Source organism: Mesorhizobium sp. M0437, assembly GCF_040321335.1.
Lineage (GTDB): Bacteria > Pseudomonadota > Alphaproteobacteria > Rhizobiales > Rhizobiaceae > Mesorhizobium.
Window position 1 is genome coordinate 1 of the sequence record NZ_JAMYRK010000002.1, and the last position, 55,205, is coordinate 55,205.

Below are 55,205 nucleotides of genomic sequence, written 5' to 3' on the forward strand. Positions count from 1 at the left end.
TGGACGGCACCGAATTCCGCTGGACGCGGGAGGCCTCGCCAGCCGCTATCTGACCGGAAAGGCCGTAAGGAGAGAGACAAGTTCCGCCACCGGCGAAAGCACGTCCTTCGCGGGACGATGGATGAGGCGAGTTCGTTGAAGCACTCGGACCGGTCGCTCACTGCAGCCGATCAGGCCGCGAATCAGATTGTGCCGCTTCATTCTCCTGATCCCATGCTGGGAGGGCTAAAGCCGATCCCGTAGAGAAGCGAGGCCCCGCGAAAGACGTCAAACGCCGGAGAAGCCGCAAGCTCGAAAGCGCTTGACCTCAACATGCCGAATAGAGAAGTGCTTCAGGACTGCTGCAACCCGGACTTTTTCAACACTATCGGTTAGGCCCTGCCGTTTGAATCGGTCGGCGGCAACGAGCACAGAGCGCCACTTTCCGACCTCACCACCTCTAAAGCGCGAACGTCTGGTGTGATGCCCGATGCGCGCGTTCGTAGGGCATCTCGCCGTTACATCGCGGTGACAAAAGCACCGCCACGGTGGCGTCAACCGGTTACCAAGGGCAGCAAATATCTCCGGCCTTCTGGGAGTGGCGTGTCAGCGTTCCCAGAGGCAGCGTGGGCGTGTCGCCGGTTGGCTGTTAGCGCGGCGACTGGATCGCTCCACGCCTCGCAAGCGGGATAGCGAAATCTCGTGAAGGCAAGGTCGAGCTGCGTTTTCCGTTCTCTATCGGCGACGGGCGGCGACTGGGAGGGACGGATACCGTGCACATGGGGCGTCAGGAAGTTGGCAGGACATGGACGCGGGGCGGCCCGCGTGCAGGCGCTTGGCCGAGCGGTGCAATGAACACGCAGCGCCACCTCGCAGCGATCATGGTGTGCGACGTCGTCGGCTATTCGCGCCTGACGGAGCGCGACGAGCGCGGCACGCTCGAGCGGCTGAAGATCTACCGCAAGGACCTCCTCGAACCGCTGGTCTCTGAGCACCGGGGTCGGATCGTCAAGCTCACCGGCGACGGCATGCTGTGTGAGTTCGCGAGCGTCGTCAACGCGGTGGCCTCGGCGATGGCGATCCAGCAGGCCCTGGCAGAACACGAAGCGGAGATGCCCGAGGAAGAGCGGATTCGCTTCCGCATCGGCGTCAATCTCGGCGACGTGGTCTGCGAGGAGGACGGCGACCTCTACGGCGACGGGGTCAACATCGCAGCCCGCCTCGACAGCATCGCCGACCCCGGCACCGTGGTCGTCTCAGGCACCGCCTACGACCACCTTCAGGGCAAGCTCGACTGCGGCTTCACGCCACTCGGCAATCTGCGCCTCAAGAACATCGAGCGGCCTGTGCGCGCCTACCGCGTCGAGACCGACGCCGGCGCCTCGGTGGCTGCATCGCCTCCGCTGCCCGCGAAACCCTCGATCGCGGTTCTGCCTTTTACCAACATGAGCGGCGATCCCGACCAGGAATACTTCGCCGACGGGCTGGTGGAGGACATCATCACGGGATTGAGCCGGGTGAACTCCTTCTTCGTGATCGCCCGCAACTCGTCCTTCACCTACAAGGGCCGGGCGGTGGACCTGCGCCAGGTCGGGCGCGAGCTGGGCGTCCGCTACGTGCTCGAAGGCAGCATCCGCAGAGCAGGATCGCGGGTGCGCATCAGTGGGCAGTTGGTGGACGCGATCAGCGGACACCATGTCTGGGCCGACCGCTTCGAGGGCGACGTGAGCGACATCTTCGACCTGCAGGACAAGGTGACCGAGAGCGTCGTCGGCGCTGTCGAACCGAGCATCCGGCTGCAGGAGATCAAGCAGGCGCGCATGAAGCCGACCGACTACATCGGTGCCTACGACCTCTACCTTCGTGCGCTGCCGCGCTTCTACAGCATGACGCGCGAAGGCTTCGCCGACGTGCGCCGGCTCACCAACGAGGCGCTGAGCATCGACCCAGACTTCACCCTGGCGAAGGCACTCGGTGCCTATATCCGCAGCCTGTCGGTGAGTCAGTGCTGGCACGAGCCCGACGATATCCGCGTCGCCGTGCGCATGGCCCGCGAGGTGCTGGCGGACGCGCGAGACGACCCGACAAGCTTGCGTTTCGCCGCGCAGGTGATCGCCTACAGCGCCAAGGATTACGAGACGGCGCTGGACACGATCGAACGGTCCCTGCTCCTCAACCCCAATTCGGCGCAGGGCCATACGGGCAGCGGCTGGGTGAACACCCATTCCGGCCACCCCCTCGTCGCGATCGAGCACTTCCACAGGGCGATGCGGCTGAGTCCGGTCGACCCCGAGAAGGGCATCGCGCTCTCCGGCATCGGGATGAGCTACCTGATGCTCGAATGCTACGAGGAAGCGCTGGCTTGGGGAGAACGAGCGCTGCGCGAGATGCCGAATTACGGCTCCTCGCACCGGGTGGTGATCATGGCGCTGGTCAAACTGAACCGGCCGGACGAAGCGCAGGCGGCGGCGCGGCGGCTGATGGAGGCGTTCCCGACCTACACGCTCGGCCTGCAGAGGCAGATCAACCCGTGGCGGGAAAAGGTGTTCGCCGAGCACTACGTCGAAGCGTTGGGTATTGCCGGCGTGCCGGAGTGATCGTCGCGGCTGCAAAGATGCCCTCTCCTGCGCGTCACGTCCGGCCAGGCGGACGCGCCCCTTCATCCCGCGCCGCTTCTGGAAGGATAGTTCTCTGGCCGGCTTGTCCGAGGACCGAGCCCGTAGAGCAGCTGTGAACAGCCGGCGAGCTCTCTGTTGGGTTCGCGTCGAACTTCCGGTTTCCACCCTGACGAGACCTACCGACGGTCCAGACAAATGTCGGCTTCGGGTCACAACTTCTTGACCGGCGACCGTCGGCAAAGGTCCGAGAAAGATGGAAGACTGTCCTTTCAGTTGAGGCATCGAGAGGCTTACAGGAACAACGCGTTCATCGTTCCTTTGAGGCCCAAGTGCAGTTCGTCTACGGTGCCCTCGGAGAGAGTGACGATTTTGACACCGGCAAAGTGAAGTCGCTTGAAGAGGCCGGCTACGTCTTCCTGGTCGCGTGATAGGCGATCGAGTGCCTCGGTTGGAACAATCTCAAATTGCCCGCGTTGAGCGTTGGCGAGAAGCCGCTGGATGTCTGGTCGACGGATGATGCTTGCGCCGGATACGGCGGCGTCGGCATAGGTCCGAACGACAGTCCACTTCTCCCTGGCCGCGTGCTCTCGGCAAAGCCGCAGCTGATCCTCGATAGAGGCTTCGCGCTGGTTGTCGATGAGTGACGGGCATACAGCGCGACACGGGTCATGAACCGCTCCTCTTCCTCTCGTTGCTATTGTCCGCCGCCGTTCCCATCCTCCCCTTCTGACGGTGTTTTCTCAAGAGGTGGACATTGTTGTCGTTGGCCGCCTGTGCCATGAAGTCGCCGTTCGCTTTGGCGGCGCTCTGGGAGAATTGGCGCGACCTGCTGACCTGTGAGCCGAATCCGCTCATGGCGACTTTCCACAACCGTGTGCCGATCATACTGGCGCCCGAAGACTACATGACCTGGCTGACCGTTATCGTCTTCGACTATGTTGATGAGATGGTCCCAGTGCTGGCACGCATGGCAGCAAAACGGCGAACGGGATATCGGACGCTCGGCTATAGGGTTGAGTGATCCGCCGCCGGCCGCTCATCGGCTGAAGTCCAGTTCCGTTCCGGTTCGCAGACGTTCCATATAGGCGCGATAGGCGAAACTGCGGTCGCGCTTCTTTCCCGTCGTTTCCACGAGGATACCGATTTCGGCCAGCACCTCGATGGCGCGGGCTGCGGTCGGTTTGCTCGTGTCGAGCAGCTTCATCGCCGATGCGACGGTCACGATCGGATGCCGCGGAAGCCGCTCGAACAATCGAAGAGCTGAAACGGATACGGATTCGACACCCAGCAGCCGCGTGCGATCCACGCTGCCGAGGTTGAACAATTCACGCGCCGAGCCGACAGCTTCATCGGCGATCGTGGCGATGCCATCGAGAAAAAAATCGATCCAGCCCTCCCAGTCGCCCTCTAGCCGCACGAGATTGAGGCGCCGGTAGTATTCCTCGCGATGACGCTTGAAGAAGAGGCTGAGATAGAGAAGCGGAGCCCTCAAGTTCCCCAGTGTTCCAGCAGGAGGGCGATCATCAGGCGCCCGATCCGCCCATTGCCATCGAGATAGGGGTGAATGGTTTCGAACTGGGCATGCAAGAGACCCGTCCGCACTAGCTTCGGCAGCTGGTCGTCGGCGTGGATGTATTTCTCTAAAGAGCTGAGAAGCTGAGGGAGTTTCTCGGAAGGCGGCGGACCGGCAACCTGTGTCTGGCGCTGGCAGGAGCGCTTCGCTGAGGAAGGCTTTGAAGGGCTGCCGCGCGACAAGACGCGGCTCTCGCGCATTCCGCCGCCGAATCCGCCCATGGCGACGTTCCACAACCGTGTGCCGGTCATACTGGCGCCCGAAGGACCCCGAAACGGAACATCTCATGAAGGCGTTCCCAGAAGACCTGATGACGATGTGGAAGATTGGCCGCGACGTCGGCAAAAAAATCAGGCTCTTTCCCGTATTGCACCGCATGATCTCGTAGGGGTTTGCCGCGAGCTCGCGATACCCGAGAGGTATCCATGGCGTAGCGATCTGCCTCCACGCCACGCCCGCGAACCCGGCCTGCATGTCGAGCATGGGGATGCGAAACCCGGCCGAAAGGCCAGAGCAACAACCGCGAACTGCAGATTTGATCTGGCGCAAACAGTGTCGTGATTCCGACCGGTAGGGTCACCCATGATTCTAAATCTGCTCATCGGCACGATCGTCATAAGCCTGACGGTGCTGGTTCACACCTTTGGCCTTATCGCCGTCACACATGCGATGGGATATCTTGTCTCCCGCTTTCGCATGCACGGGCGCCGCAGCCGCATCGTGGCGATGATCAGCGTGGTGATGGGCCTCTTTGCCGTCATGACCGCGGAGGTGTGGCTCTGGGCCGGGCTATACCGGTTGCTCGATATCTTCGCCGATTTCGAAACGGCGTTGTACTTTTCCACCATCACCTTCTCGACGGTCGGCTATGGCGACATCGTGCCAGCTCACGCGTGGCGTGTCCTGGCGGCGCTGGAGGGCGTGAACGGGTTCTTGCTCATCGGCTGGTCGACCGCCTACCTGATCGCAGCCGGCACCCGTATCGGACCGTTCAAGGCCGGTGAGCATTTCTGACCAACCGATGCGCAGACTTGCTCCCGATCAATGATTGCGTGGCATTCTGTTGGTAGGCTTTCTCGATGGGTGCTTAGGCAAGAGCGACTTGCCTTCTGCTTCTTTCGGCGAATTGACTACGTGCTAATCGGAGGAAAGAAATCAGTTTCGGGAGGATGAGTATGGGCGAAAAACTATACGGTCATCATGCTGACCGCATTCAAGCGGCGATTGCTTCGGACGCTGCGGCGACGTCGGCGTTGGTTGCGTCCTGGCGCCGGTCTTCCAATTTGCATCGGCTCGATCCAGCTGACCGCAGCCCTCCACATTATCTGACCGAGGCCGAACTGGGGCAGGCCCGGCAACGCATCGAACCTCTCGTCAACGCCGCGCAATCAAGTCTCGATCGTCTCTATCTTGCGGTAGGCGGCGTCGGATGCTGCGTCCTACTCGCCGATCGTGACGGCGTGCCGATCGAACGGCGCGGCGCGCCCGTAGACGACAAGACGTTTCATTCCTGGGGTTTGTGGACTGGCTCGGTCTGGAATGAGGAAAGCCAGGGCACCAACGGAATTGGCACCTGTCTTGTCGAAGGGCGCGCGCTGACAATTCACCGTGACCAACATTTCCATACGCGCAACACGGTACTCAGTTGCACCACCGCCCCGATCCACGATCACGAGGGGAATCTTGTGGCTGCTCTTGACGTGTCTTCCTGCCGGGCTGACCTGATCGAGGCCTTCGCCAATCTCATTTCGATCGCCGTGATCGACGCGGCGCGCCGGATCGAGGCGGAGAACTTCAGGATGGCATTCCCGAAGGCGCGAATTCTGCTGGCGCCGGTGAGCGACAAAGGCTCCGGCGCGCTCATCGCCGTCGATGCCGACGAGCTCGTGGTCGGCGCGACCCGTTCGGCCCGCCTGGCACTTGGCATTACGCAGCAGTGCCTCGACAAACCAATGCCCGCCGCCGATCTGCTCGGCTGGGCCGAGAGTGACTCCAAAATTCTCGCTGAGGCAGAGCGCGCAGCTCTGCAGCGAGCGCTGGCACGGGCAGACGGAAATGTCTCCGCTGCGGCTCAGGCACTTGGGATTAGCCGCGCGACGCTTCACCGCAAACTCAACCGCCTTGATGTTCACCGGACGCACTGACCTTTCGATCTGACTGTCGCAATTCTGCGACACATCGCCTCCGACCACTGTGACCGGTACGGTGACAACCACAGGCGGAAATCGCAAGTCTCTTCCGAAGCGTCGCATCCCGCGACGTCAGCTTTGGGAGGAATACGCATGAACAAGGTTGAATTCTCACGCTCGGTCAAGGCGCCCTTCGACAAGCGCTACAGCAATTTCATCGGCGGGAAATGGGCCGAGCCCCGCGCCGGCCGCTACTTCGAGAACTTCTCGCCGGTGAACGGTCAGCTACTTTGCGAGGTGGCGCGCTCGGATGCCCAGGACATCGAGGTGGCCTTGGACGCGGCACATGCCGCCAAGGACGCCTGGGGGCGCACCAGCGTTGCTGAGCGGTCACTCATCCTCAACCGCATCGCCGATCGCATGGAGGAGAACCTCGATCTCCTCGCATGCGCTGAAACATGGGACAACGGCAAGCCGATCCGTGAAACAACCGCCGCCGACCTGCCCTTGGCCATCGACCATTTCCGCTATTTCGCGGGCGCCGTGCGCGGCCAGGAAGGGAGCCTTTCCCAGATCGACGACGACACCGTCGCCTATCATTTCCATGAGCCGCTCGGGGTGGTTGGCCAGATCATCCCCTGGAATTTTCCGCTGCTGATGGCATGCTGGAAGCTTGCTCCCGCGCTCGCCGCGGGAAACTGCGTCGTGCTGAAGCCTGCCGAGCAGACCCCGGCTGCCATCCTGCTGTGGGCCGACCTTATTGGCGATCTGCTGCCGCCGGGCGTGCTCAACATCGTCAACGGCTTTGGTCTCGAGGCGGGCAAGCCACTCGCGTCGTCGCCGCGCATTGCCAAGATCGCCTTTACCGGCGAGACCACGACGGGCCGGCTGATCATGCAATATGCCAGCCAGAACCTTATCCCCGTAACACTGGAATTGGGCGGCAAATCGCCAAACATCTTCTTCAAGGATGTTGTCGCCGAGGACGACGATTTCTTCGACAAGGCGATCGAAGGCTTCGTCATGTTTGCGCTAAACCAGGGCGAGGTCTGTACCTGCCCGAGCCGCGCGCTCATCCATGAATCGATCTACGATACGTTCATGGAACGCGCGCTGAAGCGCGTCGAGGCGATCGTGCAGGGCGATCCGCTCGATCCGGCGACGATGATTGGCGCCCAGGCCTCGTCCGAGCAGTTGGAGAAGATCCTGTCCTATATCGACATCGGCCGCCAGGAAGGCGCGGAGGTGCTGACCGGTGGCGCCCGCAATGTTCTGCCTGGTGATCTGGCGGGCGGCTATTACGTCAAGCCGACCGTGTTCAAGGGACACAACAAAATGCGCATCTTCCAGGAGGAGATCTTCGGGCCGGTGGTTTCTGTCACGACCTTCAAGGACGATGACGAAGCGCTCAGCATTGCCAACGACACGCTTTACGGCCTCGGGGCCGGGGTCTGGACCCGCGATGGCAACCGTGCCTATCGTTTCGGCCGTGCGATCCAGGCCGGCCGCGTCTGGACCAACTGCTACCACGCCTATCCCGCGCATGCGGCCTTCGGCGGCTACAAGCAGTCTGGCATCGGCCGCGAGACACACAAGATGATGCTCGACCACTATCAGCAGACCAAGAACATGCTGGTCAGCTATAGCCCGAAGAGGCTCGGCTTCTTCTGATCACCTCTTTGCCCCACAGGCGCGGCCCCGCGCGGGGCCGCGCCCATAATGGCTGGAAACCGGATTAGACTATGCATGCAAAAGTCACGGCGACGCCGGAAGCGCTTGAACTGATCGCGGAGATTGTTGCCGAGCACGGACCAGTGCTGTTTCATCAATCGGGCGGCTGCTGCGACGGGTCTTCGCCGATGTGCTATCCGCGTGCTGACTTCATCGTCGGCGATCAGGATGTGTTGCTCGGCCACATCGGCGACGCACCCTTCTATATCGGGGCTTCGCAATTCGAGGTGTGGAAGCATACCGATCTCATCATCGACGTAGTGCCTGGCCGCGGCGGCATGTTCTCCCTCGATAACGGACGGGAGAAGCGATTCCTGACACGGTCGAAGATCTGCGCTGTTCAGATCGGGAGGTAGCCTTCCCAACCGACTGCAGCCGATGCTCAGACCGCTACCGAATGCCTGGCCTTGCCGGTTTCGAAATATTTGTCGAACTTTGCCGCGATGCTCCTGACAAATGGCCGGCTTTCCGCAGGCACGACGAAGCGGTCACCATCAAGTTCAAGCAACCGCGCAGGACCATCAAGAGCCGTGGAACTCGCCTCGAGGAGAAGTCTTTGGCCGGCTTCGCCAAAGCGCTCCACCAGCTCAATCGCCGAGAAGGCGAAGTCACACATCAATCGCTCGATGATCCAGCCGCGAACACGGTCGTCGTCGGAAAGCGCGATACCCCGAACAGCGGCCAGCCCGCCATCAGCAACCATACGTCCATACTCGGCGGTCGAAGGCATATTCTGTGCATAGCCCTGGCGAAACTGGCTGATGGATGACGGGCCAAGGCCGATCAAGGTCTCGCAGCGATCCTCGGTATAGCCCTGAAAGTTCCGGTGCAGTGTTCCGGCGCGGGCGGCAAGCGCGAGGGCATCGCCCGGTTTGGCGAAATGGTCGAGGCCGATTGCTTCGTATCCCTGGTCCACGATCGCCCGCGCCGCCAATTGCGATTGAGCAAATCGCTCCTCTGGCCCTGGCAGCCACGCCTCGTCGATCATCGTCTGATGTCTCTTGAACCACGGCACATGGGCGTAGCCAAAAAGCGCGATCCGATCCGGTTCCAGGGTCAGTGCCTGTGCAACCGTGGAGGCGACGCTCTCCCTGGTCTGATGCGGCAGGCCGTAGAGCAGATCGAGATTGACGGATTCGACGCCGCGCGAACGAACGCCATCAACAACCGTCTTGGTCTGCAAAAAGCTCTGCTCGCGGTTGATCGCTTTCTGCACCTTCGGGTCGAAATCCTGGACGCCGAGGCTCGCACGGGTCATGCCGATTTCGGCGAGTGCATCGAGGCGGGCATCGTCCATATCGTTGGGTTCGATTTCGACGCTGATCTTTGCACCGGGCAGAAACGTGAAGCTGTTGCGCAGGACGGTTCCCAGCGCCACCAGATCCTCCGGTTTGAGCATCGTTGGCGAACCGCCGCCGAAATGGACGGCACGCACGCGGCCCTTGCCTGCGACAAGACTGGAGACGGTGGCGATCTCGGCATCCAGTGAGCGCAGATATGTGGTCACTGGTTCGTAGTGGCGTGTCTGCTTGGTATGGCAAGCGCAGAACCAGCAAAGCTTGTCGCAATACGGGATGTGCAGATAGAGCGAGATCTCATCGCCATCGTTGAGCGCCTGCAGCCAGCCACGACAAATTGCAGCATCAACGCCTGCATGAAAATGCGGCGCTGTTGGGTAGCTTGTATAGCGCGGCACGTTCTCACCAAGTCTGGCAACTAATTCTGACCGCATGTCTCTATCCGCTCCACTTTGCATGGCGCGACATTGCTCACATTGGACGCCGGCGGCCTTGATTTCGGTCAATGCCATCTTGCCGCGGACAAACTGCCGCAAGGCTTTTTCGGGCGGATGCTATATCCTGCTGGCACCTTCGGATTTCTCGGACCATCGTGGTGTCAGTGCGTCAGGATGTACACAGCGCCGGCGTTCCCGTGCTTTGCCAATCATGCGAAGCGCGCCACCATGGTGTATGCGGTGCGCTCGATCCCGATCAACTGGTGGGCCTGGCCAAAACCTCGTCGAAGCATACCGTTGAACCGGGCGCAGAACTGATTGGCGACACCGAGACCGTCGACAGTTATTCGAACGTGCTTTCCGGCGTGGTGAAGCTGACAAAGAGCCTGTCGGACGGACGCCAGCAGATTGTCGGCCTCCAGTTCGCCCCCGATTTTCTGGGGCGGCCCTTCAAGGTGGAAAGCGCAATCAACGCCGAAGCCGCAACGTCCGTTTCCCTGTGTTCGTTTCCAAGGGCGTCCGTCGAAAGGATGATGAGAGAGTCGCCAGAACTCGAGCACCGCCTGCTCAAGCAGACGCTGAACGAACTCGACGAGGCACGCGACTGGATGGTCACGCTGGGCCGCAAGACCGCTGCGGAAAAAGTGGCGAGCTTTCTGCTGATGATTGCCAGAAACATCGATCCCACGCTCGATCCGGCCGCTCAGTCGACAAGTTTCGATCTGCCGTTGACGCGCGCCGATATCGCCGATTTCCTTGGCCTGACGATCGAGACAGTGAGCCGGCAGCTAACCCGACTGCGATCAGATGGAGTGATCCGGATCGAGAACAATCGGGAAGTCACCGTCGACAAGCTGACCCGGCTACAACGACGCTCTGGCGACTAGGATCAATCGACGATCCCGATCATCGGCAGGACGTGCTCGCGTTCAAACGCGATGTGCCGGCGCAAGCTCTCGAACAGGCCGCGCAACATGAAACCGATGGCTTCGGGGTTCTCGACCGTCTCGCCGTGACCGATGGCCAGCAGAGTTTCGGTCACCTCGCCGGCAAAGCATTCATCCTCGACATGTTCGGCCCGCAAGCGCCTGGTTGAGGCAAGGTTCGCATTGCTGCCTCCCGTGGCCTCCTCATAGGCGGGGAAGATGACCGTCTCTTCGTATCGATGAATGTCGCGCAGCAGCGGAATGATCGCGTTGGCCGTGCCGAGGCACTTCAGACGGTCGACCCTGGGCAAGGCATCTGCAATTGTCTCCAAAGCATCGCAGAGCTGCAGCTTTTCCCTGTGCGCGCGCCTCATGACGGCAGCCGGGACCGCTTCTCTGCTGGATCGACCAGCTGGTATGGGATTTTCATCGCCTTCGTCGAACAGCGGCGATCCCTGCCATTTCTTCCGGTTCAACGTCGGCCTCCGGTCGTTTGCAAGGGCCACGCTGCCCAATCCGAAAGGGCTGAGCTTTGACATGGATCAAGGCGGCGACACCGCGACTGCGGAATTGGTGTCAAGCGGATTGGTATCCGCGCATCCCAATCCGAGGTCGGGGACAGGTCATGAAGTTCGGCACGCAAATCTTCGCCTTGGGCCTGTTCACATTTGCGGCCCTTGTGGCAGCCGGGTTCGGTGTGGACGAGCCATTCCGGCAGCATATGTGGGTACTGTTTTTTGTGCTGCTCGGCTTTGTCGCCATCCTCATCCGCAACACGAATTTCGAAGTGGCTGCTCCGATCGACCCGTCCGCCTACATGGATGGGCCAATCCGCTATGGCGCCATCGCCACCATGTTCTGGGGTGTCGTCGGTATGCTGGTCGGCGTCGTCATTGCGCTGCAACTTGCCTACCCCGATCTCAACATTCAGCCCTGGTTTAACTTCGGCCGTTTACGGCCATTGCATACGTCGGGCGTTGTCTTCGCCTTCGGCGGCAATGCGCTGCTCTGCACGTCCCTGTATGTCGTCCAGCGCACCTGCCGCGCTCGGCTGTTCGGCGGCGATCTCGGTTGGTTCGTGTTTTGGGGCTACCAGCTCTTCATCGTCATGGCCGCGACCGGCTACCTGCTCGGTATCACCGAGAGCCGCGAATACGCAGAGCCCGAATGGTATGTGGACATCTGGCTGACCATCGTCTGGGTCGCTTATCTCATCCTGTTCCTCGGCACGATCCTGAAGCGCAAGGAACCGCACATCTACGTCGCCAACTGGTTTTACCTGTCCTTCATCGTCACCATCGCGATGCTGCATGTGGTCAACAACCTGTCGATGCCGGCCTCATTCCTGGGTTCCAAGAGCTACTCCGCCTTTTCCGGCGTCCAGGACGCCCTGACCCAATGGTGGTACGGCCACAACGCCGTCGGCTTTTTCCTCACCGCCGGCTTCCTCGGCATGATGTATTACTTCGTGCCCAAGCAGGCGAACCGGCCGGTCTATTCTTACCGCCTGTCGATCATCCACTTCTGGGCGATCATCTTCCTCTACATCTGGGCCGGTCCGCATCACCTGCACTACACCGCCCTGCCCGACTGGGCGCAGACGCTCGGCATGGTGTTTTCGATCCTGCTGTGGATGCCGTCATGGGGCGGCATGATCAACGGCCTGATGACGCTGTCGGGCGCCTGGGACAAGCTACGCACCGATCCCATTATCCGCATGATGGTGATGGCCATCGCCTTCTACGGCATGTCGACCTTCGAGGGCCCGATGATGTCGATCAAGACGGTCAATTCGCTGTCGCACTATACCGACTGGACCATAGGTCACGTGCACTCCGGTGCGCTCGGCTGGGTCGGGATGATCTCGTTCGGCGCGATCTATTACATGGTGCCGAAGCTTTGGAATCGCCAACGGCTCTATTCGCTGCGGCTGGTCACCTGGCACTTCTGGCTGGCGACGCTCGGCATCGTCGTCTACGCGGCCGTCATGTGGGTGTCTGGCATCATGCAGGGCCTGATGTGGCGCGAATACGACGAGCAGGGCTTCCTGGTCTACTCCTTTGCCGAAACCGTGGCCGCCATGCACCCCTACTATGTCATGCGCGCCATCGGCGGGGCCATGTACCTCTCCGGCGCCCTGATCATGGCCTGGAACATCGCCATGACCATCCTCGGCTACCAGCGCGAGGAGGAGCCGATGCCCGGCGCTGTTCCCGCCCTTCAGCCTGCCGAATAAGGAGCCAGACAATGGGCTTGATGGACAAACACGCGATCATCGAGAAGAACGCTACGCTTCTTCTCGTTGGCTCTCTTCTTGTGGTGACGGTCGGCGGCATCGTCGAGATCGCACCGCTCTTCTATCTCGACAACACGATCGAGAAGGTGGAAGGCATGCGCCCTTACTCGCCACTCGAACTGGTGGGGCGCAACATCTATGTGCGTGAGGGCTGCTACCTCTGCCATAGCCAGATGATCAGGCCATTCCGCGACGAGGTCGAGCGCTATGGTCACTACAGTCTGGCGGCCGAGTCGATGTACGATCATCCTTTCCAATGGGGATCGAAGCGCACCGGACCGGACCTCGCCAGGGTTGGCGACCGCTACTCTAATCTATGGCATGTCGAGCACCTTACGGATCCGCGTTCGGTGGTGCCTGAATCAATCATGCCGAGCTATGCGTTCCTGAAAGACACGCCGATCGATGTGAAGGACTTCTCTACGCATCTGGTCGCCAACAGGCGGGTCGGCGTCCCCTACTCCGACGACATGATCGCGCACGCCAACGCCGATCTGATGACGCAAGCCGATCCCAACGCCGACACATCCGGCCTCGATGCCCGCTACCCCAAAGCCAAGATCGGCGACTTCGACGGCAACCCGCAACAGGTCACCGAAATGGATGCCCTCGTCGCCTATCTCCAGATGCTCGGCACGCTGGTCGATTTCAAGAACTACGACGAAGCCGCCGGCTACCGCTGAGGAGTTTTTTCCATGGATTACAATTTGATGCAGGAGTTCGCCGACAGCTGGGGTCTGGTCGCCATGGCTCTGTTCTTTGTCGGCGCGATCGCCTTTGCCCTGCGCCCCGGCAGCCGCAAGCTTGCCGACGAAGCTGCCCGGATTCCTCTTGAGGACGAGTGATCATGAGCGACGAGCATATCGATGAGATCTCTGGCGTTTCGACCACTGGTCATGAATGGGATGGTATTCGCGAGCTGAACAACCCGCTCCCGCGCTGGTGGGTCATTACCTTCTACATCACCATTGTCTGGGCGATCGGATACACCATCGCCTATCCGGCATGGCCTCTGCTGCATTCGGCAAGCAAGGGCGTGCTTGGCTATTCGAGCCGCAACGAGGTCGGTCACGAGTTGATGGCGGCCGAGGTGGCCAAGGGCAAATACGTCACGGCAATAGAATCGAAAAACGTCTCTGAGATTGCCGCCGACGATACACTGCGCGAATTCGCGGTCGCTGCCGGCGGCGCCGCGTTCAAGCTCAATTGCGTGCAGTGCCATGGTTCCGGCGCCCAGGGCTCCAAGGGCTTCCCCAACCTCAATGACGACGACTGGCTGTGGGGCGGCAAGGCGGACCAGATCCAGCAGACGATTACGCATGGCATCCGCTTCGCCTCCGATCCGGATACGCGCCTGTCGGAAATGCCAGCCTTCGGCGACATCATCACCGCAGACCAGATCAAACAGGTCAGCGCCTATGTTGCTAGCCTGTCCCAAACCGTCGGCGATCAATCGTTGGTGGTGCCCGGCGCTAAGGTTTTTGCCGAAAACTGCGTGGCCTGTCACGGCGACAATGCAATCGGCAACAAGGAGCTCGGCGCTCCTGATCTGACCGATGCCATCTGGCTCTACGGATCGGGCGAAGCGGCCATCGCCGCCCAGGTCGCCGCGCCGAAACAGGGCGTGATGCCGGCCTGGGGCGCGCGGCTGGGCGAAACCAGGATCAAGGAGCTGGCGGTCTACGTGCATTCGCTAGGCGGTGGAGAATAGGAACGGGGGGCTATTCTCCGGCCCTCACCGTCCAAGCGACGAGGCCCGGCTCTGCCGGGCCTCGATTTGTTTGCGTGTACCCGGCGATTGACCTGCATCAACGCGGCGCAATCCAGTCGACGGCAAAATCCGCTCGACGCTGTATTTCGCGCACCTGTCTGCACCCAGCCAGGTCACGTGCCCGGCGAAATCACAAGCTCCGTGACGGGAGAGACCAGTGCTGGACAATACGCAGGTAGAACGGCTCGAAGCCGAGGCGATCAACTCCGCCAAAGTGCGACAGCCGATGTATGCCGCGCGCAAGAAGATCTTCCCGAAACGGGCCTCCGGGAATTTTCGTCAGTTCAAATGGCTGGTGATGGCGGTCACCCTTGGCATCTATTATCTGACGCCGTGGCTGCGGTGGGACCGTGGCCCGTTTGCCCCTGATCAGGCCGTGCTGCTCGATGTCGCAAATCGGCGTTTCTACTTCTTCTTCATCGAGATATGGCCGCAGGAATTCTACTACGTCGCCGGCCTTCTGGTTATGGCCGGCGTCGGTCTCTTCCTGATCACGTCGACCGTCGGTCGTGCCTGGTGCGGCTATACGTGCCCGCAGACGGTATGGGTCGACCTGTTCCTGGTCGTCGAGCGGGCCATCGAGGGCGACCGCAACGCGCGCATGAAGCTTGACGCCGGGCCGTGGACTGCCCGCAAGCTCGTGCTGCGGGTGTCGAAACACGCCATCTGGCTAGTCATAGGTGCGGCGACCGGCGGCGCCTGGATCTTCTATTTCGCCGATGCGCCGATCCTGCTCGGCGAACTCTTCACCGGCACGGCAGCGCCTGTCGCCTATATCACCGTCGCCGTGCTGACAGCGACGACCTATACGTTCGGCGGGCTGATGCGCGAGCAGGTCTGCACGTATATGTGCCCATGGCCGCGCATCCAGGCAGCCATGCTCGACGAAAACTCGCTCACCGTCACGTACAACGACTGGCGCGGCGAACCGCGCTCACGTCACGCCAAGAAGGCGCAAGCCGCGGGGAAGGCTATCGGCGATTGCGTCGACTGCAATGCCTGCGTCGCCGTCTGTCCGATGGGGATCGACATTCGCGACGGCCAACAGCTTGAATGCATCACCTGCGCGCTCTGCATCGACGCCTGCGACGGCGTCATGGACAAGCTTGGCAAGGAGCGCGGGTTGATCTCCTACGCGACACTCTCCGACTACAACGCCAACATGATGCTAGCGACCGCGGGCGGTTCCATTGCAGTCAATCCGTCGCTGGTCAGAACCGCTGACGGCCTGTTTTTAGACAGTGTGGCTCATTTCCACATCCGCAAGATCTTTCGTCCCCGCACCTACGTGTACATAGCTATGTGGGGGCTGATCGGCCTGGGCCTGCTCTATTCGCTGATGACGCGCGACCGGCTCGAGATCAATGTCTTGCATGACCGCAATCCGCAATTCGTGACGCTGTCCGACGGCTCTATCCGCAATGGCTACACCGTCAAGCTGCTGAACATGATCCCCGAACCAAGAACGATCATCGTCACCATAGGGGGCTTGCCAGGCGCAGAGATGAGCATCGTCGGTGTCGATCTTCCCGCCGATCGTTCTTTCGCGATCCAGGTCGAACCCGACCGGCTTAAGATGTTGAAGGTTTTCGTGCGCCTGCCTGCTGATGAGATCCTTGGCGAAGCGCAGATCTTCACACTCCGGGTCGAGGACAAAGCGAGTTTCGAGTCGAACGAATACATCGCCACCTTCAACGCGCCGGAGATCGCCAGATGAACGCCACCACGCGAAAATCCCGCGAATTCACCGGCAGGCACATGTGGGCCATCATCCTCGCCTTTTTCGGCGTGGTCATTGCGGTCAATCTGACGATGGCGACGCTTGCCAACACAAGCTGGACCGGTCTTGTCGTCGAAAACACCTATGTGGCGAGCCAGCAATTCAACAAGAAGGCTGAGGAAGGGCGCGCGCAGGCAGCGCTTGGCTGGACCGGCAAGCTGACCATCTCATGGGGCGAAGTCCGCTATAGCCTCACCGACGCTGCCGGCAAGTCGGTTCCCTTGCATGGCGTGAAGGTGCTGTTTCGCCATCCCGCTTACGAGAAAGAGGATGAGGCCGTCACGCTCGCCCTCGCCTCGGGTCAGGAGTTTGCAGTGCAGCACATGCCAAGGGATGGTGTCTGGATTGTCGAAATCGATGCCGATGCCGGTCTGGCAAGACCGTATCGCGACGTCCGCAGGATCATGATTTCCCAGAGAGCGCTGCAATGAGCTGTTGTGCACCAGGTGCTGAAGTGGCGCTGGACCTGGTCAGTGCCGCGTCTGTCCTGCCCTCCAGCCAGGAGATCAGGCTGGCGAGCCGATCGCTTGGCGATGATCTTCGCCAGACCGACCTTTCCGTACCGACGGTTCACTGCGGAGCCTGCATCCAGGCGATCGAGACGACGTTGGCAAAACTCGAGCACGTCGAGGCCGCTCGCGTGAACCTGTCGACGAAGCGTGTCTCGGTCCGGTGGCGTGGGGCGGAGGTTCCACCGTTCGTCGCCGTGCTGGAGGGGCTGGGCTACCAGGCCCATCTGTTCGAAGCCGAGATCGACGCAAAGGACAAGACGCTCTCGGAGCTCATCCGCGCCGTCGCTGTTGCCGGCTTTGCGGCGGGCAACATCATGCTGCTGTCGGTTTCGGTCTGGTCCGGTGCCGAGGGCGCGACCCGCGACCTGTTCCACTGGGTCTCGGCACTGATCGCCATCCCCGCACTGGCCTTCGCCGGCGGCATCTTCTTCAAGTCGGCGTGGAATGCCTTGCGCCACGGCCGCATGAACATGGACGTGCCGATCGCGGTCGGCGTGTCGTTGGCCTACGCGATGAGCCTCTATGAGACGACCACCCATGGTGACCACGCCTATTTCGACGCGTCGGTGTCTCTGCTGTTTTTCCTGTTGATCGGCCGCACGCTGGATCACGTGATGCGCGAACGCGCCCGCACCGCGGTGAAAGGCCTGTCACAACTGGCCGCGCGTGGCGCCATGGTGCTGCGCGACGATGGCGCACGCGACTATCTGCCGGTTGGCGAGATCGAACCGGGCATGCTGTTGCTGATCGCGGCCGGCGAAAGGATCCCCGTCGACGGCAAGATCACGCGTGGGACATCGGACGTCGACTGCTCGCTGGTTTCGGGCGAGAGCACGCCCAGAAGCGTGGCGCCAAACGACGCCGTCCAGGCCGGCGTGCTCAACCTTACCGGCCCGCTAACCATCGAGGCGACAACCGCCGCGAAGGATTCGTTCCTGGCGGAAATGGTTCGGCTGATGGAAGCCGCCGAGGGCGGTCGCGCACAGTACCGCCGCATCGCCGACCGCGTTTCAGCGCTCTATGCTCCAGTTGTTCATCTCACCGCCTTCGTGACATTCCTTGGCTGGATGGCGGCAACTGGCGACTGGCACCGGGCCATAACCATCGCCATCGCCGTTTTGATCATCACATGCCCCTGCGCGCTCGGCCTCGCCGTGCCGATCGTCCAGGTGGTCGCCGCGCGGCGCCTGTTCGAAAACGGCATCATGGTCAAGGATGGTTCGGCCATGGAGCGCCTGGCAACAATTGATACAGCGGTGTTCGACAAGACCGGAACGCTCACGCTCGGTCAGCCTCGGCTCGTCAATGCGGCCTCGATCGATCCGGCCATGCTGACGATTGCGGCCGACATGGCCGGGCATTCGCGTCATCCCTTTTCAAAGGCCATAGCCGGTCTTGCCGCTGGCGGCGGGCAGCACAAATTCGATGCCGTCACCGAGCATCCGGGGTTCGGTATCGAAGCAACTGACGTCGGAAGTATCTGGCGGCTGGGCAGACGCGGATGGGCTGGATGGAAGGCCCGCACCGGCGGCGAAGGCAAACATGGCTATGGCGGGACGGTCCTGACGAAAGACGGGATCGTTGTCGCGACCTTCAATTTCGACGATGCGTTGCGTGCCGACGCCAGGGCGGCGATCGAGCAGCTGAACGATGCAGGGATTTCGGTGGAAATGCTGTCAGGCGACACCGCGAGCGCCTGCGGCGAAGTCTCGAAAATGTTGGGTATCGACCACTTCCTTCCGTGCCTGCTGCCATCCGGCAAGGTCGAACGCATCGAGGGCCTGGCGAAAGACGGGCACAAGGTCCTGATGGTTGGCGACGGCCTGAACGACACGCCTGCGCTGAGCGCGGCGCATGTTTCGATCGCGCCGGCCACGGCCGCTGACATTGGCCGCAATGCGGCGGACTTCGTCTTCCTGCGCGAAAGCTTTGTGGCGATTCCCCTCGCGATTGACGTCTCGCGCAAGGCAGGAAGCCTGATTCGTCAGAACATTGCGATCGCAATCGTCTACAATGCCGTCGCCGTGCCGATCGCGATCCTGGGGCACGTCACGCCACTGATCGCCGCGATCGCCATGTCTGCCTCGTCGCTGCTTGTCATCGGAAATGCGCTGCGCCTGCAAGGTTCGATGTCGCACATCCGGGCCAAGGATGTTCAGCGTGACAGGGTGTCCGACATCAGCAAACTGGCGCAATCCTCATGACCACCCTTGCCTACCTCATCCCCGTCGCCCTCTTTCTCGGTGCGCTTGGACTGGGGGGCTTCCTATGGGCGTTGAGAAGTGGTCAGTACGAGGATCTCGACGGAGCTGCCGAGCGGATCCTTATCGATCGGGAAGATAGACTGGACCGCTGATCCAGGGCCGAGGGGCTGACAAGCAGTGCCGGTGCGGCCAACCGCTCCCACGGCCCTTCCCCATCGCGACTATGCCGCGCGCGATTGCTGTTTCCGGGGGTTGTTGCCCCTAGACTGAATTGCACCAATTTGCGCCAGCGCAAGGAACCGCTGCGTCAGGTCAGTTACCTTCTGCTCATCCGCAACGGTTGAGACAGGAGATTGATATGATCACGCGACGCGAAGCCCTCTTTGGAGCAGCGATTGGCGCTGCTGCCGTGGCGGCACTGCCGGCGTCTTCGGCAACGGTGACAAAGGCGGACATTCGAGGGCTTCTGCGCGAAAAGATCAGGCTCGTGGCACCGCCTTTTGTCCATCCGCACGACCAGGTCGCCAAGGGCGAACCGAAGATCGTCGAATACTCCATGACGATCGAGGAGAAGCCGATGGTCATCGACGCGGACGGGACGCAGCTCAATGCAATGACCTACAACGGCTCGATTCCTGGTCCGCTGATGGTCGTGCACCAGGACGACTATGTCGAACTGACGCTCATCAATCCCGACACCAACTCGCTTGCCCACAACATCGACTTTCATGCAGCCACAGGTGCACTGGGTGGCGGCGGCCTCACGTTGATCAATCCAGGCGAACAGGTAACGCTGCGCTTCAAGGCAACGCGGACGGGAACGTTCGTCTATCACTGCGCACCTGGCGGCGCGATGATCCCATGGCATGTCGTCTCCGGCATGAGCGGCGCAATCATGATCCTGCCGCGCGACGGACTCAGGAACGACAAGGGCAAGCCGGTCAAATACGACAAGATCTTCTACATCGGCGAGAGCGACTTCTACATTCCGCGCGACGAGAAGGGCAACTACAAGACCTACGAGTCGCCAGGCGACGGTTACGACGATATCGTCAAGGTCATGCGCGGGCTGATCCCGACGCATGTGCTGTTCAACGGCAAGGTCGGTTCGTTGACCGGCGACAACGCTATGAAGGCGAAGGTCGGCGAAACCGTGCTGATCGTCCATTCGCAGGCCAACCGCGATACGCGGCCGCATCTGATCGGTGGCCACGGCGACTATGTCTGGGAACAGGGCAAATTCGCCAACCCGCCGGCCAAGGATCTGGAAACCTGGTTCATCCGTGGCGGCTCTGCCGGCTCGGCGCTCTATAGGTTCCTGCAGCCCGGCGTCTACGCTTATGTCAATCACAACCTGATCGAGGCCGTGGAACTCGGGGCGACCGCTCACTTTATGGTCGAGGGCGAGTGGAATGACGACCTGATGACGCAGGTCGAGGCGCCCAAATCCATCGCCACCAACTGATGGAACTCCATTTGCCCGGACAGTGTCGCTGTCCGGGCAAGGACAACAGCCATGTCCCCTTACATCCTGAAATTTGTCGCGGTCGCCATGGCGGCCACTTCTGTGCCGGCGGCTCTGTCGATAAAGGCAGCCAGTTGGGACCGGCCGCCTCACGCCGTAGCTGTCACGACGACTTTGCTGTCCGGCTCCATCACCTATCCCATACCCGGCGAGTTCCTGAAGGACGGCCACCCGCAGGCCAATCCCCGCCTCAAACGCCAGCTCGACCAACCGCTCGAAATCATGACCTATCAGGTCAGCGCGGAAGACTATGCAGATTGCGTCGCTGAAGGCAGCTGCCAGCCGGCACAGGAGACGCGCACGATCCCCGCCACCGCTCCCGTGACCGGCGTCAGCTATCTCGATGCCAACGCATACGCCCGATGGTATTCGCAAGCGACCGGCGACCAATGGCGGCTGCCATCCGACGAGGAATGGGCATTTGCCGCGGCGGAGCGGTTCGCCGGCGAATTCGAGGGTGTCGAAAGCGACGCCAACAACCCGTCCAAACGCTGGCTGACCAGCTACAAGGCCGAGGTGGACCTCAATCGCAAGCCGGACCCGCTGCCCAAGAGCCGTGGCTCTTTTGGTGTGAATTCCTTGGGACTCGCCGACTTTTCCGGCAATGTCTGGGAGTGGACGTCGACGTGCTACGTCCGCACCACGCTGCATGCAGATGGCGGCAATGTCGAGAGTTCGGTCGACAATTGCGGCGTGCACGTCCTTGAAGGCCTTCACCGGGCCTACATGTCCAACTTCGTCAGCGACGGAAAAAGCGGCGGCTGTGCCGTCGGCAGGCCGCCCGACAATCTGGGGTTTAGGCTCGTCCGAGCCTCGCCAGGTTGGGCGAACAAAGTTCTCGCCCAGCTGGGTGCGATCTGACGGAAAGTCCCGTCAGAGTCTGGCAACGATCTGTCTGCCGGGGACGCCAGAATTCACAGGCCAGACCTATCGGCCGGGCGACAGCATCCGCTTGAGCGTGCCGTCACGAGGCCAGTACTGGTGAAACAGTGTCGCCAAGGCATGGACGGAAATCAGGACCATAAACACTGGCTTGTTGAGCGAATGGATGTCGCCCCATGGGTCGCCAACGTAGAAGGCAAGAAGCCCCACAAAGGGCGTTGCGAGCAAGAGCAGATAGAAAAGGCCGTGCGAGATCTGCGCGGCGATCTGCATCCAGCCAGTGCCGCCTTCCGCAGGCTTGGGAGTACCCGATACCAGGCGCATGACCAGCCGAGCGATCACGAGGACCAGGATCGAAATCCCGACCCAGTAATGGGCGGAGCCCAATGCCTGGTCGGCTGGGGAGACCGCGGTTCCCTCTTCAGCCGCGTCAACCACGGTTGTCATGCTCTCGCCGAAGAACAGCTGGAATAACACCAACGATGCTATGACCCAATGAAGCGCGATTTGATAAGTTGAATAGCCAAGTCTGGTTTCTGACATTTTGATTCCCCTGATTAAAACAGCCGCGCAGTCGCGATGCTGATTAACATGGGAACCTTGGCTCAAGTGGGCTCGAATCCTCCCGCAATTGTGGCCAAAAGCTTACAGAACAGATATGTAATACGCTGCGCGGCCATACGCGATTGCCCGCGTCCCTGCCATCCAATGCATGGGAGTGACCGTCAGGCGGCGTGGGCCCTTGGCGTCGTCAACGCCACACCGTAGGTCAAAAGAAAGCCGCCGAATGCCAGCGCCCAGGCAGCACCCGCCAGATGAATGATGGCGTCGTTCGGGACGAAAACGCCAAGGATGCGTGACAAGGCTGCGACCAGAATAGCTGTAAAGATAAAAGTTGCTGGTCGTCCAGCCCGCAATTGCCGGCCGGTATGTCCGAGCGTCGCTCGGGCCATTACGGCGAGCGTCATTGACCCGATCGCGCCGGCGCCCAACGTATGGAGCCCAGCTTCAGCCGGCACGATGCCAGGAAAAAAGATCGACGCTGACAACAGGGCAAGACCGAGCGGCACGAAGGCATAAGCCAGGTGAAGGATGAGCACCAGCGGATCGCGCGAGGTGCGCTCGCCAGCCCACCGCGACAGGCGCCAGGTCTGGCTGATTGCGGCTGTCGCAAGCAACAGTCCGGAGACGCTGTTGCTGGGAGCGAACGTCCATGCCGCCAGCGCGCTGACCGAGATGCCTATCGAGGCCATGTCCAACCGGCCGAAAGGCGCGGGGAGCCTGCCGGGATTTTCGCGCACGAGCCAATTGCGGGTGAAGCTGGGAATAATCCTCCCGCCGATGATCGAGATGAGCATTATAGCCGCAGCCATGCCGAGCCTTCGACTGACATCGGAGGCGCCTTGAATATGCGCCTCGATATGGAAGGCGCCATTTGCGCATGCCAGGACGGCAAGCGGCAGCAGAACCTTGAGATTGCGCCAGTTGCGCCCCGCGATGATTTCACGGGCCGCCACCGCGGCAACCGCAAGCAGAAAAGATCCATCGGTTACGGCTGCTGCCTGCCAGCCTATATCTGCCGAGAAGAAGACCGCGACGCGGCCGAGAGGCCATAAGACAACCAGCCACAGCAGCGGCAGCCCTTGTACGGGCAACCGGCCGGTCCAGTTGGGAATGGCGGTCAGCAGGAACCCGGTCACGATCGCCGGCAGATAACCGAACAGCATCTCGTGAATGTGCCAATCGACAGGAACAAATGCACTATGGGTATCGAGTTCCCCTGCATACATTGGGAGCCAGAGCACAATGGAGAGGCAGGCATAGAGCGGCCCGAGAAGGAAGAACGGCCTGAACCCATAGGAAAGAACGGCAGGCCCGGCATAGGCGCGCAGGCGTGGGATGCCCATGCTTCATATCTCCAAAAAAGAGGTCGGATAAACCGCGACCTCGTTTCCGGGCCAATGGCTGCTATGGGTCGAGCAGGTTTTCATGCGTGGGTTTGGTCAGTTCGCCGGCATCTGCGTGAACAGGTCGGCGAAAACCTTTGCAGCCTTGCCGGCATGCTTGACCGTCTTGGCGGCATCGAGATTGACCGGCTTGCCGACAACGATCAGCGCGACCATGCCCATACCGTAGTGCGGCGCGCACTTGACGCCGTAGACGCCTTCCTGGGTTAGGGTGAGGGTGATTTCCTCGCTGGGTTTTCCCTTGAAGGGTTCAGCGCCGTCCGGAATCATGCCTTTGATCGACTCGGCATCATGGGTCTTGTCGGTCGGCACGAACTTGACTGTGTCGCCGGGTGCAGCCTTGACGAAAGCCGGCTGGAAAACCATGGCACCTTTTTCGCCCTTGTTGAGCATTTGCACCACATGCTCTTCAGCACTTGCTGCCCCGCAGAGCGCGAGGATGGAGATTGCGGCAGCGAGGATGGAAATTCTCATCGATTTGTCCTTTGTTTCGAGGTCGCGGCCTTCGCCGTTCGATGCCACTTAGCCTGATGTGCCCCGGGGAGAATTTGCGCTGGCGCAAACTCGGGATAAGAAAGGATCTCCCGCACGGTTGATGCGGAACACTCGGTCGTGGGGAAATCCGCTTGGCTGCGCTGGACCGATCGCTGATATCGCAGCTGCCCCTCTTCCAGGGCTTGACGCCCGACGAGCAGAGCGAGATTCTGCAAGGCGCCCGGTCGTCCCGCTATGCCAAGGAGACGGCGATCTTCGAGCAGGAAGCCGAGGCCCACTCGTTCTTCGTTCTACTGGCCGGGCACATACGCGTCGTCCGCACGACGCCGGACGGACAGCAGGTGATCGCCAGGTACATCAGTGCAGGCGAGATTTTTGGAGTTGCCGCGGCACTTGGCCGAACGACCTACCCCGCCACCGCCGTAGCAGCGGTGGACTGCGTGGTGCTGGCGTGGCCGAACGCTCTTTGGCCTGACCTTGCGCGACGGTTTCCGGTTTTTGGCGCCGCCACCTACAGGACGGTCGGAAACAGGCTGCAGGAGACGCAGACGCGGGTGGTGGAGATGTCCACGGAACAGGTGGAACAGCGGGTCGCGCACGCGCTGTTGCGGCTGGCAAACCAGACCGGCCGAAAGACCGACAGCGGCATCGAGATCGCCTTCCCGATTTCACGACAGGACATTGCCGAAATGACGGGAACGACGCTGCACACGGTCAGCCGTCTGCTCAGCAAGTGGGAAGAGAACGGAATAATTGTCAGCGGGCGCCAAAGAGTCACGGTCAAGGATGCGCATCGCCTGGTAGTTCTAGCCGAGAACCGGCAAAAGGACTGACCGTCACCCTCCACCCCGAACAGCCAATTCCAAATCGACGAGGAAACGAGTCTCGTTGACCCGATGCTCGCGGCATGCGTCGGTCACGGTATGAAAAGGCCCAATGGGGCAGCCCGTGCATAGCATCTTGCGGCCAAGAACCACAGCCACCGTTGCCGGCCATTGTCTCATGATCTCGTCAATGGTCATGTCGGGTCTGATCGAACCGGATGTCTTCACGGTCGCGCCTCCACGGTTGCGAAGCGTCTTCATAGATCTCACTGGGTCCGCGATCGTTGCGCTTTCGCAACCTGAGGAAAGGTCTGCAAAATCAGAGATCTGCAGGACGGATTCTCTCAACGTTGACGTTGCCGGTCCACGTCCTCGCGAATGGACGGCCGGTTGAAGAGGTGATGACCGAAAACGTGCGCGCGCCACGTCGCGGTCCGGAAATCTGGTCGCGATAGACTTCAAGGCAGTGATCGCCTGCGGGCGCAGCCCCCCATACAGCAGCAAAAGAACCGCCATGCTGGTGCCCAGCGTGAGGATTGCAGCCATGGCCCCAGAACATTGTGGTTGTTCCAATAAGGGTGGAGCCCTACTCGATCGCACCACGGGCGCACTCTGACGCTCAACCGGCTGATAGGTCACGTTGGATCGACAATGAGCAACGTCAAACTGCGGTCAGGGCGCCGACAGAATGCCTGAAATTGACCCGCTGCGTTCCGAGTGTTGGAGCCGTTACCCTTCGCCAGATACGTGTTGCAATTGTGCAATCAGGTCGCGGTTGCGGCAATAGTCCGGAGGCTCGTTGGCATTTTCGTGTTGATCGAGCCACGTCATGCATTCGCCCTGGTGGCCGCAGGCGCGGCAGCGATTCACCGCTCGATTGATCACGGCTCCATGATCCGCCACGACTTTCAATCGTCTGTCGACGCCTAGCTTTTGCATCATGCGACCCATCAAGGCCGTCCTGGCGTCGACCGAAATCAGGTACTCGAGAAAACTCATGGCATTTGCTCCTAGCGTGGCGATCATTGCGCGGCCAGCAGCCCGTGACATTGATCTCGATCAACGGGCGGCTTCAGAGGCTGTCTTCGAGGATCGGTTCGACCTGGATTGTGTCTTCGCCCCTGTTGAATGCGACAGCAAGGCAAAAGCTGTGAGCGATGCGCAACGACCGTGCGATGAAAATTGCTGCAACTTCGGGCGGGCAAACGCGCTCTACGACGGCGCGAAAGAGGGAAAGCCAACGCCGGAAGTGCATCTCGCCAAGGCCGGGAACAGCCAGATGCGGCGGCAATGGCCGACCAGCGTAGCGGGAAGTCCGCAGGAGCGTGGCAGACCAGAAATCGCACATCTTCGCCAAATGCGACGGCCACGCATCCGCGGCTATGGCGTTATTGAATACGGGCCCCAGCAGGACGTCGTGGCGGATTTCCTCATAGAAGCCGTGGACGACCCTCTGGATCATCTCCTCGTCAAGAACCGTTGACAGCGGGACGCCGTCGATGACGGTTGTGGTCTTACTTTGTTGCTTCCCGCTCATGCATACCTGTTGCGACCTAGATCGACGCTTGGCATCGGCAGCCATGTCAATTTCCACAGTGTCATAGGGGTGAACTGCAGACTTGCCTTTTCTACACGAAAGCCATCACGGCGATCCCGCCTATGACAATCAGAGCGAGCCCGGCGATCAGCATGGGCAGCAAGGAATTGCCTTCTTTTGCGCCACTTGCTGCTTCCGTGCTGAACACAAGGCTTGGCCACTCTTCGATCACGTCTTGCCTCTGAGACTCTCGTTTCATGTCGATGTCATTTCCCCTTGCAAGCACGACCTCCCCGCCGCGCCGATCGCTGCACTGCAGCGGGCATCGCCGAAAAGGCCCGACCGTTGCCAAGAAAGTATCGATGCTGAGACATAAGTTCTTTGCGTTAGCGCAAATTGGCGGCTGCGATGCTTACAGCGCGCCCCACTTTTCGCTACCGAGGCGCCAGATGGTCAATTCGACATGAAACGATTGATTCCGCTTTCTTCGATCAGCGTGCGCGTGACGCCGCCGAACGCCCATTCCCGCAATCGGCTATGGCCATAGGCGCCAGACACGATCAGGTCTGCACCGGTGGAGCGCGTGAATGACAGCAAATTGTCGCCGTCAGCCTCGCCGGCGATCAGTTCGGTTCGCGGCATGATACCGTGATGTTCCAGAAAGACCGCGACATCAGCGAGACTGTTACGAACGTCACGATCAGTATCGATCGTGGCAACGATAACCTCATTGGCCTTGGCCAAAAGAGGCAATGCATCGGTCAGAGCTCGCCGAGCCTCACGGGTGTCTTTCCAAGCGACCAAGATAGTTTTTGCAAGGTTGCGGTCGACGTTGTTTGCAACAGCAAGGACAGGTCGCCCCGCGCCGAGCACCAGGCTGCCAATATCCACGGCACGAAACACATTGTCTCCTGCCTCGCGGGTAACGATGAGGTCGGCCGCTCGGGCGGAAACGCTGAGGAAGCGGGTCGGACTGCAGACCGCCTGTCCCCATTCGCTTGTAATCGAAGCCGGAACCAATTTCTCAAATTCGGCTCGCAATGCTGCAAGCCGCTTTTCAATCTCAGTGCGCTGGATCTGCATGATCTCACCTTCGTAAACCATACCATCGCCTGTTGCGACCAGTGGAGGAACATCAGCTGCTGCCAGGCCGACAAGATGGGCTCCAAACCGTTCTGCAAGCTCGGCTGCCGCCTCCACTATGGGTGCAGGGGATGCATCAACGGCCAGGTTCACGATAATTGACTTGTACGACATCAGAGGCGCCTTTCGCTGAAGCGATGGAATGGACGATCAATCGCATTCGCGAGCGTCCGATGCCTTGATGCGCATCAAAGGGCTCCGCATCCGAAAAACTTCGGCCTCGCTCCATTTTGCGTGTGGGGCTCAATGATAGTAGCCTTGTTCGTGGCGTGTCGAACCCGAGAATCTCAGTGAGCCAAGACGAAGCGCTTATTTTGTCGGCCGGGGGGACGATTCTGAAGTCGGTCCTGTCACAAATGTTCGAGCAGGCTCCGGGCTTCATGGCTCTCATGCGTGAACCGGATCATGTCTTTGAACTGACGAATGCCGCCTATCAACGGCTGATCGGCGACAGGCGAGTGATTGGGAAATCGGTGCGTGAAGCCCTTCCCGAACTCGAGGGCCAAGCGTTCTTGGAACAGCTGGACCATGTGCACAGGACCGGCGAGCCGTATAGGGGCCAAGGCATGAAGGTCGGCCTTCGGAACAACCACGACGGGCCAATTGAAGAACGCATCCTCGATTTCGTCTATCAGCCCATCAAGGCCGACGATGGACGCATCACCGCCATTTTTGTCGAAGGCACTGATGTCAGCGAGCTTTCCTTTGCAAATGCAGCCCTTCTGTTGCGCGAGGACCATTTGCGTTCGATCCTGGCGACAGTGCCCGATGCTATGGTTGTCATCGACGAACGAGGCAGCATCCAATCGTTCAGCACCGCTGCTGAAACGCTGTTCGGCTACCAGGCAAGTGAAGTCATCGGGCGAAACGTCAATGTGCTGATGCCCTCACCCTATCGCGACGAGCATGACGCCTATCTGCTTCGCTATCTGACGACCGGGGAGCGCCGGATCATCGGGCTCGGCCGCACCGTCACTGGGATGCGCGAGGACGGCTCGACCTTTCCGATGGAGCTTTCCGTCGGCGAGATGCATGCCGGAACCGGGCGCTTTTTTACCGGCTTTTGCCGAGACCTGACCGAGCGCCACCGGGCGCAAGCGAGAATACAGGAACAGCAACTGGAGCTGCTCCACATGGCGCGGTTTACCGCGCTGGGTGAAATGGCTTCGACCCTTGCCCACGAGATAAACCAGCCACTCACGGCGATCACAAACTACCTCAAAGGCAGCCGCCGGCTTCTTGAGACGAGTACGGAAGAGAGCGCACCGATGCTGAGGGAGGCTGTCGAGAAAGCAGCTGAGCAAGCTTTGCGGGCCGGAGAGGTCATTCGCCATCTTCGCGACTTCGTCGCCAGGGGCGAGAGCGAGCGTCAGGTCGAACGCTTGCCGGCGCTCATCGAGGAAGCCTCCTCTCTGGCTTTGGTCGGCGCACGGGAAATAGACGTGCGCGTCAGCTACAAGGTTGATCCGGCAGCCGAACTGGTTTTGACCGACCGCATCCAGATTCAGCAGGTGCTGCTGAATCTGATGCGCAACGCTGTAGAAGCCATGCAAGGCGCGCCGCGCCGCGAGTTGAAAGTCACAACTGTCGCCCGGGATGATGGGATGGCGGAGGTGAGCGTGATCGATACCGGCCCCGGCCTCGCGCCGGAGGTTTCGGCACAACTTTTCCAGCCATTTGTCACCACCAAGAAGCAGGGCATGGGTGTCGGCCTCTCGATTTGCCGTACCATCGTCGAGTCGCATGGCGGTCATATCTGGACCGAGCCGATGCCGGCTGGAGGAACCGCTTTCCGGTTCACGTTACGCATGGTGGAGAAAGAAGAGGTCACAAATGGCCGGCAGTGATCTGGTGCATGTGGTCGACGACGACGTCGACGTTCGCAAGTCTCTCGGTTTTCTTCTGGGGACGGCAGATTTTGCCGTGCGGCTGCACGAGTCGGCGACAGCTTTTCTGGCTGCCGCGACTGGCGATCTCGACGGGTGCATCGTCACCGACGTGCGCATGCCCGGCATTGACGGCATCGAATTCCTGCGGCAGCTCCGAACGCGCGGACATACGCTTCCGGTCATTGTCATGACGGGCCATGCCGATGTGGCGCTCGCCGTTCAGGCGATGAAGGAGGGGGCGACCGATTTCATCGAAAAACCTTCCGACGACGATATCCTGATAAGTGCGATCCGCTCCGCATTGGATAATCGTAATCACGCAAATACAGCACACCCACAATCCGCGGAAATCCTTGGTCGTCTGTCAACTTTGTCAGAGCGAGAGCGGCAGGTGCTGGATGGGCTTGTATCAGGTCTGCCGAACAAGACCATCGCCTATGATCTCGGGATCAGTCCACGTACGGTCGAAATCCACCGTGCCAATGTCATGAGCAAGATGAGCGCGAGCAGCCTGTCGCACCTCGTACGCATGGCATTGATCGTTGAATCCAAGCCGTAGGCTAGGGATGGTCGCCAAAGGGATTGCCGTCGAGTGCCGGCATATTGTGAGACTCCCAGTCGCGCCAGTGGGTCGGGCGGATGTCGACCCATGTGCCAGTTAAGGCGTTCGTCCAACCTTCCCGCTCCTTCATGCAGGGAAACACGAGCGCATGCTCGCCATCCTCGTCGAAGACGGCGAGTTTGAGGTTGCGCCCAAACGGAGCGGTGAGGATTGGTTTCCACATCTCCTCATGATCCCAGAAGCGCCTGACTGCGCCTTGATCTGAATCATTTTCCGCAATTGCCAAATGCGCGAATGTGCGCTTTGCCGACATGAGCTCGAAAGCACCAGGATGGTCATGATTCAAAGCGGCAAGGCAACCAACCCTTGGGATGGCCGCGAGAAATAGGAGACTGCATCGATGCTGATCCGCACACTTTCTCCCTTGGAATGTACGAGATTGCTGACGGCCAACCGTGTCGGCCGGCTCGCATGCGCAAAGAATGGGCAGCCCTACGTCGTGCCCCTGTACTACGCGCATGCGGACAATCACCTCTATGCATTTTCCATGCCGGGCAAGAAGATCGAATGGATGCAAGCCAATCCGCTTGTATCCGTCCAGGTCGACGAGCGCGGCCAAGGGCGAGGATGGCGAAGTGTTGTTGTCGATGGCCGCTATGAGGAACTGCCGGACCGGGACGGCCACAAGCTCGAGCGTGACCATGCATGGTCAGTGCTGAGCAAGCACTCCGACTGGTGGGAGCCTGGAGCGCTCAAGCCGGTTATGCCCCCTGTGTCGGACAGCACGCCGCATGTGTTTTTTCGCATCCTCGTCGAGCAGGTGTCGGGCCGCGAGGCAAGTGAATAGCAGAACGACCGCCTCGATCACCGAAAGGGACGGCTGGGCCGGCCCAAGCAGTGGTATAGGTACTTCCCCGTAGGGACATAACCGAATTTCGTGACACAAGGATTCGCGCGATTGCTGTGACACGGATCAACCGGGAAAACAGCCATGCACGCTTACACAACCTCCCAAATCGCAGCGCGGTCGCGGTCGCCCCAGCCGAGCCCGCGGGAGGCACTCCAACTCGCGCTGCTGCAGCCGCTCAGCTTCTTTCCCGCCGGTGCGGAAGTCTATGCCCAGGGCGAAAAGGCCGGGGCCTTCTATCAGGTCGAGTTTGGCGCTGTGCGCATCTACCGCCTGCTTGCTGACGGGCGCCGGCAGATAAGTGCCTTTCATCTGGCTGGAGAGACATTCGGCTTCGAAGGCGGCACAACGCATCATTTCTTCGCAGAAGCGATCAATGCCACCGGCATCCGCGTCTTCCGTTTTGCCGCCGGAGCTGACGTGTCGCAGCTGCTGCTGCCATTGGCGCTCAAAGGCCTGACACGGGCGCAGGGGCACCTGCTGGTCCTAGGTCGCCAGAACGCCATTGAACGCGTCGCCGCGTTCCTGGTTGATATGGCCGAACGGCAAGGGGGATTGCCGCAGGTCGAATTGCCGATGTCGCGCATGGATATCGGCGACTACCTCGGCCTTACCATCGAGACGGTCTCGCGGGTTTTCACCAGGCTGAAGGAGAAAGGCGTCATCCGCTTGGCTAGCCTGCGCTGCGTGGAAATCGTCAAGCACGACGCGCTTCAGAATATGAGTGAGTGAATGGCAACATGCTCCGGCCAAGCCGGAATGCAGCCTCCCCCCTCGGCATCAGAGGTAGTCGGCCGAGGCGGTCCAATTTGCTGAAGCCGCAAGCATGACTTCGTGAGCCTCACTCGTCGGTCCAGTCCAACGTATTCACACCGATGGCCTGTGATCGACAGCCGGCTGCTGGCGGATATGGCTGCGATCCTCCTCGTGGGACCGGCGGCTGGCATTGGCAATGGGCGCACTGAGAGACCGAACGGCGGCCCAATGTTATTCTCTTTGTCCCTTCCATCAGCAAAAGCCGCGTTCAGTAGCAGCTTTCCGAATTGATGCAGGCTTGGCGGAATCAGCCGGTGCGCACGATGTGGACGATGCCTTGAGCATCCGCCTTGTCGGTCTTGTTGCGCTGTGCCGACATCGCGGCGCGCACACGCACATTCTCCAGGCGGACAGCTGGCAGGCCGAGTTTCTTGGGCTCCGGGTGCAGCCATGCTGACCGAGTTGGCAAAGCGGGACAGGGCAGCGTAGCGAGGAGAGCTGCCGCGACACCTTGCCTCGCTGTTCATCTGCCCTCGTATGCGAGGTGGCTATTTTGAAGGCCAGAAGTTTTGCAGATGGACGAGACTACGCCGACGGTGGTTGAGCTCGATGATGAAGAGGAAGAGGGCGACAGTCCCTTCAACGCCTATCGGTTCGCCGCATCGGAGTACTCCAAGGGTATCATCCAAGAAGACATCGGGCTGCTCCTAAACAGCGAGACCCATTTCGGGCTCAGGACGAACAAGCGCCGCGATCGGGATCAGCAAACGTTCGACCTGTCCGTTGACGCCGTGCTGTCGGACGTCATGCACCATCATCTCGCCGAGCATCTTGGCGACATCTATGTAACGCGCTCCAACCGTGTTCTCGGCACAAAGAGCCGCTATCGGCCACGCGCGTACAGCAAGATTTTTGAAGCCAAAGATGGCTCAGCAGATCGATGCGCCGGTGGAAGGGGCTGCAAGGGCGACGGTCATCCGGCCCGGTCCCCGGCTTGTGATCGAATGGCTGAGCATGGGGTCGGAATCGAGTACCTCGACGAACACCCGCACGGCGAGACCATTGTCCTGAAGCGCGTCAAGGATCGCGAGGACTGCTGGGACGAGGGCGGATCAGAGGAGTATGACGATACGCCAGACACGGAGCGGCACCGGGCTGAGCCAGTGTTGCCGAAGGCTTGAGTAAGCGCGATAATGATTTTTACGCCGAACAACCGGTGGACGTCGTCAATTATCATTGGCGCCACTGGGTTGGAACGCCGGTTTATTGGGAGGAAATCACAAAATGGCAAAACTGCTGGCCGGCAAGGCCGCTGATGACTTTCGGTTTTTGACCAACATCCAGCTCATGAAAGCACTCGGCCGCACTTTTGTACTTGTCATCATTATGTTCCTTGCAAGCAAGTCCACTATTGCAGCGGAGTCGCCCATCGTGGCGCCTGGCGCAAAGCTAGAAAAGTTGGCCGAAGGTTATGGATTCACCGAAGGCCCGGCGGCGGATGTTGATGGCAACGTGTTCTTCACCGACGACCCGAACGATCGGATCGTTAAGTGGAGCGCGGTAGACGGGAAATTCTCCGACTGGCTCAAGCCAGCGGGACGCGCGAATGGAACTTACTTCGACAAGGTCGGCAATCTCATCGCCGTTGCCCCCGATAAGGGCGAACTGTGGTCCATTGCGCCCGACAAGAAGGTTACGGTGCTGGTGACGAACTTCGACGGCAAGCTCTTCAACGGCCCGAATGACCTGTGGATTCGTCCGGACGGCGGTATCTATTTTACCGACCCTGATTTCTATTCATCTCGAGACTCCAGCACGCGGGTAGACGGCCAACACGTCTACTTCGTGACGCCCGACCGCAAGACCGTCAGGCGTGTCACGACCGACCTGAAGAAACCCAACGGCATCATTGGCACGCCCGACGGCAAGTTGCTTTACGTGGCGGACTACGGCGCGAGTAGGACTTACGCCTACGATATCCAGCCCGATGGCGAGCTCACGAACAAACGCCTCTTCTGCAAGCTAGGTTCTGACGGCATGACGATCGATTCGAAAGGCAACGTCTATCTCACCCAGATTGGCGTGGCTGTATTCGATCAAACGGGAAACAAGATCGAACAAATCGACGTACCAGAGACGACGACAAACGTGACCTTTGGTGGCAAAGATAACGATCTGCTCTTTATCACTGCGACCGGAAGTGTTTACGGCCTCAAGATGCGGGTTAAGGGCGCGCATTAGGAGCTCGTCCAGATAATCTTAGCGGGGATTTGGCTGCGAGGCGCAACATTGTTTTGGGTGCGTGGCCACAATGGCGCAATGGCGACCCATCTTGCCCCGCCGCGACTGTATAGAAATCAGCCAGGCATCGAAATCGCCTGCGCGAATGACCGTTCCTCTGCCAGTCTCAAATTGCGGCGCATAAGATCGGACCAAAGCGGCGTCTCCTGGGCGTCGAGGAAGAAAGCTGAACGAAAAGGCTTGATTTGCGTAGCGCAGACGATCGAAGCCGTCGTACGCCGCAGCCAATACCGGCGTGCTGTCGTAGAGATGCAGAAGCTTCTCAAAAATCTCGTCCATGCCGTTTCTGACCGGACCAGGCTTAAGAGTAAATTACACCGAAGTGTCGGCACTGCCCGTACTCAGCAGCCGCTCAGCGCAGTGACCCTCACGCAGAGAAGCCCGCCACCTTGCGAGTGACGGGCCGGCCGCGAGGCCAGGAGAGTGTGGTCAAAGCCTCACGGCCGATTCGACGCTCCCGTTAACGCCGCACTCTCCTCAGCGGCGCGCTATCAGCATGCAAAGCTGACGCAGATCACTGTCATACGTCCCTTCGCTGCTGAGCACGTCGGCGCAGCGCTTCTTCATGCGAATCAGCTGGCTGCTGGACAGCTGAGCAACAACGCTCGGCGGGGTGCCCGGCACCCCTGGCGTTCCGGGTGTTCCTGGCCTTCCGGGAGTGCCAGGGGTGCCGGGAACGGTCCCGCCACCAACGCCGACACCGACGCCCACGCCGACGCCACCCGTGCCTCCCACATTGACGCCTGCGTCCGCTGTAACGCCGACCGCGCCACCTACATTTGCGCCGGCGCCGGCGGTGACACCACTCCTGCCGCCGATATTAGCGCCGGCACCGGCGCTAATGCCCCTGCTGCCGCCTATGTTAGCACCAGCGCCGGCATTCACTCCGCTTTCCTCGGCGGCACCCTCGACATGGCTAACCCCGTACCGGATGCCAGGTCTGTCGGTCCTGACGTAGACGGAGGGTTGAACCAATGGAGAGCCATACAGGAAATTTAGAGCGGCACAGGCCTGCCGACCAACGCAGGTTATACGGAACGATGTAGGCCCTCGCGGGTTTAGAACTTGCAGCGGTCGGTTCTTCTCTTGGATGTGCAGCCGCTGTTGGGCGTCCGTCGTTTTTCTCATGGGCGACGGGCCTCCTGGTTAGAACAGTCCGCTGGTTGCCATTGGGGGGAGTAACGTCCCCTCCTCTTTTGCAGCAGCCAGGAACGCCTTAGCAGCCATTTGAGGTGACACGTTATCGGCCAGTGCGGCCGTGCAGATTCGTACCGCAAGGTCCCACCGAGGACCCCGGTTAGTCCACTTCATGAGTTCCTCGGCCGCACCTTCGACGTGGCTGATCCCGACGCGGACACTTGGGTGGTCGGACCTGACGTACACAGGAGGGGAGAACGAATGGCGAGACCTAGAGGAAACTTAAAGCGGAACCAGCCTGCCGATCAACCCAGGTTGTAGGGGAACGATGTAGGCCCCTCGCGGGTTTAGAGGTGGCAGCGGATTCTTCGTGATGTGCAGCCGCTGTAGGGGGGTCCGTCGCCTCTCCCTCAGCGGCGGCGGGCTCCTTTCGCCAAGGCGGTGCTGGCCAGAGAACCTTCACCGCATCCAAGTTAGCTAGTTGGGGGGAGTAATATCCCCTCCTCTTTTGCAGCAGCCAGGAATGCCTTACGAGCCTCCTCAGGTTCCATCTCGTCGAATATCACGGCCATGCAAACGCGCACCGCGAGGTCCCAGCAAGGGCCACGCCTGGTCCACTTCATCAGCTCCTCGCCGGCTGCCTCGGCGTTGTTGACGTTGCGGATGATCCCGGGACGCTCGGTCTTGACGGGGACCGGAGGGTTGAACCAGTGGAGGGCCATGCGGTCACTCCTTGTCGACCTTATCAAGTTCCTCCAGCAAATACCTTTGCTCAGCCAGTTCCCGTTCTACAGGCAGATTTAGCAGCTTGCGAAGGTAATTGCGGATTACCTCTAACTGTTGAAAATGGCGCAGGACGGCGCGCTTTGTTGCGATGCCACAGTGACTGGAGTTGGCTGACAGCTACTCGCGACCGTCGAAAGCCACGTAGAGGCCCATGGCCGTTGCTGCCTCGACTATCGCCTCGGTTAATTCTTCGTCGGAGGCCACCAAATAAGGCGCAGCCTCCCGAGCTTCGCGCAGCGCCACTTTGATCGAGACCGTGTCGCCAAGGTCCGCCCTGTTGAGGAGTACGTTGATTGCTTGCTCTAGAAGTGGACCTACCCTTTGCGCGACGCTCATCCAGCCCTCCCCAGGCACACGCCGAAGTGGACTCTACTCCCTGCCTGAGCGACATCAAGGCCATGTACGAGTCGTACAAATTGGCACGGTGCTAGGCCGCAACAGTCAGGAACGTTTGGTTCAGAAATTGGTCCGGGTGATCGGATAATTGGGTCGCGCGAAGAACTCCGGACGCCCCGTGGTGCCAAACACTGTTGCTTCGCCGTCGATGATTGCCCGCTTTGCGTTCAATTCAGCCGCAGCCCGGACGATTGGGCTGTATCTGTCAGTCCAGTCGAAGCCGTTTCGTGTGCAGGTCTGCACCTTACCCCGTTGGATGATCAACTGCGTGCGATACCCATCATATTTGATGTCGTGAAACCACCCTTGGCCCTTGGGCGGCTTCTCGACCAGGGTGGGCATTTGGAACTCAATACATGACAGCCGACCAACGCCAGGCTCGGTGAGCATGCGCCCGCACTCCACACAGTATGATTTTAATCAATATCGCTGGTTCGAATCGGTTCCGAAACAAGGTGCACGCTGGCGGCGTTGGCATTTTCCACATATTAGCAATCCCTTGACTGCCGTCAAAGCCGCTCCAGAATCATGGGCATGGCTTGGGAAGTTGCGGACATCAATATCGGCGATGAGGTGGCGATCACCGTGACGGTGCTGAAGCTGCTGGACGACGGAAGAGCTAGTGTCAGCATCCCGTCCTATGGTTTTCCGCATTCAGTCCCTGCTCCTAAAAGATCCAAACCAGGTGACGAGCTACAGCTGACCGGCGAGGTCACGCGCGTCGACGAGGAAAATCGAAAGGTGACGGTGAAAGCTGGCGGGCTAATCACCGTGGATGCCGACACGATCACCGACTGGACGCCTGTTCGCCGCAAAAAGATGTCACGTAGAGATGGGGCGGATTAGCGAACGCAGATCAAAGCATGGATGCCGATGATAATCCGCAAGGCCTTGCCGCCCTGCTCTGGTGCGCATGGCATCGAGGACACCTGCCCGGCCGGCGTGCTGCCAATCGAGGAAGCTGCCTTGCCCAGCTGGCGCACTGTACGAAAATTACCAACTTCGTTAGCCGGGAACAAGCACTCTACATCAAACGTTTTTGCGAGACTGAACTCTCCTCCTCCGGCCTAGCTGTAGCGGCCCGCTGCTCTGTACGGGCAGCGGGCCTGAGGGGTCGCACATGCCGCAGCGCCTGCGTACCAATCGCACCTGCCTTAGTCCTCATGATTTAGCTATTTGCCAGCGCGTTTTCGATCGAATTTGCGCAGACGAACACCTCGACCCTTTAAGCCAACAGGGCGAAATCCTGGCGGAAACGGTAGTGGCGACTTTTCGAAATGCTCACACTGACGAGAGCGAACTGCTGAAGGCAGTCAGGTCTCGTCGCCGAAATTGAGCAGCAAATTTCACCCGGCAACCCGCTCCACAGTGTAGATAGTGTTCCGCGACCTGACGAGTGCCACGCGCACAGGCTCCTTAAAACGGTGCCCTTGCACGCACACCGCCCGAGTCTCGAACGCGACTCAATCCTCGTGATAGGTTCCCGCCATGTCTGATCATATTCTGCCCGGTCAAAAGGAGCCCAAGCTAATCTCGTCGTGGCGTTCGATCGAGGCGAGGACGGCGAACTGTTTCCCGCCTTTGGTCCGGCCGATCAGCAAAGCGAGGAACGCGCCATTCGCACCGGTCAGGCGCTCGCAGGGAAGCACGTTGGCGTAATAGCATGGAGCCGCGACGCCGACCCGGCCGTTGGCGACTACGGTCCGCCGACCGTGCTATTCACCAGCGGCGACGTGCCGGATATGGAGTAAATTCAGCCCGAGATTCCATTTCGCGGTGTTCGGCGAACTCCCCTTCACTGGGTATTTGTGGATCATTTATTGGGTAACGCCGCTCTTGGCGATGCGCTCCTCGAAAGTCGGGGCCAAGCCCGACATGCTGAAGCACTGGGCAGCGTCCATCGCGGCGGCAGCTTCTGGCCAAGCGCATGCCTTCTGCCACTTGCCGACGTTTGATGTGGCGCAAAGGATCTGCAGAAGCTAACATAGCTTGTTCTTGGAGGCTGTCGTGCGTACGAGACGTTTCAGAAAGCCCGTCGTCGTTCAACCCGGCCGGATCGATCGCGACAGAGTTGTTGCGTCCGTATCCGACGCGGCCGAAGTTCTGCTGAGGGATTGGCCGAGGCCGGCGGGCAAGTCGCGGCTCGCCGCAATCGAAGCATGCCTTGCCGTAATCCGTGGAGAAAAACCACCAAGGATAGCGCGCCAGGCGTTCATCGCTGCTGCCAAGGAGGCCAGGATATTGCTCGCGGAAGAAATTTAGGCTTACCCAGCACCCGTATGGGCATGCCCTTGAAGCACGGAGCGCTGCTGGATTCAGTGGCTTTGTTGCTTGTGGCATCGGCAGAGCGCGACCTATCGATGTAGTGCGATTTTATCGATACGATTCGATTCTGTGTCGATGGCGACGATGTATCGGCTCGACTTGTCGATCGCACATTGATCGACCTCTCCTGCCCCGTCAGGATACAAGGACGTGAAGCGCAAGCCGTGCTGAAGCTTGTCTTGTCGCGTGAGCGGCGCTTACTGAACCGCGAAGCCAGGCAGCTCATTCCCAGCCAGGCCACCTAGACCATCTAGACCTGATGGCATGGCCCGAACGTCGTGCACTGTCAGGCTTTGGCCTTGCGCTTTGCTGGTGCTTTTTTTGGCGGCGTTTTGTCAACCGCCTTGCGGCCGAGACCGGCAGCTTTGGCAAGCGCAGACCGCTGAGCCGCATAGCTGGGGGCGACCATAGGATAGTCCCACGCCAAACCCCACTTGGCTCTGTACTCATCAGGTGTCATGCCAAGCAAGCCCAGGTGGCGCTTCATCGACTTGAACTTGCGCCCGTTCTCAAGGCTTATAATGTATTCGGGAAAGATCGACTTCTTAGGATTTACCGCGGGCATCAGTATTGGCGATGGTGCAGCGACCGGCTCAGCCAGGCCAGACAACGCAGAATTGACAATGGCGATCAAATTCGGCAGATCCGCCACGGGCGTTGCGTTGCTCTGGACATAGGCTGCGACGATATCTGCTGTCATCCCTAGCAGATCAGCCCTTCGCTGCCCAATTACTTCATCCATCAAATTCGTTCCCGTGTTGATCTCCGGCGTTCCTATTTGGAAAATTCGGCCTGCGCAATTGCAAACAACGATTATTTGACCGTAGATTACTCCAAGGCCGACTTTGCTGGTCATCCCCTGCGACATGGGTGTGTGCGGCCAATTTCCCTTCAGGTGTAGCACCCTCATTCACCCGAATGCGATCAGCAGATCGTTGGCATTATCTGGTCGCCGGCCTTGATCTGGACTTCGGCGATCGTCCTGTCGCGCTCGGCATGCAGCGCCGTTCCATCTCAAGCTTCGATCGAAAACAGCAGATCGCCGGCCTTCGCCGCTTGGACGGCAGCGACCGAGAGCGCCGAGACGACGCCAGGCATCGGCGCGCCGACACGCGAACACAGCCCAGGATGAGAACGTGTGTTCGGGAGATGTCAGGCGTTCAAGATTTTCGCTTCCTTGGTGGCGCTGAGAAATGCCACGCGGGCAATCTCCGGGGCCTTATCGCCGCCGAGCACCTTCATGCAGGCCATGGCTGCTGGGTGCGGCGCCCAGTTTCTCCAATGGGCAATCATAACGCATCAGGTCAGGCCGGCGTTTAGCCGCTTAACCAATCCATGGGTATAGAGGCTAAGATTATTCAGGGGCAATCGCTGAAAATTCAGAGATACTGGCCGGCAACGCAAAGTGGCTAACTGTTGCATTTTTGGGCGGGGGCAATTGCCCCGCTTGCCAGCCTACCTTTGTATGCAATTGCTAGCCTTTTTCCCACGGCTAGAGCGACCCGGCCCCCTATCTTTCGCCTGAGTTAAAGCTGAGGCAGCAACGCTTTTTTCTGCTTTCGTTGATTTGGGATTGCTAAGAATCTTGGACGCCGCGCTTGCGACGCCCGTGGTCGTGGTTTCGTTTTTTGCCATTTTTCTCCCCACCTAGTTGATGCGTGAGGACAATGATCCCGCATTTGCTCTGAGTCGATTCGGCGCTTCTTTCGCCTGCGGAGAAACTTTCATGCCCTCTGCTAGGCTTCACCAATCCGAAAGCCAGCTTCCTTCTTCAGCAGAAGGCCCCAAGCTAATTGTTGTCACCACCTTCGACCCGCGATGAGAACGGCGACTTCCACGCAGCCTATGGGCCAGCCGAGCAGCAGACCTAAGACCGAGCGATAAAGGACCGCCAAAGCTCTGGGGACGAAACATACCGTGACATTGCGGGGTCGCGTTGCGCTAACCCGGCGCTGGGCGAATACGGCGAGCCAACGACACTCTTTGGTTCGGGGCGACGTGCCCGACATGGAGTGACGATTAGGCCGGTATCCCAACGCTCCCCTGAAATTCTCCTCAGGGTGTAGTCGAGGGGCACAGGGACACAGGAGACCTAACCAGAGGAGCGTAACACCCCTCCTCCTTGGCAGCAGCCTCGAAAGCCTGACGGACCTCTTCCACACGGTCCTGAAGGGCTTCTACGCTTGCACAGCCTTCCTCCACTTAGGTCCCGTCTTGGTCCACTTCATAAGTTCCTCGGCGGCACCCTCGACATTGTCGCACCCGTAGGTGGCCCAACGTCGGTGTTGACGTACACCGGAGGGGAGAACCAATGGGTTGCCACGGGCGGAAATTAGAGGGGACTTCCTCAGTAACCAGCTTCCGGTCGCGAGTTTTGATAAACTTTCCAATCACCAGCTCTAATCAGAGGCGACCGTAACGTCCCCTCCACCTCGGCAGCAGCCAGGAATGCCTTACGAGCCTCCTCAGGTTCCCTCTCGTCGAATATCGCGGCCATACAAACGCGCACCGCGAGGTCACCAAGGGCCACGCTTCGTCCACTTCGTCAGCTCCTCGCCGGCCGTCTCGGCGTTGTTGACGTGGTGGATGATCCCGGGACGCTCGGTCTTGAGGACCGGAGGGGAGAACCAATGGGTTGTAGGGCGAGGAATTTCGTCGGCCGATTCTTGCTTCCGCAGCTCAAACTCTTCTGAAAGCTCCCGCGCCAGTGCGGCAAGCGTCGGTGTCAGAGTTGGTTCGCCCACAAACCTTAGGAGCCTGCGCAGCTTCCGGCAGTAGCCTTCCGAACTGATCATCCCCCGGAAGGCACGTCCCCTACGCAGCATGGCCATAAGGGTCACTGAAGGTTCCTTCTGGTTCGTCGAAGGCCATAGAAGCCCGCGCTGCCAAAGTGGTGGCGCTCCAATCAGCCTCGACCTGCTCTCGCCGCTCAAGCTCCTGCAACAATGCAGCAAGGGACGCCGGCAGTTTCTCGTCGACTTCGAGACCAAGCCTGTTGCGGAGCAGCTGACGATTATCTTCTGAGCTGATCAGCCGTTGAAAGGCTGTCGCTGCTGTTGGTCGTGCCGGCATAACGTCGTTCCCACATTCGGTCTGAAACACTTTCGTTGCGAAAGGGTTCCGGAGGGGATGCGAATAATTTGGTGGGTGCGCGCGCGAAGTTCCCCGCGCCCCTCTCGATCCCATAGACGGTTGAACCAATGGGTTGCCATGCGGCTATTCGCGAAGATCGAACCCGACAAACAGGCCAAAGGCTGGGGCAACATTGACAATAAGCTCCACCAGCTCGCAGTCAGTTTCCGCCAGATGTGGCCCATCTCGGCGCACTGCTGCGATAGTGTCTTTTATGGAGATGATTTGGCCGCGAGGGACTTGTAGGATTAGCTCGTGAACAAGGTGTTTGGCCGTCACCGTGTCGGGTCGACAGTCCGTGCAAACGTTCATACGAGGCCTCCCACCTCAGCGAGAACCCAAGCGGCCACTTAGGTCACCTCTCGAACAAATCAATGTTCGAATCGTACGAAATAAAGGACTGAATCTTTGGGAGAAACTTCTCCTCCTCCTATGGGGAGAGATACATCTTGGCTTCCTTGGCGGCAGCCTCGAAGGCCTTTCGTACCACCTGAGGGTCAATCGGATCGCCCTCTAGATCTGACAGGCAGAGGGTCACCGCCTTATGCCAGCGAGGTCCTCTGCGGGTCCACCTCTTGAGCTGCTCAAGGGCTGCCCTCGCATTGTCGCAGCCATGCCTGTCGCCGGTTTCAGTCTTCACGAACACCGGAGGGACGAACCAATGGGTTGCCATGAGGGGTAAGTAGGGCGGCACGAACCCGCCGACCATCCGAATCATGGTAGGTCATGCTCGGTCCCTTCTCGGCAGGGAGCGGGCAACAAACCGAAGGTGTTCATAGAGAACGGCCTCGTCGAACTCGCCGTCCGAGAAGAGTGCCATTGCGCTCACGCTCAGGCGCTCCGCCTGCTCGCTTCCTACTGGAATGCCTTGCTCGGCGCATACACGATCAAAGACCTGCTTCAACAGAATCAGGTCGCCAGGATAGGCAGTACCACTAGTTGAGCTGCTGCTGGTCATAGGCTGTCACCATTGGGGCGGACGCGCGGTGGGCTCTCCTGCCAGAGCCGAATGCCCAAACCCTAACCTTCAAGTCGCGCGACTCAGAGCAGTTGAAACTACAGCCGCTTCCGTTCCCGGCAGTTCGAACAGCATGGGCAGGTGGCGACACTCGGCTTCGTCCACGATCAGCTCCTCGATAGTCGCGATGGAAAGATGGCTTTTGAGGCGCAGCCGGACAACCGCCGCCAGTTTGTGAACGGGCACTGGCACCGCCCCCGTGTGATCGTCTAGCAAACTATTGATCTCAGCAACTACCTTTGGATCGACGGCGTGGGGCAATGGCAGCATGAGAGCGTTCCTTTCGGAAGTAACTCTAGGCGGATCAGGGCGATGAGTCTGGCCGCGTACGTTTTTAACCAAATGTCGCGGACATCATCGGAGGTCAGTCCACGGTCGTTAGCGGCTGCGTGCATTAGAGCGGCGGGGCGCCGGCTGCATAGCCAATCGTGAAGCAAGATGAACCTTTCCTGCGTTTATTGTGTTTGTAGGGATGCCTCGCTTTTTCTTCGACTTCACCGATACCGGGCAAGTCTTCCCCGACGTCAAAGGCACCGATCTGCCAGACCTCGAAGCTGCAAAACAAGAGGCGGTAAGAGCCTTGGTCGAAATCACCAAAGATAAGCTGCCGCAATTGGTGCGGTGACTATCTACCTCCTGCATGGCCCCGTGGCCTCGCATATGCGTCGGCGGCCCGCCGATGAAGAGCCTGAGCGGCCAGTTGACGGCCGTCGAAAATGACTATTAAGTTCGGTCATAGAACGAATTAATCGGAGCTGCTGTTGAACGACCTGCCGCGCATTTCTCGTCAGTTCTCCCAGCGCTCCGTCATGGAGGCGATCGTGCAAGGTGGGCCGATCTCGCGCGCTTCGATCGCAAAGCAGACCGGCTTGTCCAAGCAGACAATCTCCGAGATCGTCAGGACGCTCGAGCAGGAAGGCTGGGTGCAGGAGACAGGGCGCACGAGCGGACATGTCGGACGCACGGCTGTCACTTACGAACTCGTATTTGACGCGGCCTACATCGCGGCCGTCGACCTCGGCGGCGCCAAAGTCCGGGTCGCGCTCACCGATCTTGCCTGCCAGATATTCGCGGAGGAAACGGCGCCGACCGATCCTCGGGGCGGACAGTTCATCGTCGACCAGATCGTGGATCTAGCGCTTCAGGCGGCCGAGAGGCACCGAATCTCGCGCACAAAGATAAGGCTGGCGGTGATTGGTGTTCCCGGTGCACCCGACAAGAAGACGGGCCGCGTCCTGCTTGCCCCGAATATTGCCGGCTTTGGCACGATGAATGTCGTTCGCGCTTTCGAGCAGGCATTCGGGTTTCATGTGATGATCGAGAACGATGTCAATCTGGCGGTGCTCGGCGAGAACTGGCAGGGGTGCGGCCGCGGTATCGACAATCTCGCCTTCATAGCGCTGGGTACTGGTATCGGCAGCGGCCTCATGGTTGGAGGCAATCTGGTGCGGGGCGCCAGCAATGCAGCCGGCGAGATGGGCTTTTTGCCGATTGGCGCCGATCCTTTCGCGCCGACATCGTTGCGCGCCGGCGCTTTCGAGCGCGTGGTCGCAACCAACGCCATGGTTGAACGCTACGCAATGCTGACGGGCAACATCGTCAACGTGCCGACGATTTTCCACTGTGCATCGGCTGGAGACAGGCATGCCGCAACGGTACTCGACGAAACCGCGCGCTACCTCGCACAAGGCATTGTGGCCATAGCGGCAATTGCCAATCCGCAAAAGGTCGTCCTGGGCGGCTCGATCGGGTTGCGGCCGGAAATCCTGTTGCGCGTTAGGGACCTGCTGCCGCGCTGCTTCCCCTACCCTATCGCCGTTGAGGCCAGCGAACTCGGGTCGCGGGCAGCGCTCATCGGCGCTGCCGCGATCGGGCTCGGCCAGTTGCACAACACACTGTTCGGCGTCGACGCGCCCGACGGACGCATTTCGCTTCCCCCAGCCAGTTCGGCCGTGCTGCGCGAGGCCACGCTATGATTGTCTCAAAGGACATCACCACTCGCTTGCGCGCGGCCCTCGATTGCGACGCAGCGGTTGAGCTTCTGCAGGGGGCAATCGGCCGCGAAAGCATAACCGGTCACGAAGAAAACTTTGTCGCCTTCCTTGAAGACCGGATGCGCGTGCTTGGCTTGAGCGGAATTCGGCGCGCGGAATTCGCGCCCGGCCGGCCCAACGTCTGGGGTGAGCGCAAAGGTGCCGGCGCCGGCAAGCGGCTGCTCTTCATCGGCCATACCGATACGGTCCATGTCGACGGCTGGCGCGAGCACTGGGCTGGCACCGCCAAGCAGGATCCGTTTGCCGCGCCAATGATCGACGGGCAGATCTGGGGCCGCGGCGCCGGCGACCTCAAGGCCGGCATCTGCTCCGCGCTGTCGGCACTCTCTCTGCTCGACACAGCCGACATCCAACTGGCCAGCGACGTTGCCTTTGCCTTCGTCGGCGACGAGGAGAGCGGCCAGCCTGGAACCGGCGTCTCCGCCGGCATCAAGGACTTCGTCGACCGCATCGAGAGAGGCGAAGTCGTGGCGCCCGATTTCGTCGTCTATGTGGAGCCTACCCGCCTTTCGGTTTATCCGGCCCAAATTGGCTTCTTCATTACCGACATCACCATCACTGGACGATCAGCCTATTTCGGCGTACCCGAACTCGGCAAGGATGCCTTGCGAGCAAGCCACGCCGTCATGAGCGCGCTGTGGAAGCATTCGGAAGATGTTGCAACAAGAGCCGAGCACCCGCTGATTGGGCGTGGCTTCCTGCTGATCACCGGCCTTGCGGGCGGCGGCTACATCGCGGTGCCCGAACGCTGCACGTTGTCGCTGATCCGCAAGCTGTTACCCGGCGAGTCGCTGGACGAGGCCGCCGCCGAAATCGAGGCAGTGGTGCGCGGCGCCATCGCCGATCCTGAAATCATGTTGGCGTTCGCCTATCCGGCCGGTCGCGATCATCCGCTCGGGGGTAACGCCGCCGAGATTGCACCTGACAGGCCGGAGGTCGGCGCTCTTGCTGCCGCCATGGCCCGATCGATGGCTGGTCGCGGCGCCATCGAAGGCGCGCCATTCTGGTCAGAGTCATCATTTTTCACCAACCGGCTCGGCATCCCCGCCGTGTACTGCGCGCCAGGCGACATTCGCAACTGCCACACCTTCGACGAACACGTCGATGTCGAGGAATATCTGGCCGGCGTCGTAGGCTTCGCCCGGTTCATGGTGGAGTATTGCGGCGTTACGGAATGAAGGACAACTGAGAGCGAAAATGGGAGAAAGACCATGCTGATAGACAGACTTGTTGCTACAGCACTTGCAGGCAGCCTGATGCTGGTGGCCGGTGGAGCCGGCGCACAGACAGTTGGACCGAGCGGCGAGACGGCGACACCCAGCGCCGAGGTTAGATTGTCGGATGCAGACCTGGCCGCAGTAAAGGAGAAGGGCTACAAGGCCGCACTGCTGTGGCACACCTCCTCCGACTTCACCAATGCGGTCACGGCCGGTGCCAAGGATGAATTTGCCCGTGCCGGCATTCAAATCGTCGCCACCACCGACGCGGGCTTTGACGCCGCGCGCCAGCGCAGCGACATCGAAACCGCGCTCGCGGCGAAGCCAAACGTCATCCTGTCACTGCCCCTTGATCCGGTCACTTCGGCCGAGGCGTTCCGTCAGGCGCTCACCGACGGCACCAAGCTGGTATTCCTTTCCAATCTGCCGAAAGGCTACAAGCACGGAGCCGACTATGCCGCCATCGTCACTGACGACCTGTTCCAGATGGGCAAGCAGGCGGCCGATGCACTGGCCAAGGCGCTCGATGGCAAAGGCAAGGTCGGCTACATCTTCCATGACGCCAGTTACTATGTGACGAACCAGCGCGACCAGGCTTTCAAGACAACGATCGAGAAGGATTATCGCGGTATCAAGATCGTCGCCGAGCAGGGTATCTCCGATCCGGCGCGAGCAGAAGAGCTGGCCAGCGCGATGCTCGTGCAGCATCCCGGTCTTGACGGCATCTACGTCACCTGGGCCGAACCGGCCGACGGCGTGCTGTCGGCCTTGCGGGCAAGCGGAAACACCAAGACCAAGATTGTCACGCTCGACCTCGCCGAACCGGTGGCGCTCGATATGGTCAAGGGCGGCAATGTGACCGCACTGGTGGCCGACAAGGCCTATGAGCTCGGTCGCGCCATGGCCGCTGTCGGCGTCAAGGCGCTGCTCGGCCAGGAGACCCCGGCCTTCGTCGTTGCCCCGGCGCTTACCGTGACCAAGCAGAACGTTGCGCAGGGCTGGAAGGATTCGTTGAACCGCGACGCGCCGCAATCGGTGCTCGACGCGGCCAAATGACAGGGCAATGCCCGGCGGCCAATCAGGGCCGCCGACATCATAAAAACAAGGGGAACTGACATGCGCATAGCAATTGGAATGTTGTCGGCACTGGTAGCACTCGTCGCCGCCAACGCCTTCGCAGCCGAGGGCACCACCACGGGACCGAACGGGGAAAAGCCGACGCCGGCAAAGAGCGTCGTGCTCACACCAGCTGAGGAGCAGCAGATCAAGGACGGCAAATACACCGCCGCGCTGGTCTGGCATGAGATGAGCGAATACACCAACGCGGTGAACAGCGGCGCCCAAGACGAGTTGAAGCGGCTCGGCATCACGGTCGTCGCTCAGACTGACGCCGGCTTTGATGCGGCCCGTCAGAAATCCGACGTCGAGACAGTACTCGCCAAAAGGCCCTCTATTATACTGTCCCTACCGGTCGATCCCGCAAGTGCGGCCACCGTATATGATCCTGCGCGCCAGGCCGGCGTGAAATTGGGATTCGTCGACAATTCCCCGGCAGGCTACGTTCACGACAAGGACTATGTGACCATCGTTTCGGACGATCTTTTCCAGATGGGCAACAAGGCCGGGATCGCAATGGCCGACGCGCTCGGCAAGCAGGGCAAGGTCGGCTACATCTTTCACGATGCCGATTTCTACGTCACCAACCAGCGTGACGGAGCATTCAAGCACACGATCGAGCAGGACTATCCCGACATGAAGATCGTGGCCGAGGCCGGAATGGCCGACCCCGCGCGCAGCGAGGAAATCGCGCAGGCGATGATCACACAGCACCCGGACCTCGACGGTATCTATGTCACCTGGGCTGAGCCGGCGCTTAGCGTGCTGTCCACATTGCGGGCGGCCGGCAACAGCCACACCAAGATCGTCACGCTCGACCTGAACGAACCGGCGGCACTGGACATGGTGAAAGGCGGCAACGTTGCCGCACTCATCGCAGACGAAGCCTACGACATCGGCGTGACGCTGGCGCGCGCCACGGCCGCCTCGTTGATCGGCAAGAAGGCCGCGCCGTTCATCGTGGTCGATTCCCTCGCCGTCACCAAGGACACTGTCAAGGACGGGTGGAAGCGGTCCCTCAACAAGGACGTGCCCGCGACCATCGCGGCCGCCATGAAATAGCGGCGGACAATGGCGCCCCGCCGGAGGAAGTGAGAATGTCGAGTGTCAACACCAGCCCCGGCCGGGCAGCGAGCTTGGTCAGCCGCTTCAACCTGCAGCAATATGTCGTCTATCTCGGATTTCTGGCGATCTTTCTGTTCTTCGCGATCGTACTGAAGGACAGCGGTTTTCTGACGGTCCGCAACCTGTCCAACATCGTGCTGCAGACGGCACCCGTGACGATCATGGCGATCGGCCTTGTCTTTGTCATGTCGGCGGGCGAAATTGATCTTTCGATAGGTTCGATCGTTGCCGTGGCAGCCCTTGCCGCCGCGGTGGCGATAAACGTCTACGGCTTGTTGGCTGGGGTGCTGGCCGGCCTCGGCGCCGGCCTGCTGATCGGCCTGCTCAACGGCGCCCTCGTGGCTTACGTCAAGTTGCCTTCATTCCTGGTAACGCTGGCGACGCTCGGGCTGTTTGCCGGCGTATCTCGCTCGATGACCGATTTGCGGTCGATCCCGGTCACCAACGACGCTTTCACCGGTTTCTTCGGCTCGGGTTCTTTGCTGGGTGTTCCGTCTTTGATCTGGTGGACGGTAATTGCCGTTGCGATCGCGCATCTCATCTTTCGCGAGACGCGCTTCGGCGCCCATGTGCTGGCCACCGGCGACAACAGCCGTGCCGCCAGTGTTTCCGGCATCAGCGTGGCGCAGATAAGGCTTGCCGTTCTGACCACAAGCGGCGGGCTCGCCGGCCTTGCCGGGCTGCTCTATGCCGGCCGGCTGCAGGCTGCGAAATACACGCTCGGCGAAACCGACCTTATGACGGTGATAGCGGCCGTCATTGTCGGCGGAACCCTGCTTAACGGCGGCAAGGGATCGATTGTCGGTGCGCTGGTGGGCTCGCTGATGATGGGCATGCTGAACAACGGCCTCATCCTGATGGGCCTGTCCGTCTCCGACCAGATGATCGTGCGCGGCTTGATCATTCTTGCGGCCGTCGCCGTATCGCTGCGCGAAAAGTCCCGTTGAAGGAGTTTTGTCATGTTCCTCGATGTTCTGCGGCGCCGCAATCCGAGCTTTATAGAAAGCGCCATGCGCCTTCACCAGGAAGGAAAGCTGCCGGCTAATTCCTATGTGCTCGACCTCGATGCCGTCGAAAGCAATGCCCGGGTCCTGAAGCGCGAGGCCGACCGGTTCGGCCTGAAGATTTTCGCCATGACCAAGCAGGTCGGCCGCGCCAGTTCGTTCTGCCATGCGCTCAAGCGTGGCGGCATCGATCAGGCCGTCGCCGTCGACATGGCCTGCGCGCGGGCAACGCACAGAGCAGGCCTGAGGCTCGGTCATCTTGGCCACCTGCAGCAGATCGCAAGGCACGAGGCCAATGCGGCGGCCAAAACGTTCAGGCCGGACTATTGGACCGTCTTCAACGACACCAAGGCTGAAGAAGCCGCTGCCGGCGCAAGGCTCGCCGGGTACACGCAAAACCTGCTTGCCCGCATCCGCGCCGATGGTGACGTTTTCTACCGCGGCCACGAAGGTGGTTTTGAGGCGGCTGATATCGCCGCGGTCGCCGAAAAATTGGATGGTCTCGACGGCGCACGGTTCGCTGGCATCACCACCTTCCCGGCGCTGTTGTTCGACCAGACCACGCGAACGGTCCTGCCGACACACAATCTGGCGACACTGGGCAGAGCTGCCGAAGCGCTCGCCAAGTCCGGCCGCAGCGACATAGAGGTGAACGCGCCCGGCACAACGTCGAGTGTCCTGCTTGGCGCGCTGGCCGAAGCCGGCGCCACGCAATGTGAACCGGGCAATGGCTTGGCCGGCACCACTGCGCTGCACGTCATGGAAGATCTGGCGGAGCTCCCTGCCGTTCTGTATTTGACCGAGGTCTCGCATTTGTCTGGCGGCAAAGCCTACTGCCTGGGTGGCGGCTTCTATATCGATCCGATCTTTCCGGACTATGAGGTGAAGGCAATCGTGTCCGCAGAACCCACCACGGCCGCCGCCGCGCTCAGAAGCGTCGAGGTGCCGCCGCCTGCGGCAATCGACTATTACGCAATGATTGACGCTAGCGGCGCCAATGCGCCACGCTCCGGCGACACGGCGGTGTTCGGCTTTCGCGGGCAGGCGTTCGTGACCCGCGCCTACGTGGTCGGCATCTCCGGTGTCTCAAAGGGGGCGCCCCAAGTCGAAACGATCGAAAACGGTTTTGGCGAAACCGCTGCCTGGCCTGTCTAGGAGCAAGTGATGAACGCGACCACGACCGGCACGCCCCCTGTTTTGCAGCTGCGCGACATCCGCAAGAATTTCGGTGGCCTCACCGCCATCGAAAATTTCTCGCTCGAGCTCTATCCCGGCGAGATAGTGGCGTTGGTCGGCGATAACGGTGCCGGCAAGTCGACGCTGGTCAAGATCGTGACGGGGGTGCATGCTCCGACATCCGGGACGATCATCATCGAGGGGCAGGCGGTGGCAATGTCGAGCGCCACCATGGCGCGCGCCCACGGAATTGAGGTGGTCTATCAGGACTTGGCGCTCGCCGATCAGCAGACCGTCTACATGAACATGTTTCTTGGCCGCGAGCCGGTGAACCGCTTCGGCCTGCTCGACCGACGCCGGATGATCGACGACACCGAAAAGCTGGTGAAGGATCTCGACGTTCGCATCCCATCGGCTCACGCCACCATCCGCGATCTCTCGGGCGGCCAGCGCCAGGGCGTGGCGATTGCGCGCGCCACGCACTGGGCAAGCAAGCTGATCCTGCTCGACGAGCCAACCGCCGCGCTCGGCGTTGCCGAGACCGCCAAGGTCGAGACGATTGTTCTGTCGCTGAAGCAGCGGAATATCGGCGTGCTGATCATCAGCCACAGCCTCGACCAGGTGTTCAGGCTCTCAGATCGGATCTGTGTTCTGCGACGTGGCAAACAGATCGGCGTGCGCAAGACCAGAGAGACCGACAAGAACGAGATCGTCGCCATGATCACCGGGCTTCAGCACTAGCCCGGTGCGACCGAGGCGCGCCGTTCAGATATTGCGTTACCCGAGCAGCGAGTGGCATGACTTCGGATCCACGATCAGGCCTCGGCCACAGAATGTCGCCAGCATCAATCCAGCGCGCGCAGATACCGGATGGGGCGGCCACCGGCAATCCGCTCGGCCGCTGTCGCTATGGAATTGGCGTCGATGCCGAAATGGCGGTAAAGGTCGCCGATCGTCCCTGACTGGCCAAAGTGCTCGACGCCGAGACTGCGCGTACGGTGGCCGTACACCGAGCCCAGCCAGCCGAGTACCGCCGGATGACCGTCGGTGACGGAGACGATCGCGCAATGCGCAGGCAGATCGGCAAACAGCCTTTCGATATGACTCCTGGCGTGGACGAGGCCGCGTTCGCGCGCGCGACTTGCCGCTGTCCAGCCTGCGTTCAAGCGATCGGCCGAGGTCACCGCCAGGAGACCGACATCGCGACGGTCCTCTGCCATCATGCCGATAGCCTCGATGGCCTCCGGCGCGACGGCGCCAGTGTATGCGACGATCACTTCGGCATTCGGACCCGGACGCCGCAGCCAATAGCCCCCGTCGATGATGTCCTGCTCGAGTACGGGCGTCACGCTACGCGTGATCTGCTCGACCGGGCGCGTCGAGAGCCGCAGATAGACCGAGCCGCCGGTCTCGTCGCGCAGCCAGGTGCGCTCCGACTGCACGGCGTCGCCGTCGCGCTGCATATAATCCAGCGCAAAGCGCATGATGACGCCCAACTCGTCGACGAAGGCCGGCTCGTAAGCCGCAAGCCCGTCTTGCGCTATGCCGATCAACGGTGTGGCGATCGACTGATGCGCCCCGCCTTCCGGCGCCAATGTGACCCCGGATGGCGTCGCGACCAGCAGGAAGCGCGCATCCTGATAGCAGGCGTAATTGAGCGCATCGAGACCGCGCTGGATGAACGGATCGTAGAGCGTGCCGATCGGCAGCAGCCGTTTGCCGAAAACCGAATGCGACAGCCCAAGTGCCGACAGCAGGATGAACAGATTGTTCTCGGCGATGCCCAGTTCGATGTGCTGGCCGGAGGGGCCGAATTCCCATTTCTGCGCCGAGGCGATGCGTTCGCTGCGGAAAGTGTCGGTGAGTGACTGACGGGCGAACAGGCCGCGCCGGTTGACCCAGGGGCCGAGATTGGTCGAAACCGTGACATCGGGCGATGCCGTCACGATCGCGTCGGCGAGCGGCCCGCCAGCGCGCGCAATCTCGTCCAGAATTCTGCCGAAGCCGACCTGCGTGGAGACGCTGCCTTTGGCTTCCGCGACGAGACGACCAGGGACCACGATGCGCTGGGCGTGCCGGCGCCGCTGGCCCTTTGCCGTGAACGGAACGGCGTCGAGGAATCGTTGCAGCTCCAGATCTCCAACGGCCAATCCCTCGAAGGCGTCCCACTCCCGCCCGTCGCCGACCGACATCGAGGCACGAAGGACCGCCATCTGATCCCTGGTCATCAGGCCGGCGTGGTTGTCCTTGTGGCCGGCGAGCGGCAGGCCGTCCTCTCGTCATTCGTGGCGAAGCTCACCCGCACATGACAATTGTCGAGGATGGAATTGTTCGGTCCGTAGGCCTTCTCGATCTGATTGAGCGATTGTGCAATCAGGAACGACTTGATGCCATACCCGGCCATGAAGGCCAGCGCGCTTTCGAAGAAATCGAGCCTGCCAAGCGCGGGAAACTCGTCCAGCAGCATCAAAAGACGCTGCCGGTGATCCTTCGCGTGAAGATCTTCGGCGAGCCTGCGGCCGATCTGGTTAAGCACGAGTCGGATCAGCGGCTTTGTGCGACTGATGTCCGATGGCGGCACGACCAGATAAAGCGTCGTCGGCCGTGCCTCCTCGACAAGGTCTGCGATCCGCCAGTCACAGCATGACGTCACCTTGGCCACAACTGGATCGCGGTAGAGGCCCAGAAAACTCATGGCCGTCGAGAGCACGCCGGAACGCTCGTTCTCGGACTTGTTAAGCAGTTCCCGAGCAGCCGACGCAACGACGGGATGCGGGCCTGCATCACCCAAATGCCGCGTCAGCATCATGGCGCGCAGCGTTGCCTCGATTGGCCGCTCTGGATCGGAAAGGAAGTTCGCCACGCTTGCGAGGGTCTTGTCTTTCTCCGCATAGAGCACGTGCAGTATTGCGCCGACCAGCAACGCATGGCTGGTCTTCTCCCAGTGGTTGCGGCGTTCCAATGTGCCTTCTGGGTCGACCAGGACATCCGCCACGTTCTGCACATCTCGAACTTCCCACTCGCCCCGTCGCACCTCCAGCAGAGGATTGTAGGCTGCTGATCCAGCATTGGTCGGGTCGAACAGAAGCACCTGGCCGAAACGGGCCCGCCATCCGGCCGTCAGTTCCCAGTTTTCGCCTTTGATGTCGTGGACGATTGCCGAACCCGGCCAGGTCAGTAGTGACGGCACCACCAGGCCGACGCCTTTGCCGCTTCGGGTCGGTGCGAAACATAGCACGTGTTCCGGACCGTCGTGGCGCAGATAGTGTCGGCCCAACATACCCAGGATCACCCCATCCTGACCGATCATCCCAGCGGCCTTGATTTCGTCTCGCGTCGCCCAGCGCGCCGAGCCGTAAGTCGTGGTGTCCTTTGCCTCGCGCCCCCGCCACAGCGACATCCCGATCGCTGCGACGATAGCCATGAGGCTTCCGCTCGCCGCAATCGCCGCGCCCTCCAGGAAGACCTTCGGCGCGTAGGCGTCGTAGAAAAACCACCACCAGAAAAAGGCTGGCGGCGGATAAACGGGCTGTCCAGCCAATTCGAACCACGGCGGACCGAGTTGGCTTTGAAAGCCGAGCCGCCCTGCCGTCCACTGTGTTGCTCCCCATGTCGTCGCGACGACGATCAGAAAGGCGGTGAGTATCTGGCCCCATAAAACCTTGCTTGCCGGCATCGGTCGTTTCCCAAATGGATGATCGGAACAACCGAAAAGCTCGAATTCCTAAATCCGCAAGAAGAAAGGGGCGGTCGAAGCAGCATGGCGTACCCGGACGTGGAAAGACTTGCCCGATGCGGGCTCGAATGTTGAACGAGCATCGGGGGGCTGCTTTCTTCTGGAGCCGTTGAGCCGCTACTTTGCCCAATGATAATTAGTTGTCTCGGCTCAGATGCATTTGACGAGATGGACGGGTTCTTGGAGAACCGCGGATTGCCCACGACCAAATGAACAAGAGCCCTCGGCGGCGCGCCGAGCCGGAGAACGCTCTAGTCCCGGCAAGTGGTGGTCAGCCGGAATTGACGTTCTGCTGAGCTCGAATCTTACCGCCTCCCTGATCGGTAGCGCGATAGATCCAGAGCCGACTCGATGAGCAGACCCATCAAGTCTGTTCAATTTTGTTAATCAATTCAGTCACATCAACTATTGCCATGGACTTTCGTTGGAACTGTTGCAAGCCGCGCCGGCCTCACGGGTCGCGGAATCTATTGGGCCGCACCAAAGTTCCAGATGTCCCGATGCAGGCGCCACGTCCCGTCGTCCCCTTTTTTCCAAACGACAATGTACTTGCCCGCAACGGTGGAAGGGGCACCGCCTTTGCTCGGCACACCGAGCGTAAATGCGCCAACTTCGTAGGCGAGATTCCCGCTCTCTTCCACTTCCAGCGCCTTCAGGGTGAGATTCTTCATCCCGGCCTTGATTGCGCCCTGCCAGAATTCTTCCACGCCCTTGCGGTCATCGACGCGTTTGCCGTCGGGTGGCAGCAGGGCGGCATCGTCGGTATACATTTGACCTACCGCTGCTGCGTTTCCGCTGTTGAAGGCGTCCATGAATTTTACCAACGCCGCTTCGATGTCCTCACGAGCCGAGTGGGCGGCCGCAGACAATGCAGACGAAACAAGCAGCACAGCAGCAAATGCAAATGACTGAACCAGTCTCATTTCGTCCTCCCTTGCGTG

The 55,205-nt window shown here is 60.5% G+C and carries 60 protein-coding genes and 7 pseudogenes; 35 read left to right on the forward strand and 32 right to left on the reverse strand.

Going from position 1 to position 55,205, the window contains the following annotated elements:
* Positions 1-830 precede the first annotated feature (830 nt).
* A complete protein-coding gene (locus tag NKI72_RS01235) occupies positions 831-2,576 on the forward strand; it encodes an adenylate/guanylate cyclase domain-containing protein (protein ID WP_352473165.1) in 1,746 nt (581 codons plus the stop codon).
* Between the two features lie 314 nt (positions 2,577-2,890).
* Here the strand turns inward: NKI72_RS01235 and NKI72_RS01240 are convergent.
* A pseudogene (locus tag NKI72_RS01240) lies at positions 2,891-3,267 on the reverse strand (recombinase family protein); the annotation flags it as partial.
* Positions 3,268-3,375: 108 nt separating this feature from the next.
* Here NKI72_RS01240 and NKI72_RS01245 point away from each other — a divergent pair.
* Complete coding sequence (locus tag NKI72_RS01245; protein WP_352473163.1) at positions 3,376-3,618, forward strand: SOS response-associated peptidase family protein; 243 nt, start codon at positions 3,376-3,378, stop codon at positions 3,616-3,618.
* A gap of 15 nt (positions 3,619-3,633) precedes the next feature.
* Here the strand turns inward: NKI72_RS01245 and NKI72_RS01250 are convergent, their stop codons facing one another.
* Positions 3,634-4,089 (reverse strand): Fic family protein, encoded by a 456-nt coding sequence (locus NKI72_RS01250; RefSeq protein WP_352849816.1) that lies wholly within the window; start codon positions 4,087-4,089, stop codon positions 3,634-3,636.
* On the reverse strand, positions 4,086-4,421 hold the full coding sequence (locus NKI72_RS01255) for a Fic family protein (protein WP_352473160.1): 336 nt from the start codon (positions 4,419-4,421) through the stop codon (positions 4,086-4,088). Before NKI72_RS01255 ends, NKI72_RS01250 begins: the two co-directional genes overlap by 4 nt.
* Positions 4,422-4,752: 331 nt before the next feature.
* Between NKI72_RS01255 and NKI72_RS01260 the strand changes: the two genes are divergently transcribed.
* The 4 genes from NKI72_RS01260 (at position 4,753) to NKI72_RS01275 (ending at position 8,386) form a co-directional block, all read left to right on the forward strand.
* A complete protein-coding gene (locus NKI72_RS01260; RefSeq protein WP_352473158.1) occupies positions 4,753-5,184 on the forward strand; it encodes a potassium channel family protein in 432 nt (143 codons plus the stop codon).
* 161 nt (positions 5,185-5,345) lie between these two features.
* Positions 5,346-6,314, forward strand: coding sequence for a GAF domain-containing protein (locus NKI72_RS01265; protein ID WP_352473156.1), 969 nt, complete (start codon positions 5,346-5,348; stop codon positions 6,312-6,314).
* A gap of 138 nt (positions 6,315-6,452) precedes the next feature.
* On the forward strand, positions 6,453-7,970 hold the full coding sequence (gene adh, locus NKI72_RS01270; RefSeq protein WP_352849817.1) for an aldehyde dehydrogenase: 1,518 nt from the start codon (positions 6,453-6,455) through the stop codon (positions 7,968-7,970).
* A 71-nt stretch (positions 7,971-8,041) separates the two neighbouring features.
* Positions 8,042-8,386: a DUF779 domain-containing protein gene (locus NKI72_RS01275; protein WP_352473153.1), complete on the forward strand. Its 345-nt coding sequence runs from the start codon at positions 8,042-8,044 to the stop codon at positions 8,384-8,386.
* Between the two features lie 26 nt (positions 8,387-8,412).
* Here the strand turns inward: NKI72_RS01275 and hemN are convergent, their stop codons facing one another.
* The gene (gene hemN, locus NKI72_RS01280; RefSeq protein ID WP_352473151.1) at positions 8,413-9,762 is read right to left on the reverse strand and encodes an oxygen-independent coproporphyrinogen III oxidase; all 1,350 of its coding nucleotides are present in this window, start codon (positions 9,760-9,762) and stop codon (positions 8,413-8,415) included.
* Between the two features lie 161 nt (positions 9,763-9,923).
* Here hemN and NKI72_RS01285 point away from each other — a divergent pair, with 161 nt between their 5' ends.
* A complete protein-coding gene (locus NKI72_RS01285; protein WP_352473150.1) occupies positions 9,924-10,652 on the forward strand; it encodes a Crp/Fnr family transcriptional regulator in 729 nt (242 codons plus the stop codon).
* Positions 10,653-10,654: 2 nt separating this feature from the next.
* Here the strand turns inward: NKI72_RS01285 and NKI72_RS01290 are convergent, their stop codons facing one another.
* Positions 10,655-11,065, reverse strand: a complete 411-nt coding sequence (locus tag NKI72_RS01290) for a hemerythrin domain-containing protein (RefSeq protein WP_352473148.1) — start codon at positions 11,063-11,065, stop codon at positions 10,655-10,657.
* 251 nt (positions 11,066-11,316) lie between these two features.
* Between NKI72_RS01290 and ccoN the strand changes: the two genes are divergently transcribed.
* From ccoN to NKI72_RS01340, 10 genes are all read left to right on the forward strand, one after another.
* Complete coding sequence (gene ccoN, locus NKI72_RS01295) at positions 11,317-12,927, forward strand: cytochrome-c oxidase, cbb3-type subunit I (protein WP_352849818.1); 1,611 nt, start codon at positions 11,317-11,319, stop codon at positions 12,925-12,927.
* Between the two features lie 11 nt (positions 12,928-12,938).
* Positions 12,939-13,670: a cytochrome-c oxidase, cbb3-type subunit II gene (gene ccoO, locus NKI72_RS01300; protein WP_352473146.1), complete on the forward strand. Its 732-nt coding sequence runs from the start codon at positions 12,939-12,941 to the stop codon at positions 13,668-13,670.
* 12 nt (positions 13,671-13,682) lie between these two features.
* Positions 13,683-13,832, forward strand: coding sequence for a cbb3-type cytochrome c oxidase subunit 3 (locus NKI72_RS01305; RefSeq protein WP_352849819.1), 150 nt, complete (start codon positions 13,683-13,685; stop codon positions 13,830-13,832).
* A 2-nt stretch (positions 13,833-13,834) separates the two neighbouring features.
* Positions 13,835-14,698 (forward strand): cytochrome-c oxidase, cbb3-type subunit III, encoded by an 864-nt coding sequence (ccoP, locus tag NKI72_RS01310; RefSeq protein WP_352473144.1) that lies wholly within the window; start codon positions 13,835-13,837, stop codon positions 14,696-14,698.
* 217 nt (positions 14,699-14,915) lie between these two features.
* Positions 14,916-16,475 (forward strand): cytochrome c oxidase accessory protein CcoG, encoded by a 1,560-nt coding sequence (gene ccoG, locus NKI72_RS01315; RefSeq protein WP_352473143.1) that lies wholly within the window; start codon positions 14,916-14,918, stop codon positions 16,473-16,475.
* A complete protein-coding gene (locus NKI72_RS01320) occupies positions 16,472-16,969 on the forward strand; it encodes a FixH family protein (RefSeq protein ID WP_352849820.1) in 498 nt (165 codons plus the stop codon). Before ccoG ends, NKI72_RS01320 begins: the two co-directional genes overlap by 4 nt.
* Positions 16,966-19,254: a cation-translocating P-type ATPase gene (locus NKI72_RS01325; protein ID WP_352849821.1), complete on the forward strand. Its 2,289-nt coding sequence runs from the start codon at positions 16,966-16,968 to the stop codon at positions 19,252-19,254. Before NKI72_RS01320 ends, NKI72_RS01325 begins: the two co-directional genes overlap by 4 nt.
* Entirely contained in the window at positions 19,251-19,406 is a 156-nt protein-coding gene (ccoS, locus tag NKI72_RS01330; protein ID WP_352473140.1) for a cbb3-type cytochrome oxidase assembly protein CcoS, read from the forward strand. The genes NKI72_RS01325 and ccoS overlap by 4 nt, the downstream gene beginning before the upstream one ends.
* Before the next feature lie 206 nt (positions 19,407-19,612).
* Positions 19,613-20,719 carry a copper-containing nitrite reductase gene (nirK, locus tag NKI72_RS01335; RefSeq protein WP_352849822.1) on the forward strand — a complete coding sequence of 369 codons (1,107 nt, stop codon included), beginning with the start codon at positions 19,613-19,615 and terminating at the stop codon, positions 20,717-20,719.
* Positions 20,720-20,770: 51 nt separating this feature from the next.
* A complete protein-coding gene (locus tag NKI72_RS01340; RefSeq protein ID WP_352473138.1) occupies positions 20,771-21,640 on the forward strand; it encodes an SUMF1/EgtB/PvdO family nonheme iron enzyme in 870 nt (289 codons plus the stop codon).
* A 66-nt stretch (positions 21,641-21,706) separates the two neighbouring features.
* Here the strand turns inward: NKI72_RS01340 and NKI72_RS01345 are convergent, their stop codons facing one another.
* The 3 genes from NKI72_RS01345 to NKI72_RS01355 form a co-directional block, all read right to left on the reverse strand.
* On the reverse strand, positions 21,707-22,204 hold the full coding sequence (locus tag NKI72_RS01345; RefSeq protein ID WP_352849823.1) for a cytochrome b: 498 nt from the start codon (positions 22,202-22,204) through the stop codon (positions 21,707-21,709).
* Between the two features lie 182 nt (positions 22,205-22,386).
* Positions 22,387-23,568: an NnrS family protein gene (locus NKI72_RS01350; RefSeq protein WP_352849824.1), complete on the reverse strand. Its 1,182-nt coding sequence runs from the start codon at positions 23,566-23,568 to the stop codon at positions 22,387-22,389.
* Between the two features lie 96 nt (positions 23,569-23,664).
* Complete coding sequence (locus NKI72_RS01355; RefSeq protein ID WP_352473134.1) at positions 23,665-24,102, reverse strand: pseudoazurin; 438 nt, start codon at positions 24,100-24,102, stop codon at positions 23,665-23,667.
* A gap of 152 nt (positions 24,103-24,254) precedes the next feature.
* Between NKI72_RS01355 and NKI72_RS01360 the strand changes: the two genes are divergently transcribed.
* Complete coding sequence (locus tag NKI72_RS01360; protein ID WP_352503667.1) at positions 24,255-24,956, forward strand: Crp/Fnr family transcriptional regulator; 702 nt, start codon at positions 24,255-24,257, stop codon at positions 24,954-24,956.
* Positions 24,957-24,959: 3 nt separating this feature from the next.
* On the opposite strand, the gene NKI72_RS01365 is transcribed toward NKI72_RS01360, so the two are convergent.
* The 5 genes from NKI72_RS01365 to NKI72_RS01385 all read right to left on the reverse strand — a co-directional run bounded on the left by NKI72_RS01365 (position 24,960) and on the right by NKI72_RS01385 (position 27,741).
* Positions 24,960-25,493: a DUF1858 domain-containing protein gene (locus tag NKI72_RS01365; RefSeq protein WP_352473132.1), complete on the reverse strand. Its 534-nt coding sequence runs from the start codon at positions 25,491-25,493 to the stop codon at positions 24,960-24,962.
* A gap of 183 nt (positions 25,494-25,676) precedes the next feature.
* A complete protein-coding gene (locus NKI72_RS01370) occupies positions 25,677-25,946 on the reverse strand; it encodes a DUF6455 family protein (RefSeq protein ID WP_352473131.1) in 270 nt (89 codons plus the stop codon).
* Positions 25,947-26,019: 73 nt separating this feature from the next.
* Positions 26,020-26,529 carry a group III truncated hemoglobin gene (locus NKI72_RS01375; protein ID WP_352503665.1) on the reverse strand — a complete coding sequence of 170 codons (510 nt, stop codon included), beginning with the start codon at positions 26,527-26,529 and terminating at the stop codon, positions 26,020-26,022.
* A 46-nt stretch (positions 26,530-26,575) separates the two neighbouring features.
* Positions 26,576-26,716 carry a hypothetical protein gene (locus tag NKI72_RS01380; RefSeq protein ID WP_196807113.1) on the reverse strand — a complete coding sequence of 47 codons (141 nt, stop codon included), beginning with the start codon at positions 26,714-26,716 and terminating at the stop codon, positions 26,576-26,578.
* Positions 26,717-26,937: 221 nt separating this feature from the next.
* Positions 26,938-27,741: a putative universal stress family protein gene (locus NKI72_RS01385; RefSeq protein WP_352832188.1), complete on the reverse strand. Its 804-nt coding sequence runs from the start codon at positions 27,739-27,741 to the stop codon at positions 26,938-26,940.
* 176 nt (positions 27,742-27,917) lie between these two features.
* Here NKI72_RS01385 and NKI72_RS01390 point away from each other — a divergent pair, with 176 nt between their 5' ends.
* Both NKI72_RS01390 and fixJ read left to right on the forward strand, forming a co-directional pair.
* Positions 27,918-29,474, forward strand: coding sequence for a PAS domain S-box protein (locus tag NKI72_RS01390; protein WP_352473126.1), 1,557 nt, complete (start codon positions 27,918-27,920; stop codon positions 29,472-29,474).
* Positions 29,461-30,075 carry a response regulator FixJ gene (fixJ, locus tag NKI72_RS01395; RefSeq protein ID WP_352832185.1) on the forward strand — a complete coding sequence of 205 codons (615 nt, stop codon included), beginning with the start codon at positions 29,461-29,463 and terminating at the stop codon, positions 30,073-30,075. The genes NKI72_RS01390 and fixJ overlap by 14 nt, the downstream gene beginning before the upstream one ends.
* A 1-nt stretch (position 30,076) precedes the next feature.
* Here the strand turns inward: fixJ and NKI72_RS01400 are convergent, their stop codons facing one another.
* Positions 30,077-30,391, reverse strand: coding sequence for a hypothetical protein (locus NKI72_RS01400; protein WP_352832182.1), 315 nt, complete (start codon positions 30,389-30,391; stop codon positions 30,077-30,079).
* Positions 30,392-30,478: 87 nt separating this feature from the next.
* Between NKI72_RS01400 and NKI72_RS01405 the strand changes: the two genes are divergently transcribed.
* Together NKI72_RS01405 and NKI72_RS01410 are read left to right on the forward strand one after the other, a co-directional pair.
* On the forward strand, positions 30,479-30,925 hold the full coding sequence (locus NKI72_RS01405; protein WP_352473121.1) for a pyridoxamine 5'-phosphate oxidase family protein: 447 nt from the start codon (positions 30,479-30,481) through the stop codon (positions 30,923-30,925).
* Between the two features lie 144 nt (positions 30,926-31,069).
* On the forward strand, positions 31,070-31,717 hold the full coding sequence (locus tag NKI72_RS01410) for a helix-turn-helix domain-containing protein (protein ID WP_352849825.1): 648 nt from the start codon (positions 31,070-31,072) through the stop codon (positions 31,715-31,717).
* A 334-nt stretch (positions 31,718-32,051) separates the two neighbouring features.
* Here the strand turns inward: NKI72_RS01410 and NKI72_RS01415 are convergent.
* Positions 32,052-32,198, reverse strand: a pseudogene (locus tag NKI72_RS01415) (IS110 family transposase); the annotation flags it as partial.
* Between the two features lie 118 nt (positions 32,199-32,316).
* On the opposite strand from NKI72_RS01415, the gene NKI72_RS01420 reads away from it, so the two are divergent.
* Together NKI72_RS01420 and NKI72_RS01425 are read left to right on the forward strand one after the other, a co-directional pair.
* Complete coding sequence (locus NKI72_RS01420; protein WP_352503664.1) at positions 32,317-32,922, forward strand: hypothetical protein; 606 nt, start codon at positions 32,317-32,319, stop codon at positions 32,920-32,922.
* A 103-nt stretch (positions 32,923-33,025) separates the two neighbouring features.
* On the forward strand, positions 33,026-33,982 hold the full coding sequence (locus NKI72_RS01425) for an SMP-30/gluconolactonase/LRE family protein (protein ID WP_352473117.1): 957 nt from the start codon (positions 33,026-33,028) through the stop codon (positions 33,980-33,982).
* 84 nt (positions 33,983-34,066) lie between these two features.
* Here NKI72_RS01425 and NKI72_RS01430 read toward each other — a convergent pair.
* The 5 genes and pseudogenes from NKI72_RS01430 to NKI72_RS01450 form a co-directional block, all read right to left on the reverse strand.
* A pseudogene (locus tag NKI72_RS01430) lies at positions 34,067-34,321 on the reverse strand (diguanylate cyclase); the annotation flags it as partial.
* Between the two features lie 867 nt (positions 34,322-35,188).
* Positions 35,189-35,425 (reverse strand): DUF982 domain-containing protein, encoded by a 237-nt coding sequence (locus NKI72_RS01435; RefSeq protein ID WP_352503662.1) that lies wholly within the window; start codon positions 35,423-35,425, stop codon positions 35,189-35,191.
* A 227-nt stretch (positions 35,426-35,652) separates the two neighbouring features.
* On the reverse strand, positions 35,653-35,901 hold the full coding sequence (locus NKI72_RS01440) for a DUF982 domain-containing protein (RefSeq protein ID WP_352832179.1): 249 nt from the start codon (positions 35,899-35,901) through the stop codon (positions 35,653-35,655).
* A 181-nt stretch (positions 35,902-36,082) separates the two neighbouring features.
* Positions 36,083-36,301, reverse strand: coding sequence for a hypothetical protein (locus tag NKI72_RS01445; RefSeq protein WP_352473112.1), 219 nt, complete (start codon positions 36,299-36,301; stop codon positions 36,083-36,085).
* 120 nt (positions 36,302-36,421) lie between these two features.
* Positions 36,422-36,703, reverse strand: coding sequence for an ATP-dependent DNA ligase (locus NKI72_RS01450; RefSeq protein ID WP_352473111.1), 282 nt, complete (start codon positions 36,701-36,703; stop codon positions 36,422-36,424).
* Between the two features lie 192 nt (positions 36,704-36,895).
* Between NKI72_RS01450 and NKI72_RS01455 the strand changes: the two genes are divergently transcribed.
* The 3 genes and pseudogenes from NKI72_RS01455 to NKI72_RS01465 all read left to right on the forward strand — a co-directional run bounded on the left by NKI72_RS01455 (position 36,896) and on the right by NKI72_RS01465 (position 38,623).
* Complete coding sequence (locus tag NKI72_RS01455; RefSeq protein ID WP_352473110.1) at positions 36,896-37,207, forward strand: hypothetical protein; 312 nt, start codon at positions 36,896-36,898, stop codon at positions 37,205-37,207.
* 642 nt (positions 37,208-37,849) lie between these two features.
* Positions 37,850-38,112, forward strand: a pseudogene (locus tag NKI72_RS01460) (hypothetical protein).
* Positions 38,113-38,368: 256 nt separating this feature from the next.
* Entirely contained in the window at positions 38,369-38,623 is a 255-nt protein-coding gene (locus NKI72_RS01465; RefSeq protein WP_352473196.1) for a DUF982 domain-containing protein, read from the forward strand.
* A gap of 349 nt (positions 38,624-38,972) precedes the next feature.
* Here NKI72_RS01465 and NKI72_RS01470 read toward each other — a convergent pair whose 3' ends face one another.
* The 9 genes and pseudogenes from NKI72_RS01470 to NKI72_RS01510 all read right to left on the reverse strand — a co-directional run bounded on the left by NKI72_RS01470 (position 38,973) and on the right by NKI72_RS01510 (position 43,106).
* Positions 38,973-39,428, reverse strand: a complete 456-nt coding sequence (locus NKI72_RS01470; RefSeq protein ID WP_352849877.1) for a Ros/MucR family transcriptional regulator — start codon at positions 39,426-39,428, stop codon at positions 38,973-38,975.
* A gap of 168 nt (positions 39,429-39,596) precedes the next feature.
* Positions 39,597-39,805: pseudogene (locus NKI72_RS01475) on the reverse strand (hypothetical protein); the annotation flags it as partial.
* A gap of 33 nt (positions 39,806-39,838) precedes the next feature.
* A complete protein-coding gene (locus NKI72_RS01480; RefSeq protein WP_352503916.1) occupies positions 39,839-39,979 on the reverse strand; it encodes a DUF982 domain-containing protein in 141 nt (46 codons plus the stop codon).
* A 1,054-nt stretch (positions 39,980-41,033) separates the two neighbouring features.
* A complete protein-coding gene (locus tag NKI72_RS01485; protein ID WP_352472932.1) occupies positions 41,034-41,216 on the reverse strand; it encodes a DUF982 domain-containing protein in 183 nt (60 codons plus the stop codon).
* Complete coding sequence (locus tag NKI72_RS01490) at positions 41,203-41,526, reverse strand: hypothetical protein (protein WP_352772472.1); 324 nt, start codon at positions 41,524-41,526, stop codon at positions 41,203-41,205. Before NKI72_RS01490 ends, NKI72_RS01485 begins: the two co-directional genes overlap by 14 nt.
* Positions 41,501-41,758, reverse strand: coding sequence for a hypothetical protein (locus NKI72_RS01495; protein WP_352472933.1), 258 nt, complete (start codon positions 41,756-41,758; stop codon positions 41,501-41,503). Before NKI72_RS01495 ends, NKI72_RS01490 begins: the two co-directional genes overlap by 26 nt.
* Before the next feature lie 490 nt (positions 41,759-42,248).
* Positions 42,249-42,536 (reverse strand): DUF982 domain-containing protein, encoded by a 288-nt coding sequence (locus NKI72_RS01500; RefSeq protein ID WP_352472934.1) that lies wholly within the window; start codon positions 42,534-42,536, stop codon positions 42,249-42,251.
* A gap of 6 nt (positions 42,537-42,542) precedes the next feature.
* Positions 42,543-42,776: a hypothetical protein gene (locus tag NKI72_RS01505; protein ID WP_352772477.1), complete on the reverse strand. Its 234-nt coding sequence runs from the start codon at positions 42,774-42,776 to the stop codon at positions 42,543-42,545.
* A 69-nt stretch (positions 42,777-42,845) separates the two neighbouring features.
* Positions 42,846-43,106: a hypothetical protein gene (locus NKI72_RS01510; protein WP_352472936.1), complete on the reverse strand. Its 261-nt coding sequence runs from the start codon at positions 43,104-43,106 to the stop codon at positions 42,846-42,848.
* 202 nt (positions 43,107-43,308) lie between these two features.
* Between NKI72_RS01510 and NKI72_RS01515 the strand changes: the two genes are divergently transcribed.
* The 8 genes from NKI72_RS01515 (at position 43,309) to NKI72_RS01550 (ending at position 51,269) form a co-directional block, all read left to right on the forward strand.
* The gene (locus tag NKI72_RS01515) at positions 43,309-43,461 is read left to right on the forward strand and encodes a DUF6894 family protein (protein ID WP_352472937.1); all 153 of its coding nucleotides are present in this window, start codon (positions 43,309-43,311) and stop codon (positions 43,459-43,461) included.
* Between the two features lie 136 nt (positions 43,462-43,597).
* Positions 43,598-44,812 carry an ROK family transcriptional regulator gene (locus tag NKI72_RS01520; RefSeq protein WP_352849826.1) on the forward strand — a complete coding sequence of 405 codons (1,215 nt, stop codon included), beginning with the start codon at positions 43,598-43,600 and terminating at the stop codon, positions 44,810-44,812.
* Positions 44,809-46,068: a M20 family metallopeptidase gene (locus NKI72_RS01525; RefSeq protein WP_352849827.1), complete on the forward strand. Its 1,260-nt coding sequence runs from the start codon at positions 44,809-44,811 to the stop codon at positions 46,066-46,068. Before NKI72_RS01520 ends, NKI72_RS01525 begins: the two co-directional genes overlap by 4 nt.
* A gap of 33 nt (positions 46,069-46,101) precedes the next feature.
* On the forward strand, positions 46,102-47,163 hold the full coding sequence (locus NKI72_RS01530; protein ID WP_352849828.1) for a substrate-binding domain-containing protein: 1,062 nt from the start codon (positions 46,102-46,104) through the stop codon (positions 47,161-47,163).
* 60 nt (positions 47,164-47,223) lie between these two features.
* Positions 47,224-48,285 (forward strand): substrate-binding domain-containing protein, encoded by a 1,062-nt coding sequence (locus NKI72_RS01535; protein WP_352542302.1) that lies wholly within the window; start codon positions 47,224-47,226, stop codon positions 48,283-48,285.
* Between the two features lie 35 nt (positions 48,286-48,320).
* Entirely contained in the window at positions 48,321-49,295 is a 975-nt protein-coding gene (locus NKI72_RS01540; protein ID WP_352832168.1) for an ABC transporter permease, read from the forward strand.
* A 12-nt stretch (positions 49,296-49,307) separates the two neighbouring features.
* Positions 49,308-50,507 carry an alanine racemase gene (locus NKI72_RS01545; RefSeq protein ID WP_352849829.1) on the forward strand — a complete coding sequence of 400 codons (1,200 nt, stop codon included), beginning with the start codon at positions 49,308-49,310 and terminating at the stop codon, positions 50,505-50,507.
* Between the two features lie 9 nt (positions 50,508-50,516).
* Positions 50,517-51,269 (forward strand): ATP-binding cassette domain-containing protein, encoded by a 753-nt coding sequence (locus NKI72_RS01550; protein ID WP_352774982.1) that lies wholly within the window; start codon positions 50,517-50,519, stop codon positions 51,267-51,269.
* 104 nt (positions 51,270-51,373) lie between these two features.
* Here NKI72_RS01550 and NKI72_RS01555 read toward each other — a convergent pair.
* The 3 genes and pseudogenes from NKI72_RS01555 to NKI72_RS01565 all read right to left on the reverse strand — a co-directional run.
* Positions 51,374-52,798, reverse strand: a pseudogene (locus NKI72_RS01555) (transketolase-like TK C-terminal-containing protein); the annotation flags it as partial.
* Positions 52,765-54,204: pseudogene (gene traG / locus NKI72_RS01560) on the reverse strand (IncP-type conjugal transfer protein TraG); the annotation flags it as partial. The pseudogenes traG and NKI72_RS01555, both read right to left, overlap by 34 nt.
* Before the next feature lie 527 nt (positions 54,205-54,731).
* Positions 54,732-55,187: a YybH family protein gene (locus tag NKI72_RS01565; protein WP_352502912.1), complete on the reverse strand. Its 456-nt coding sequence runs from the start codon at positions 55,185-55,187 to the stop codon at positions 54,732-54,734.
* Between the last annotated feature and the right edge of the window lie 18 nt (positions 55,188-55,205).

Coding starts and splice junctions, on each gene's coding strand:
- NKI72_RS01530 (WP_352849828.1), top strand. CDS start 46,102: ATGCTGATAGACAGACTTGTTGCTACAGCACTTGCAGGCAGCCTGATG.
- ccoN (WP_352849818.1), top strand. CDS start 11,317: ATGAAGTTCGGCACGCAAATCTTCGCCTTGGGCCTGTTCACATTTGCG.
- ccoO (WP_352473146.1), top strand. CDS start 12,939: ATGGGCTTGATGGACAAACACGCGATCATCGAGAAGAACGCTACGCTT.
- NKI72_RS01350 (WP_352849824.1), bottom strand. CDS start 23,568: ATGGGCATCCCACGCCTGCGCGCCTATGCCGGGCCTGCCGTTCTTTCC.
- NKI72_RS01535 (WP_352542302.1), top strand. CDS start 47,224: ATGCGCATAGCAATTGGAATGTTGTCGGCACTGGTAGCACTCGTCGCC.
- NKI72_RS01525 (WP_352849827.1), top strand. CDS start 44,809: ATGATTGTCTCAAAGGACATCACCACTCGCTTGCGCGCGGCCCTCGAT.
- NKI72_RS01425 (WP_352473117.1), top strand. CDS start 33,026: ATGGCAAAACTGCTGGCCGGCAAGGCCGCTGATGACTTTCGGTTTTTG.
- NKI72_RS01235 (WP_352473165.1), top strand. CDS start 831: ATGAACACGCAGCGCCACCTCGCAGCGATCATGGTGTGCGACGTCGTC.
- NKI72_RS01480 (WP_352503916.1), bottom strand. CDS start 39,979: ATGATTGCCCATTGGAGAAACTGGGCGCCGCACCCAGCAGCCATGGCC.
- NKI72_RS01550 (WP_352774982.1), top strand. CDS start 50,517: ATGAACGCGACCACGACCGGCACGCCCCCTGTTTTGCAGCTGCGCGAC.
- NKI72_RS01355 (WP_352473134.1), bottom strand. CDS start 24,102: ATGAGAATTTCCATCCTCGCTGCCGCAATCTCCATCCTCGCGCTCTGC.
- ccoP (WP_352473144.1), top strand. CDS start 13,835: ATGAGCGACGAGCATATCGATGAGATCTCTGGCGTTTCGACCACTGGT.
- NKI72_RS01365 (WP_352473132.1), bottom strand. CDS start 25,493: ATGGCTGCAATCCTCACGCTGGGCACCAGCATGGCGGTTCTTTTGCTG.
- NKI72_RS01440 (WP_352832179.1), bottom strand. CDS start 35,901: ATGGCCCTCCACTGGTTCAACCCTCCGGTCCCCGTCAAGACCGAGCGT.
- NKI72_RS01260 (WP_352473158.1), top strand. CDS start 4,753: ATGATTCTAAATCTGCTCATCGGCACGATCGTCATAAGCCTGACGGTG.
- NKI72_RS01245 (WP_352473163.1), top strand. CDS start 3,376: ATGAAGTCGCCGTTCGCTTTGGCGGCGCTCTGGGAGAATTGGCGCGAC.
- NKI72_RS01400 (WP_352832182.1), bottom strand. CDS start 30,391: ATGTCGGCAAAGCGCACATTCGCGCATTTGGCAATTGCGGAAAATGAT.
- NKI72_RS01565 (WP_352502912.1), bottom strand. CDS start 55,187: ATGAGACTGGTTCAGTCATTTGCATTTGCTGCTGTGCTGCTTGTTTCG.
- NKI72_RS01540 (WP_352832168.1), top strand. CDS start 48,321: ATGTCGAGTGTCAACACCAGCCCCGGCCGGGCAGCGAGCTTGGTCAGC.
- adh (WP_352849817.1), top strand. CDS start 6,453: ATGAACAAGGTTGAATTCTCACGCTCGGTCAAGGCGCCCTTCGACAAG.
- NKI72_RS01345 (WP_352849823.1), bottom strand. CDS start 22,204: ATGTCAGAAACCAGACTTGGCTATTCAACTTATCAAATCGCGCTTCAT.
- NKI72_RS01515 (WP_352472937.1), top strand. CDS start 43,309: ATGCCTCGCTTTTTCTTCGACTTCACCGATACCGGGCAAGTCTTCCCC.
- NKI72_RS01495 (WP_352472933.1), bottom strand. CDS start 41,758: ATGCCGGCACGACCAACAGCAGCGACAGCCTTTCAACGGCTGATCAGC.
- NKI72_RS01265 (WP_352473156.1), top strand. CDS start 5,346: ATGGGCGAAAAACTATACGGTCATCATGCTGACCGCATTCAAGCGGCG.
- NKI72_RS01325 (WP_352849821.1), top strand. CDS start 16,966: ATGAGCTGTTGTGCACCAGGTGCTGAAGTGGCGCTGGACCTGGTCAGT.
- NKI72_RS01500 (WP_352472934.1), bottom strand. CDS start 42,536: ATGATTCGGATGGTCGGCGGGTTCGTGCCGCCCTACTTACCCCTCATG.
- nirK (WP_352849822.1), top strand. CDS start 19,613: ATGATCACGCGACGCGAAGCCCTCTTTGGAGCAGCGATTGGCGCTGCT.
- NKI72_RS01410 (WP_352849825.1), top strand. CDS start 31,070: ATGCACGCTTACACAACCTCCCAAATCGCAGCGCGGTCGCGGTCGCCC.
- NKI72_RS01385 (WP_352832188.1), bottom strand. CDS start 27,741: ATGTCGTACAAGTCAATTATCGTGAACCTGGCCGTTGATGCATCCCCT.
- NKI72_RS01545 (WP_352849829.1), top strand. CDS start 49,308: ATGTTCCTCGATGTTCTGCGGCGCCGCAATCCGAGCTTTATAGAAAGC.
- NKI72_RS01370 (WP_352473131.1), bottom strand. CDS start 25,946: ATGAGTTTTCTCGAGTACCTGATTTCGGTCGACGCCAGGACGGCCTTG.
- NKI72_RS01455 (WP_352473110.1), top strand. CDS start 36,896: ATGGCTTGGGAAGTTGCGGACATCAATATCGGCGATGAGGTGGCGATC.
- NKI72_RS01445 (WP_352473112.1), bottom strand. CDS start 36,301: ATGAGCGTCGCGCAAAGGGTAGGTCCACTTCTAGAGCAAGCAATCAAC.
- NKI72_RS01470 (WP_352849877.1), bottom strand. CDS start 39,428: ATGGATGAAGTAATTGGGCAGCGAAGGGCTGATCTGCTAGGGATGACA.
- NKI72_RS01305 (WP_352849819.1), top strand. CDS start 13,683: ATGGATTACAATTTGATGCAGGAGTTCGCCGACAGCTGGGGTCTGGTC.
- NKI72_RS01255 (WP_352473160.1), bottom strand. CDS start 4,421: ATGACCGGCACACGGTTGTGGAACGTCGCCATGGGCGGATTCGGCGGC.
- NKI72_RS01420 (WP_352503664.1), top strand. CDS start 32,317: ATGGACGAGACTACGCCGACGGTGGTTGAGCTCGATGATGAAGAGGAA.
- NKI72_RS01290 (WP_352473148.1), bottom strand. CDS start 11,065: ATGAGGCGCGCGCACAGGGAAAAGCTGCAGCTCTGCGATGCTTTGGAG.
- NKI72_RS01320 (WP_352849820.1), top strand. CDS start 16,472: ATGAACGCCACCACGCGAAAATCCCGCGAATTCACCGGCAGGCACATG.
- ccoS (WP_352473140.1), top strand. CDS start 19,251: ATGACCACCCTTGCCTACCTCATCCCCGTCGCCCTCTTTCTCGGTGCG.
- NKI72_RS01375 (WP_352503665.1), bottom strand. CDS start 26,529: ATGGCTGCCGATGCCAAGCGTCGATCTAGGTCGCAACAGGTATGCATG.
- NKI72_RS01510 (WP_352472936.1), bottom strand. CDS start 43,106: ATGCTGCCATTGCCCCACGCCGTCGATCCAAAGGTAGTTGCTGAGATC.
- NKI72_RS01340 (WP_352473138.1), top strand. CDS start 20,771: ATGTCCCCTTACATCCTGAAATTTGTCGCGGTCGCCATGGCGGCCACT.
- fixJ (WP_352832185.1), top strand. CDS start 29,461: ATGGCCGGCAGTGATCTGGTGCATGTGGTCGACGACGACGTCGACGTT.
- NKI72_RS01405 (WP_352473121.1), top strand. CDS start 30,479: ATGCTGATCCGCACACTTTCTCCCTTGGAATGTACGAGATTGCTGACG.
- NKI72_RS01505 (WP_352772477.1), bottom strand. CDS start 42,776: ATGACCAGCAGCAGCTCAACTAGTGGTACTGCCTATCCTGGCGACCTG.
- NKI72_RS01450 (WP_352473111.1), bottom strand. CDS start 36,703: ATGCCCACCCTGGTCGAGAAGCCGCCCAAGGGCCAAGGGTGGTTTCAC.
- hemN (WP_352473151.1), bottom strand. CDS start 9,762: ATGCGGTCAGAATTAGTTGCCAGACTTGGTGAGAACGTGCCGCGCTAT.
- NKI72_RS01275 (WP_352473153.1), top strand. CDS start 8,042: ATGCATGCAAAAGTCACGGCGACGCCGGAAGCGCTTGAACTGATCGCG.